Annotated in this window: 54 protein-coding genes, 1 tRNA gene, 1 rRNA gene and 1 riboswitch (1 of these 57 running past the window's edge); of the genes, 21 read left to right on the forward strand and 35 right to left on the reverse strand. The window is 42.1% G+C overall.

Annotation, left to right across the window (positions count from 1 at the left end; translation table 11 throughout):
- Positions 1-170 (reverse strand): 16S ribosomal RNA (locus ACQKNS_RS15635); the annotation flags it as partial.
- Between the two features lie 434 nt (positions 171-604).
- Between ACQKNS_RS15635 and ACQKNS_RS15640 the strand changes: the two genes are divergently transcribed.
- Positions 605-790: a hypothetical protein gene (locus ACQKNS_RS15640; protein ID WP_427644250.1), complete on the forward strand. Its 186-nt coding sequence runs from the start codon at positions 605-607 to the stop codon at positions 788-790.
- Between the two features lie 32 nt (positions 791-822).
- On the opposite strand, the gene ACQKNS_RS15645 is transcribed toward ACQKNS_RS15640, so the two are convergent.
- On the reverse strand, positions 823-1722 hold the full coding sequence (locus ACQKNS_RS15645; protein WP_427644252.1) for a DMT family transporter: 900 nt from the start codon (positions 1720-1722) through the stop codon (positions 823-825).
- Between the two features lie 150 nt (positions 1723-1872).
- Here ACQKNS_RS15645 and ACQKNS_RS15650 point away from each other — a divergent pair, with 150 nt between their 5' ends.
- From ACQKNS_RS15650 to ACQKNS_RS15660, 3 genes are all read left to right on the forward strand, one after another.
- Entirely contained in the window at positions 1873-2580 is a 708-nt protein-coding gene (locus ACQKNS_RS15650; protein WP_427644254.1) for an MgtC/SapB family protein, read from the forward strand.
- Positions 2581-3049: 469 nt separating this feature from the next.
- On the forward strand, positions 3050-4417 hold the full coding sequence (locus ACQKNS_RS15655; protein WP_427644255.1) for a beta-propeller fold lactonase family protein: 1368 nt from the start codon (positions 3050-3052) through the stop codon (positions 4415-4417).
- A gap of 293 nt (positions 4418-4710) precedes the next feature.
- Positions 4711-4783, forward strand: a tRNA-Ala gene (locus ACQKNS_RS15660).
- A gap of 495 nt (positions 4784-5278) precedes the next feature.
- Here the strand turns inward: ACQKNS_RS15660 and ACQKNS_RS15665 are convergent.
- The 4 genes from ACQKNS_RS15665 to ACQKNS_RS15680 all read right to left on the reverse strand — a co-directional run bounded on the left by ACQKNS_RS15665 (position 5279) and on the right by ACQKNS_RS15680 (position 9295).
- Positions 5279-6262 (reverse strand): tRNA dihydrouridine synthase, encoded by a 984-nt coding sequence (locus ACQKNS_RS15665; protein ID WP_427644742.1) that lies wholly within the window; start codon positions 6260-6262, stop codon positions 5279-5281.
- Between the two features lie 724 nt (positions 6263-6986).
- Positions 6987-8198, reverse strand: coding sequence for a PLP-dependent aminotransferase family protein (locus tag ACQKNS_RS15670; RefSeq protein ID WP_427644257.1), 1212 nt, complete (start codon positions 8196-8198; stop codon positions 6987-6989).
- A gap of 305 nt (positions 8199-8503) precedes the next feature.
- On the reverse strand, positions 8504-8875 hold the full coding sequence (locus ACQKNS_RS15675) for an MmcQ/YjbR family DNA-binding protein (protein WP_427644259.1): 372 nt from the start codon (positions 8873-8875) through the stop codon (positions 8504-8506).
- 24 nt (positions 8876-8899) lie between these two features.
- Positions 8900-9295 carry a VOC family protein gene (locus tag ACQKNS_RS15680; protein ID WP_427644260.1) on the reverse strand — a complete coding sequence of 132 codons (396 nt, stop codon included), beginning with the start codon at positions 9293-9295 and terminating at the stop codon, positions 8900-8902.
- Positions 9296-9583: 288 nt separating this feature from the next.
- On the opposite strand from ACQKNS_RS15680, the gene ACQKNS_RS15685 reads away from it, so the two are divergent.
- Positions 9584-9814 carry a helix-turn-helix transcriptional regulator gene (locus ACQKNS_RS15685; protein ID WP_427644262.1) on the forward strand — a complete coding sequence of 77 codons (231 nt, stop codon included), beginning with the start codon at positions 9584-9586 and terminating at the stop codon, positions 9812-9814.
- 16 nt (positions 9815-9830) lie between these two features.
- On the opposite strand, the gene ACQKNS_RS15690 is transcribed toward ACQKNS_RS15685, so the two are convergent.
- Together ACQKNS_RS15690 and ACQKNS_RS15695 are read right to left on the reverse strand one after the other, a co-directional pair.
- Positions 9831-10031, reverse strand: a complete 201-nt coding sequence (locus ACQKNS_RS15690) for a hypothetical protein (protein WP_427644264.1) — start codon at positions 10029-10031, stop codon at positions 9831-9833.
- A gap of 282 nt (positions 10032-10313) precedes the next feature.
- Positions 10314-10481, reverse strand: a complete 168-nt coding sequence (locus tag ACQKNS_RS15695; RefSeq protein WP_427644266.1) for a hypothetical protein — start codon at positions 10479-10481, stop codon at positions 10314-10316.
- Positions 10482-10873: 392 nt separating this feature from the next.
- Between ACQKNS_RS15695 and ACQKNS_RS15700 the strand changes: the two genes are divergently transcribed.
- The 4 genes from ACQKNS_RS15700 to ACQKNS_RS15715 all read left to right on the forward strand — a co-directional run bounded on the left by ACQKNS_RS15700 (position 10874) and on the right by ACQKNS_RS15715 (position 16363).
- The gene (locus ACQKNS_RS15700) at positions 10874-11791 is read left to right on the forward strand and encodes a proline dehydrogenase family protein (protein WP_427644267.1); all 918 of its coding nucleotides are present in this window, start codon (positions 10874-10876) and stop codon (positions 11789-11791) included.
- Positions 11792-11850: 59 nt separating this feature from the next.
- Positions 11851-13392, forward strand: coding sequence for an L-glutamate gamma-semialdehyde dehydrogenase (gene pruA / locus ACQKNS_RS15705; protein ID WP_427644269.1), 1542 nt, complete (start codon positions 11851-11853; stop codon positions 13390-13392).
- Positions 13393-13541: 149 nt separating this feature from the next.
- The gene (putP, locus tag ACQKNS_RS15710; protein ID WP_427644271.1) at positions 13542-15008 is read left to right on the forward strand and encodes a sodium/proline symporter PutP; all 1467 of its coding nucleotides are present in this window, start codon (positions 13542-13544) and stop codon (positions 15006-15008) included.
- 134 nt (positions 15009-15142) lie between these two features.
- The gene (locus ACQKNS_RS15715) at positions 15143-16363 is read left to right on the forward strand and encodes a PucR family transcriptional regulator (protein WP_427644273.1); all 1221 of its coding nucleotides are present in this window, start codon (positions 15143-15145) and stop codon (positions 16361-16363) included.
- Between the two features lie 289 nt (positions 16364-16652).
- Here ACQKNS_RS15715 and ACQKNS_RS15720 read toward each other — a convergent pair whose 3' ends face one another.
- From ACQKNS_RS15720 to ACQKNS_RS15745, 6 genes are all read right to left on the reverse strand, one after another.
- On the reverse strand, positions 16653-18107 hold the full coding sequence (locus ACQKNS_RS15720; protein ID WP_427644275.1) for an alanine/glycine:cation symporter family protein: 1455 nt from the start codon (positions 18105-18107) through the stop codon (positions 16653-16655).
- A 201-nt stretch (positions 18108-18308) separates the two neighbouring features.
- Positions 18309-19961, reverse strand: coding sequence for a glycerol-3-phosphate dehydrogenase/oxidase (locus ACQKNS_RS15725; protein WP_427644276.1), 1653 nt, complete (start codon positions 19959-19961; stop codon positions 18309-18311).
- 307 nt (positions 19962-20268) lie between these two features.
- Positions 20269-21759, reverse strand: a complete 1491-nt coding sequence (gene glpK / locus ACQKNS_RS15730) for a glycerol kinase GlpK (protein WP_427644278.1) — start codon at positions 21757-21759, stop codon at positions 20269-20271.
- A gap of 20 nt (positions 21760-21779) precedes the next feature.
- Positions 21780-22604, reverse strand: a complete 825-nt coding sequence (locus tag ACQKNS_RS15735) for an MIP/aquaporin family protein (RefSeq protein WP_427644280.1) — start codon at positions 22602-22604, stop codon at positions 21780-21782.
- A gap of 227 nt (positions 22605-22831) precedes the next feature.
- Positions 22832-23374 (reverse strand): glycerol-3-phosphate responsive antiterminator, encoded by a 543-nt coding sequence (locus ACQKNS_RS15740; protein WP_427644282.1) that lies wholly within the window; start codon positions 23372-23374, stop codon positions 22832-22834.
- Between the two features lie 127 nt (positions 23375-23501).
- Complete coding sequence (locus ACQKNS_RS15745; protein ID WP_427644284.1) at positions 23502-23930, reverse strand: hypothetical protein; 429 nt, start codon at positions 23928-23930, stop codon at positions 23502-23504.
- A 166-nt stretch (positions 23931-24096) separates the two neighbouring features.
- A riboswitch (SAM riboswitch) is annotated at positions 24097-24198 on the forward strand.
- A 310-nt stretch (positions 24199-24508) separates the two neighbouring features.
- Between ACQKNS_RS15745 and ACQKNS_RS15750 the strand changes: the two genes are divergently transcribed.
- Complete coding sequence (locus ACQKNS_RS15750; RefSeq protein WP_427644286.1) at positions 24509-25612, forward strand: 5-methyltetrahydropteroyltriglutamate--homocysteine S-methyltransferase; 1104 nt, start codon at positions 24509-24511, stop codon at positions 25610-25612.
- Between the two features lie 124 nt (positions 25613-25736).
- Here the strand turns inward: ACQKNS_RS15750 and ACQKNS_RS15755 are convergent, their stop codons facing one another.
- The 3 genes from ACQKNS_RS15755 to ACQKNS_RS15765 all read right to left on the reverse strand — a co-directional run bounded on the left by ACQKNS_RS15755 (position 25737) and on the right by ACQKNS_RS15765 (position 29329).
- A complete protein-coding gene (locus ACQKNS_RS15755) occupies positions 25737-26264 on the reverse strand; it encodes a hypothetical protein (RefSeq protein ID WP_427644288.1) in 528 nt (175 codons plus the stop codon).
- Between the two features lie 239 nt (positions 26265-26503).
- Positions 26504-27604: a CaiB/BaiF CoA transferase family protein gene (locus ACQKNS_RS15760; RefSeq protein ID WP_427644290.1), complete on the reverse strand. Its 1101-nt coding sequence runs from the start codon at positions 27602-27604 to the stop codon at positions 26504-26506.
- A gap of 237 nt (positions 27605-27841) precedes the next feature.
- Positions 27842-29329, reverse strand: coding sequence for an amino acid permease (locus ACQKNS_RS15765; protein WP_427644292.1), 1488 nt, complete (start codon positions 29327-29329; stop codon positions 27842-27844).
- Positions 29330-29771: 442 nt separating this feature from the next.
- Between ACQKNS_RS15765 and ACQKNS_RS15770 the strand changes: the two genes are divergently transcribed.
- Positions 29772-31397 (forward strand): M4 family metallopeptidase, encoded by a 1626-nt coding sequence (locus ACQKNS_RS15770; protein WP_427644294.1) that lies wholly within the window; start codon positions 29772-29774, stop codon positions 31395-31397.
- A 283-nt stretch (positions 31398-31680) separates the two neighbouring features.
- Positions 31681-32082, forward strand: coding sequence for an SET domain-containing protein (locus ACQKNS_RS15775; protein ID WP_427644296.1), 402 nt, complete (start codon positions 31681-31683; stop codon positions 32080-32082).
- Between the two features lie 366 nt (positions 32083-32448).
- Here the strand turns inward: ACQKNS_RS15775 and ACQKNS_RS15780 are convergent, their stop codons facing one another.
- Positions 32449-32637, reverse strand: a complete 189-nt coding sequence (locus ACQKNS_RS15780) for a hypothetical protein (protein ID WP_427644298.1) — start codon at positions 32635-32637, stop codon at positions 32449-32451.
- 85 nt (positions 32638-32722) lie between these two features.
- Positions 32723-33964 carry a glycoside hydrolase family 3 N-terminal domain-containing protein gene (locus ACQKNS_RS15785; protein WP_427644300.1) on the reverse strand — a complete coding sequence of 414 codons (1242 nt, stop codon included), beginning with the start codon at positions 33962-33964 and terminating at the stop codon, positions 32723-32725.
- 168 nt (positions 33965-34132) lie between these two features.
- Between ACQKNS_RS15785 and ACQKNS_RS15790 the strand changes: the two genes are divergently transcribed.
- Positions 34133-34486 (forward strand): hypothetical protein, encoded by a 354-nt coding sequence (locus ACQKNS_RS15790; protein ID WP_427644302.1) that lies wholly within the window; start codon positions 34133-34135, stop codon positions 34484-34486.
- Between the two features lie 61 nt (positions 34487-34547).
- On the opposite strand, the gene ACQKNS_RS15795 is transcribed toward ACQKNS_RS15790, so the two are convergent.
- Positions 34548-35330 carry a TrmB family transcriptional regulator gene (locus ACQKNS_RS15795; protein ID WP_427644304.1) on the reverse strand — a complete coding sequence of 261 codons (783 nt, stop codon included), beginning with the start codon at positions 35328-35330 and terminating at the stop codon, positions 34548-34550.
- A 214-nt stretch (positions 35331-35544) separates the two neighbouring features.
- Between ACQKNS_RS15795 and ACQKNS_RS15800 the strand changes: the two genes are divergently transcribed.
- Both ACQKNS_RS15800 and ACQKNS_RS15805 read left to right on the forward strand, forming a co-directional pair.
- Positions 35545-36315, forward strand: a complete 771-nt coding sequence (locus ACQKNS_RS15800) for a sulfite exporter TauE/SafE family protein (RefSeq protein WP_427644306.1) — start codon at positions 35545-35547, stop codon at positions 36313-36315.
- A 334-nt stretch (positions 36316-36649) separates the two neighbouring features.
- On the forward strand, positions 36650-37588 hold the full coding sequence (locus ACQKNS_RS15805; RefSeq protein ID WP_427644307.1) for an oxidoreductase: 939 nt from the start codon (positions 36650-36652) through the stop codon (positions 37586-37588).
- A 72-nt stretch (positions 37589-37660) separates the two neighbouring features.
- Here ACQKNS_RS15805 and ACQKNS_RS15810 read toward each other — a convergent pair whose 3' ends face one another.
- On the reverse strand, positions 37661-38101 hold the full coding sequence (locus ACQKNS_RS15810) for a peptidylprolyl isomerase (RefSeq protein WP_192206864.1): 441 nt from the start codon (positions 38099-38101) through the stop codon (positions 37661-37663).
- A 162-nt stretch (positions 38102-38263) separates the two neighbouring features.
- Here ACQKNS_RS15810 and ACQKNS_RS15815 point away from each other — a divergent pair, with 162 nt between their 5' ends.
- Positions 38264-39256 (forward strand): NADPH:quinone oxidoreductase family protein, encoded by a 993-nt coding sequence (locus ACQKNS_RS15815; RefSeq protein WP_427644309.1) that lies wholly within the window; start codon positions 38264-38266, stop codon positions 39254-39256.
- Between the two features lie 37 nt (positions 39257-39293).
- Here the strand turns inward: ACQKNS_RS15815 and ACQKNS_RS15820 are convergent, their stop codons facing one another.
- From ACQKNS_RS15820 to ACQKNS_RS15830, 3 genes are all read right to left on the reverse strand, one after another.
- On the reverse strand, positions 39294-40760 hold the full coding sequence (locus ACQKNS_RS15820; protein ID WP_427644310.1) for a PAS domain-containing sensor histidine kinase: 1467 nt from the start codon (positions 40758-40760) through the stop codon (positions 39294-39296).
- 146 nt (positions 40761-40906) lie between these two features.
- Positions 40907-41335 (reverse strand): cell wall hydrolase, encoded by a 429-nt coding sequence (locus tag ACQKNS_RS15825; RefSeq protein WP_251540282.1) that lies wholly within the window; start codon positions 41333-41335, stop codon positions 40907-40909.
- Positions 41336-41558: 223 nt separating this feature from the next.
- Positions 41559-41828 carry a DUF1292 domain-containing protein gene (locus ACQKNS_RS15830; protein WP_427644312.1) on the reverse strand — a complete coding sequence of 90 codons (270 nt, stop codon included), beginning with the start codon at positions 41826-41828 and terminating at the stop codon, positions 41559-41561.
- A gap of 307 nt (positions 41829-42135) precedes the next feature.
- Between ACQKNS_RS15830 and ACQKNS_RS15835 the strand changes: the two genes are divergently transcribed.
- A complete protein-coding gene (locus tag ACQKNS_RS15835; RefSeq protein WP_427644314.1) occupies positions 42136-42540 on the forward strand; it encodes a VOC family protein in 405 nt (134 codons plus the stop codon).
- A gap of 128 nt (positions 42541-42668) precedes the next feature.
- Here the strand turns inward: ACQKNS_RS15835 and rpsN are convergent, their stop codons facing one another.
- The 9 genes from rpsN to purT all read right to left on the reverse strand — a co-directional run bounded on the left by rpsN (position 42669) and on the right by purT (position 49949).
- Positions 42669-42938 (reverse strand): 30S ribosomal protein S14, encoded by a 270-nt coding sequence (gene rpsN / locus ACQKNS_RS15840; protein ID WP_427644315.1) that lies wholly within the window; start codon positions 42936-42938, stop codon positions 42669-42671.
- Positions 42939-43184: 246 nt separating this feature from the next.
- Positions 43185-43334 carry a 50S ribosomal protein L33 gene (gene rpmG / locus ACQKNS_RS15845; protein ID WP_034310390.1) on the reverse strand — a complete coding sequence of 50 codons (150 nt, stop codon included), beginning with the start codon at positions 43332-43334 and terminating at the stop codon, positions 43185-43187.
- Between the two features lie 22 nt (positions 43335-43356).
- Positions 43357-44550, reverse strand: coding sequence for a GTP-binding protein (locus tag ACQKNS_RS15850; protein ID WP_427644317.1), 1194 nt, complete (start codon positions 44548-44550; stop codon positions 43357-43359).
- 398 nt (positions 44551-44948) lie between these two features.
- The gene (locus ACQKNS_RS15855) at positions 44949-45119 is read right to left on the reverse strand and encodes a hypothetical protein (RefSeq protein WP_181762212.1); all 171 of its coding nucleotides are present in this window, start codon (positions 45117-45119) and stop codon (positions 44949-44951) included.
- Positions 45120-45285: 166 nt separating this feature from the next.
- On the reverse strand, positions 45286-45666 hold the full coding sequence (locus tag ACQKNS_RS15860; RefSeq protein ID WP_260285755.1) for a nucleotide excision repair endonuclease: 381 nt from the start codon (positions 45664-45666) through the stop codon (positions 45286-45288).
- Between the two features lie 198 nt (positions 45667-45864).
- The gene (locus ACQKNS_RS15865; RefSeq protein ID WP_072272311.1) at positions 45865-46017 is read right to left on the reverse strand and encodes a YpzG family protein; all 153 of its coding nucleotides are present in this window, start codon (positions 46015-46017) and stop codon (positions 45865-45867) included.
- 103 nt (positions 46018-46120) lie between these two features.
- Positions 46121-46774 carry a DUF4352 domain-containing protein gene (locus ACQKNS_RS15870; protein ID WP_427644319.1) on the reverse strand — a complete coding sequence of 218 codons (654 nt, stop codon included), beginning with the start codon at positions 46772-46774 and terminating at the stop codon, positions 46121-46123.
- Between the two features lie 21 nt (positions 46775-46795).
- Complete coding sequence (locus tag ACQKNS_RS15875; RefSeq protein ID WP_427644320.1) at positions 46796-48163, reverse strand: alkaline phosphatase; 1368 nt, start codon at positions 48161-48163, stop codon at positions 46796-46798.
- A 628-nt stretch (positions 48164-48791) separates the two neighbouring features.
- On the reverse strand, positions 48792-49949 hold the full coding sequence (purT, locus tag ACQKNS_RS15880) for a phosphoribosylglycinamide formyltransferase 2 (RefSeq protein ID WP_427644322.1): 1158 nt from the start codon (positions 49947-49949) through the stop codon (positions 48792-48794).
- A gap of 270 nt (positions 49950-50219) precedes the next feature.
- On the opposite strand from purT, the gene ACQKNS_RS15885 reads away from it, so the two are divergent.
- On the forward strand, positions 50220-50546 hold the full coding sequence (locus tag ACQKNS_RS15885; RefSeq protein WP_427644323.1) for a hypothetical protein: 327 nt from the start codon (positions 50220-50222) through the stop codon (positions 50544-50546).
- 439 nt (positions 50547-50985) lie between these two features.
- Here ACQKNS_RS15885 and ACQKNS_RS15890 read toward each other — a convergent pair whose 3' ends face one another.
- Positions 50986-52179 (reverse strand): M14 family metallopeptidase, encoded by a 1194-nt coding sequence (locus ACQKNS_RS15890; protein ID WP_427644324.1) that lies wholly within the window; start codon positions 52177-52179, stop codon positions 50986-50988.
- Between the two features lie 377 nt (positions 52180-52556).
- Positions 52557-54011 (reverse strand): catalase KatA, encoded by a 1455-nt coding sequence (gene katA, locus ACQKNS_RS15895; protein WP_427644325.1) that lies wholly within the window; start codon positions 54009-54011, stop codon positions 52557-52559.
- 589 nt (positions 54012-54600) lie between these two features.
- On the opposite strand from katA, the gene ACQKNS_RS15900 reads away from it, so the two are divergent.
- The 3 genes from ACQKNS_RS15900 to ACQKNS_RS15910 form a co-directional block, all read left to right on the forward strand.
- Positions 54601-55491 (forward strand): TetR/AcrR family transcriptional regulator, encoded by an 891-nt coding sequence (locus ACQKNS_RS15900; protein ID WP_427644326.1) that lies wholly within the window; start codon positions 54601-54603, stop codon positions 55489-55491.
- A 205-nt stretch (positions 55492-55696) separates the two neighbouring features.
- Complete coding sequence (locus ACQKNS_RS15905; protein ID WP_076368079.1) at positions 55697-56044, forward strand: phage holin family protein; 348 nt, start codon at positions 55697-55699, stop codon at positions 56042-56044.
- Positions 56045-56649: 605 nt separating this feature from the next.
- Positions 56650-57671: the 5' portion of an amino acid permease gene (locus ACQKNS_RS15910; RefSeq protein ID WP_427644327.1), read on the forward strand. The gene runs 346 nt beyond the window's last position; 1022 of the gene's 1368 nt are visible here — the first part of the coding sequence; its start codon is at positions 56650-56652; its stop codon lies beyond the right edge, outside the window.

Here is a 57671-nt window from a genome sequence, read left to right on the forward strand (position 1 = left end):
ATTAGCTCCGGTTTCCCGAAGTTATCCCAGTCTTATAGGCAGGTTGCCCACGTGTTACTCACCCGTCCGCCGCTAATCTCAGGGAGCAAGCTCCCGTCGATTCGCTCGACTTGCATGTATTAGGCACGCCGCCAGCGTTCGTCCTGAGCCAGGATCAAACTCTCCGAAGAAATGTTTGACTTGCTCATTTGCTTTTTTTAGATAGTGTGTGCTCACTTAAAATTAACGTTGGCGCTTTGTTTTGTTCAGTTTTCAAAGAGCAATTTGTTGTCGTTCCTCTCAGAAGCGACCTCTATAATGTAACACATTCTGTCACGTTTCGTCAACAACTTTTTTAAAATATTTTTTCAAGTTGTTCGTTGTTTAAGTTGTTGTCTTAGCGACAAGAAATAATATACCATGTACTAAAAATGTTTGCAATACGTTTTTTAAAACTTTTTCAAAAAAAATATTTCCCCCTATAACCTTCTATATATTCTTTACATCAACATCACACCCTTCCCCTATTTCCGGGTCAAACTCATGGATTATGAATAAACGAAGCATATTTCCAATGAAACACAAATAGTCATATATAGATATCTTTTTTCCATGAGGTGAAGCAATGAATCTCGCATTAATCGGATTACTCATTTCTTACATTATGGCCCTTTACTTATTCAGCGCTGCTTTTTATGAAGCCATCAAGTTCAGCAGAGAAAAAGGCAAGGTGAATGGTACGACGTTTTTATTCAGCTTTACTTTTGCTTTGATTTTCACACGGATCACCTATTTGTTTCACCCCTATTAAATAAAAGCAGTAAGTCGGGAGACTTACTGCTTTTATACGGAAACTTGCGCTTCTTTATTTACCTTGCTTTTCTTTTCATCCTTTAAGAACATCATCAGACCACCCAATATGATGCTACCTCCAAGGACCTGCGTCCAGAGTATCGGTTCATCTAATATGAAGTAAGCCAGAATTGTCGCTCCCACCGGTTCTAGTAGAATCCCCATCGAAATCGTCGAAGTGCTTAACCACTTTAGTGACCAATTGAACAAAGAATGCCCCAATAAAGTCGGGAAAATGGCAAGCAAAACGAAATAGATCCAATCGGAAGCAGGATAAGGCGCCAATGCCTCTCCTTTGAAAATCACATAGAAAAACAATGCGACAGTACTGATTGCATACACGACAAAGGTATATGTTATCGAAGAGATGCGTTTTCGGACATTTTGGCCAAACAGTAAATAACCGGTTACAAGCGCACATGCGATAAGCGAAAGAATATCTCCCCAAAGCGCCATACCGCTGATTCTCAAATCTCCCCAGCTAATGACAAGGCTGCCTGCTATCGCAATGATGCCGCTCAATATCGCCTTCATTGAAAATCTTTCTTTAAAAAACAGGTAGGCTCCGGCAAAAGCGAATAAAGGCTGGAGTGTGACAAGCACAGTTGAACTCGCGACCGATGTGTAATTAAGCGATTCAAACCATAAAATAAAATGAAAAGCCAAAAACACGCCTGCCGCGATCGAATACAACCAATCCTTTTTTTTAATTAATTTAAGTTCATGACGGTATTTCACCAAGAAAACCGGCAACATAAGAAGGACAGTAAATAATAAACGGTAAAAGGCGATAACACCGGATGGAGCGGTTGCCAATTTAACAAGGATGGCCGAAAACGATACGGATGCCACACCGATCGCTAATGCTGCATAAGGATTCACTTTTGGCATTTGACTTCAATTCCTCCTTTCAACGGAATTACGTTTCATCGAATTCTATTCTACTATGTTAAAATTATTAGGGTAGTCTTTTTTAGAAAACGGGTATATGGCAACAGACGATCTTATTATTCGATAATCATTCGGAAGTGGTGAAAAAAGATGGAATGGACATTCGACCCTCAATCGGAACTGCAAATCCTTTTCAAATTGGGGATTTCAGCTCTCCTTGGACTAATTATCGGACTAGAGCGAGAAATGAAACGAAAACCCGTTGGATTAAAAACAAGCCTGGTCATTTCAATAGTCAGCTGTTTATTAACGATCGTTTCCATGGAATCCGCTTATAAGTTCCCGGGGAGCGACGATGTAAATATCACAATGGACCCCTTGCGTCTAGCGGCTCAGATCGTTTCCGGCGTCGGCTTTATCGGTGCAGGCGTCATTCTCCGGCGGGACAACAACAGCATATCCGGTTTAACGACAGCCGCCATCATCTGGGGAGCGGCGGGAATCGGAATCGCCGTTGGAGCAGGATTTTTTCTCGAAGCAATTGCCGGCGTCATCCTATTGATCATAAGTGTCGAATTGGTGCCCGCAATCGTCACCTGGCTCGGACCGATGAAGTTACGGCAAAAGGAAATCTTTCTGCAGCTGGTCGTGCAAAATAAAGATGACATTGCCGTCGTACTGAAAAAAATCAAAGACGAAAAAATATTCATCAAAAACCTCAGAATCAAGGATGTGGCAAATGACAACCACCTTTTGACACTTAAAGTTCTGGTCGATCATAAAGTCAGAACATCGGAAGTGTATTACACCGTCTCCAACCTTAATGAGATTAAGAGAGTAGAAATTGAAAATGCATGATAAAGATAAAAGGGGTGCGGAATTAAACATTCCGCACCCCTTTTAAATTCCCACAATATTAAGTGATCGAGCCCCTACGAGTCAGCACGTTAGACTATTTTTGACCCAATGGACATTATCTTCAATTAATGGCCAAGCCTTTTCTGAATAAACCAAATAAACCAATTGAAACTTCCCAATCCCCAGGTTTTATCTATCCCGACACCTAACATGCATACACGGACAGGTCAGTGAGAAAGTCCAATATTGCGTTACTTCACTTTCGCCTGACCCATTTTTTTAGTGGTCCGCTATACATATATTTTAAATTTCACAAAACATTCAAACCGATATCCCCCTCTATACGTTTATATATAGTGAAAGGACGAACTCCGGCTAGATTAAACTTTCAAAGGAAGGTGGGCAGGACAACTCAAGATATTGATAGGGATTTAAACAGTTATCAAATAATAATTTTCCGAGGTGAGTAATGTTTAAAAAAGTAAAGGTAATAAGTATATGGATTCTCCCCTTACTATTTGTTGTTTTTATACCAAATGTAATCGGTGCTTCTTCTGCTAAAGGTGAAAGCCCTGTTTTAGGGACAGGCTTTGACACCCACATCACCAACAATTCCCTTGCCGTAAGTCCGGATGAGCAAATAGCGATTGTCTCAGATAGCCGTGAACACTCCATCCTGGTCTATGATCTTACCAAAGGCATATTGCGCAAAAAGATTGACGGCTTCGGTTCACCGAGAAACATCGTGTTTATTGATGGCGGGTCAGAATTTGTCGTCTCAGACAGTACGCTCGGCACACTCCGTTTTTACAGCATTAAAAATTTCACCTTGAAAGATGAAGTTGTCGTTGGCCCAGGTGCATTCGGGACTGCTGTCAGTCCGGATGGAAAGACAATGTATGTAAATAATCAAGCACACAATTCCGTCACGGTCGTCGATTTGGAAAAACGAAAACCGATTGACGTCATTACTGGTTTCGCCCAACCAAGGCAAGGCATCAAAGTCTCTTCAGACGGAAAGTATATCTTTGTCACGAACTTTCAAGGAGATAAAGTGTCCATCGTTGATGCCGCCACTAAAAAAATCATTCGTGAAATATCAGGATTCTCCAGTATTCGCGGAATCTCGATTACCGCGGCTGGAGGAACATTATATGCCGCAAATAGCGGACGCAACAGCATTTCCGCAGTTGATACGGCAGACGGTAATATTAAAGGTGAAATCAAAGTGGGACGTGAGCCATATGGCGCTGCTCTATCCCCTGATGATAAACTCCTCTTCGCAAGCAACAAAGCTGATAATACGATTGACGTGATCAATGTCGCTGATCGCCGCGTAGTTAAAACAATTGGGGGTTTCAAAGAACCAAGGCAAGCCATTGTCTTTAGCCATGATGGGGATCAGGCTTATGTATTGAATCGGGATCTGTCCATTGCTCTTGTTGATGTTAAAACATACACCATCACGGATATAATTCAGGACAAGCCAAAAAAATACAAGCTTAAAACACTTGAATCTGACGAAGTGGGGAAATATGTGGCAGATCAAGATGGAATGACACTTTATTACTTCACAAAGGACGATTCTAGTGTCAGTAATTGCAGGGGCCAATGTATGGAGATTTGGCCACCATTCCATGAAGATAATATCATCTCGAATAAAGGATTCGACAAAAAAGACTTTAGAACGATCATAAGAGATGACGGACAAAAACAGACAACCTATAAAGGGCATCCGCTTTATTACTATGTAAAAGATACACAGGCAGGTGATATGAATGGACAAGGCGTCAATAATGCCTGGTATGTATTGAAAAAAAGGATTTTTGAGGAATAAACGCAAGAACAAGTGATCAGGAATCCAGTAAAGTCGCACAAAGAACACGTTGATATATTTGAACAGATGAATAAAGATCAAAAACAATTTATATAGTGGTAATGATTTTGCCTTTAAAAATCGCTGGCTGCAGCTTGAATGTTGTGCGGCAGGTCTCCGATCGTATAAACAAATAAACTGTAGGTAACCGTTTGACTGCCCTCAAACGGTTTTTTTATTATTTTTGCAAAAATCTCATATTTTATATTGACTTTTCTCCAAAATCCGATAAAATAATTATTGTACCTCAATTCGGGGCATTAGCTCAGCTGGGAGAGCGCTACGCTGGCAGCGTAGAGGTCAGCGGTTCGATCCCGCTATGCTCCATATCCGAAAACCCTTGCGTAGCAAGGGTTTTTTCTTTTTATCTCATCCTCCCCTTTAACGTTTGTCTTATATTAATTAATCCTTCCATTAACAACACCTTTCCAGCGTAACCCGAGTATTTCCCTTTGTCATATTCCCGTATTTCATGCCAGGAGAAAGATAATATAGCCATGGTCCTCTTTCGCCACCTTAAGAAACCGATTTACTTCATCTTCTTTCCATACCGTCATTTCTTCATTATTAACTTTTGCCCGTTAGATCGCATGTAATTGACCACACAAAGGGTGTTGGTGATTTTACAAAAAACTTTAAGACAAAATTTCAGCTGTGTTTTTCACTTGTATGAACGAGCATATAAAAAGAAAATTGGCAGGAATGAGTTCGGTTCAATACCGTCTTCACACCCGCCAATTAACTGCTTAGCATAAACTTTAGCTTTTTCGGGACACACCAGTTTAACGTCCTACTTCGCTAATACCTTCAAAGGGGTCACTTTTACTGTTCGCCCATTCCATCAAAATTCTTTGACACAAAGTTATCAAGCAATGCACGCACTTGATCTGTTGACTCTGTGCTCATTAATTGATTCCTTAACTCACTCGCCCCTCGGAACCCACGGACATATATCTTAAAAAAGCGATGAAGAGCCTTGAACGAACGTAGCTCTAATTTTGAATATTTATCATGGAGATCCAGATGCAACCTTAAGAGATCAAGCAACTCCTTACTACTGTGATCTTTCGGCTCCTTTTCAAACGCAAATGGATTATTGAAAATACCACGCCCAATCATAACTCCATCTATGCCGTATTGATGAGCGAGCTTTAGGCCAGTTTGACGGTCAGGGATATCCCCATTGATCGTCAAGAGTGTATCCGGCGCCACCTGGTCACGAAGTTTCTTAATCTCCGGGATCAGTTCCCAATGAGCATCCACTTTGCTCATTTCCTTTCTTGTACGCAGATGGATGGAAAGATTAACAATGTCTTGTTTAAATATGTGTGTTAGCCAGTCGCGCCATTCGTCAACATCTGTGAAACCAAGCCTTGTCTTTACGCTTACAGGCAATCCCCCTGCTTTTGCTGCTTGTATTAAATCTGCCGCAACTTCCGGACGACGGATAAGGCCGCTTCCCTTCCCATTCTGTGTCACATTTGGTACGGGACAGCCCATATTGATATCCACACCCCGATAACCCAGTTTCGCCATACCAATACTCATTTGCCTAAAGTGTTCAGGCTTGTCCCCCCATATATGGGCTACAATTGGTTGTTCATCCTCCGTAAAAGTCAAACGTCCACGCACACTTTGTTTCCCTTCTGGGTGACAATAACTCTCCGTGTTTGTAAACTCTGTAAAAAACACATCAGGTCTGGCTGCTTCACTCACTACATGGCGAAAAACAACATCCGTCACATCTTCCATTGGTGCCAGTATAAAAAAAGGTCGTGGTAAATCACGCCAAAAATTTTCTTTCATGTTCAAATCCAAATCCTCTCATTATGGGATACCAGGCCAACCCTTATCCCAAAATTAAAAAGCAAAATGTCCCTGCTTCTTTTACACTTATACCATGCTTAATCACTTTTTATCAAACTGATCGGAAATGTTTATTTTCACGAAATCGGATTTATTTTAACTTCGATCTCTGTACAAAATATCTTCTGCTAAAATCCACCCCATCAGCCAGCATTCCACTGTTCAAGATCAAATGAAGGGAAGAACACTGGATTGACAAGGGTTTAACAATAAAAAGACCCCGAAATCGCAAAAATACTTTTTAACGAAATCAGGGTTGAACTGGCAAATGTTTATTTAACTAGCAGGAGCATTTTTTAATTAGGTCCAATTACGTCACGACATCAACATGCGTTGAATGCAAAAGCCATGCACTACTGTTACTCATTCAACAATTACTCTAATAGAAAAGTTCCCTTCGGCATACCATCACATTCTCAAAACCTCATTGTTTCCTACACTGTAGAAAACTATCACCGTTCATTTCAAACCTTGCAAAAACCTAAAAAACCCTGATATAAAGCCATTCCTGGACACTTTAGGACATTGTACCGACCACGCTGGCAGCTTAGAGGTCAGCGGTTCGATCCCGCTATGCTCCACCTACCTCCTTAACGGAAGCAGGCGCATTCAAATTCACTAAGAAAAGCTTCGATATAGCTTGGACCCTAGACCATTGCAATAATTACAATCCTTGAGGACTATCAATGAAAAAAGAAGTGATAAGCTGTCCTAGTCTTCGAATTCCCTCATTTATTTCTTTCTCATCGGCATAACTGAACGAGAGCCGGAGAAACTCGGTCCCATCGTTTGGATCCAAGAAAAAGTACTTGCCCGGAACATATGAAACACCCTCAGCCAGTGCCTGTGATAATAGATGCGACGTATCGGCACCTGGAACTCTCATCCATACAAAGTAACCGCCATCTGGTACATACCAGGAAACGGATTCTGGAAGAAATTGTTCCATCGCACGGATTAACGCAGTACATTTAGACCGATACACATCTTTTAGAAGGTCGAGCCGTTTCTCAAAATCGGTGTTTTCTAAGTATACAGCCATTGTACTTTGAGCAAATGGATGGTCTAAATCTTTTTTAAACCACTCTAATGCCTTGATGAATTCACCTTCTCCTGCTATCCATCCAATCCTCATTCCTGGTGCAACAACCTTGGATAAAGACCCAACTTGGAGGACTCGTCCGCATTTATCCAACGATTTTATCGGCACCGGATTTTTATCGAAGGCTAATTCCCCATATGCATCATCCTCTATAATGAGGAAATCAAACTCGATGGAAAGCTCCACTAACTGCTCCCGACGCTCCTTTGTCATAGTCGTCCCTGTTGGATTTTGAAAGGTTGGGATTGTATATAGAAAACGCGGGAGGGTTAGACCTGTACGTTTCCTTTCTTCCAGCATTTCTTTTAATCGGAACGTTTGGAGTCCTTGTTCATCTATAGGTACACTAATGATCTGCTTCGTATAGTTTTGAAAAATTTCTAAAGCCTCCATATAGGTGGGAGACTCCACTACCACGACAGCTTTTTCATCAAGGAGGATGCGGGCAATAAGATCAATCCCCTGGCAAGCTCCTGATGTAATCAAAAGCTGATCTTCCAACATGCAAACTCCACGCTCTTCCAATCTTTTCTGGATTTGATGCTTTAGTCTTGCAATTCTTGGACTTCCGATATAATGGAGCGGCAAATCCTTCTCCTCCTCAAGAAGTCTGGCTACAGCTACCTTGATTTCCTCAGCAGGAACGAGAACAGGATCAGGATAGCCTGAACTTAAGCGAATGCAACCATCTGGCAGGTTTGGCATCCACGCACCGGGCGGATCATTCTTAAGTGCCGCTTTAATGTTTTCAGAAAAAAAAGATTCAACATTCACTTCAACCATACACCTTTCCGTCAATCATACCTGATTGATTCCCGCGATTTTTGAAGATGGCTGCTTATTTCAAAATACACACAGACAGTCATCTATCTTTTGTCAAAACTGAAATTACCTTAAAACTTTTCTTCCGGGCCGCTTTATATTTCGGAAATTCAGGGGTCTCTTTACACAGAACTCTCTTGACGCTACAAAAGAATAAGAGCTTTTTACTTTAAAAAAGATGAGGCCGTTTTTTTGTCTGTCAGTAAAACTGATAAAAGAACCTAAAAAATAAAGAAAGGCAGATCGTCCGCCTTTCTTCACTTTTTATGCAACTCATTCCATACCTTAACCAAACGCTTCGGTGCCGCACGTAAATAGGCTTCTTTCATTAGGTGGGTCAATTCATCCCAGTCTCCCCTATCCGGATTTTGAATAGAAACCCAACCGTGATGACCTATATATGGGGTTTTGAAAAAATTCTCTTTTTGCAGCAATAATTCTTGAGTTTCTCGATCTGACTTGAACGACAAGCTGAATCCTTTCTCGCTTTCACCTGAAATCACAAAGGATTTTCCATTGATTTTAAAAGTATTGTGACCGAAACCGTCAATATGTTCAACAGCTTCGGGCAATGCAAGACAGATATTACGTGCCATTTCAAGCATGGCTGCCGTGTCTTGTAATTCCATGTTTTCATTCACCTATCATCAATTCTATTTTGCGTTCACATCGGGTTGATGAATTCCGAATACATTGCCTTCGGTATCGATATAGTAGCCTTGCCAAGCCATACCAGGAAGGGCATATTTGGGCATTGCAACCTTGCCGCCATTCTCAATGATTTTGGCTTCCGTTACATCGTAATTTTCCACGCCCATTGTACAAGCAAATGCATTTAATGCTTGGTTTGCATCCGGCGGAGCACTTTGACGCTGCATCAGAGCACCATCGATTCCATGTTCTTTCTCATCGCCAGTCACCGCTCCAAAGTAAGGCATGCCTGCATACTCACTCCAATCTTGAAATGACCATCCAAATACCTCTCCATAAAACTTCTTTGCCCGTTCCATGTCATTCACATGGATTTCGAAATGAACTAACCTTCCCATGATTCCCTCCTAATTATCATATGAATTAACCATTCACTTACCTTATCCAGTGTGTGTTCGCTTACAAATACCCATTTTAACATTATAATGGAAATGGAAATAAATTCAAAGAACTTAGAGCTTCATCATACAATCTGCCATAACCTTTTAGAAAGATTACAGGAACCGCTTTTTTAAAATTGTTTGTTACGGATCACCGTTTGTTTACCAAATTTTTGCGAAACTATGTGTATATTATTGTGAAAGTTGGACTAGACTGCTAGTAAAGAATTCTAGGAGGTTATCAAAATGTTTAGATTCGGTAAGAGAAAGCTGCGGAGCAAGGTCGGTAAATTAATCGATAAGCACGGATATACACAAGAGGAGTTTGTAAGTGCGTCAGGAATTTCACGTAATACGATAAGCAGAGTTTGCAGCGACCCCAAGTATGTGCCGTCAGCCGGGGTTTTAAAGAAAATCATGAAGGCGGTTCGAAATATTGATGCTGGTGCAAAGGCGGATGACTACTTTGATTTGTAAACAAAAGGGCCCTAGCCTAATGGCCGGGGCTAAATGTATTTGTCCAATTCTTGTTCATCCTCTCCTTATCCATGCCCCATAAACCATGCTTTCCTTTCGCTGGAATAAAGTCATCCAGCAGCTGCATGTCCTTAATTCCCCAAGCGAACCCTCCCACTTTGAAGGCACTTCCAACATTTCCGTGTCCGTTATTCTCCATCACCTTCAATCGATTCACCTTGCATAGACCCATGCTATAGCATTTCGAATGGTACCCGTTGATTATCCATGCTTATCCAGCTACAACTGGATTGCCCTAATTTGTTCTCCATGACTCGCCCAAGGCTGGGTCATGGATCAAAACCTTCCATCCAACTTCCTTCGAATTTAAAAAACCCCCACTTCCATTAGGAGCGGGGGTTTTCCGATGTTATGTATTTCTTGCGGTTCTTTTGTCCCTTTTAGACAAACCCTGCAGGGATTGTCTAAAAGGGACAAAAGGTTATATATTCCGCTTAAGCTATTTTCGACTAACCATTTTCTTTATGAACTGAACCACAGGTGACACAATCGATTCATGTACATTCGTAAGGGCATATCCGATCAGGCCCATTATTACCAGGGCCAAGATTAATCCTATTACCAATCCTGAGGTTTCTCTAAGTTCTTCAAGTACAGCATCCATCATTCCTTATCCTCCCCGGCTTGCCGATGCGACTTAATTTTCCGGTTTTACACCCATTTTTACTATTGTCATATATCGTTTTTTCTTGGACCTTGCCCATTCTGTTAAATAAGGTTCATTATAACGCATTGGATGATTATGGTCGAGCTCCCACTTTTAAACGTATTTTTTGATGTCACTTTACTAACAAAGCCTTTAGCTCTAGCGTTTCTCTTTAAGTAAAAATATAAACCTTCGTTTCATTCGAATATACAAGAAACAATGTAAACCTTTTCATTTGTCCAAAACCGACAAACAAAAGACGGAATTATTGTTTTTTTAGAACATTGAGAATATTGTCGAAAAAACGTAAGCTTAATTTATTGAAATACATCTTCTTAGGGGGTGCGCTTTAAATGGAAGCCATTACAAGGGACTTTTTCTTATTTCTATCTAAAAATAATCTGCTTAATAATATTGCTAAAAAAAGCGGGGGAAATTTTGCTGCTGGTAAGATCATTGGGGGAACTGATTTCCAAAGTTCCATTAAATTCATTAAACAACTTAACAATAACGGCTTGTCGGTTACAGTAGACCATCTTGGGGAATTCGTTGATTCTAAGGAAGTGACTCTGGAGCGGACGGCAGAATGCATCGAAACCATCGAAATGATCAGCAGGGAAAAACTTGATTCACAGGTTTCTCTGAAAATGACTTCTCTGGGACTTGATATCGATCATAAACTCGTGATTGAGAATATGACGAAAATTCTTGATACAGCCGAAAAACATAAAGTCATGGTCACGATCGATATGGAAGACGAAGTCCGCTGTCAGGCAACTATCGATATCTTTAGACAGTTCAAAGAAAAATACAGCTGCATAAGTACTGTTCTACAAGCATATCTATTCCGCACAGAGAAAGATTTGGAGGAGCTTGGCCAATATAAGCCATTCCTGCGTCTCGTAAAGGGTGCCTACAAGGAATCTGCCGAGGTGGCTTTTCCCGAAAAGAATGATGTAGACGAAAACTATAAAAAGTTGATTAAGCAAAGTCTTCTTAACGGAAATTATACGGCCATTGCCTCACATGATGACAAAATCATCGAATATACAAAAGAGCTGGCCAAGAAGTTCGACATCCCGAATACACAATTCGAATTTCAAATGCTTTATGGCATGAGAAACAAAACTCAATACGAATTGGTCAAGCAAGGTTACAAAATGCGCGTCTATGTACCATATGGTCTGGATTGGTATGGATACTTCATGAGAAGGCTTGCAGAAAGGCCATCCAATATTGCCTTTGCTTTCAAAGGGATGGTCAGAAGCTAAATATACATTCAACATTATTAATGGCTACACAAAAAATCTATTAAAAGGTGTGATTATCAATGATTTCATATAAACACGAACCATTTGTTGATTTTACAAACGAGGAAAACAAAAAAGCATATCAGGAAGCACTTCAAACTGTTGAAGGCTACTTAGGGCAAGACTACCCTCTTTATATCGGGGCAGAGAAAGTGACTACTGATGAGAAAATCGTTTCATATAACCCTGCAGATAAGCAAGAGGTCATCGGCCGAGTATCGAAAGCGAACAGGGATCTTGCTGAAAAAGCCATGCAGGAAGCTGTTACCGCTTTTGAAAGCTGGAAAAAAGTGAAACCGGAAATCCGTGCTGACGTTTTGTTCAAAGCAGCTGCCATCATTCGCAGACGCAAGCATGAGTTCTCTGCGTTATTGACGAAAGAAGCGGGTAAACCTTGGAATGAGGCTGATGCGGATACAGCGGAAGCGATCGATTTCCTTGAATTCTATGCCCGCCAAATGCTGACGCTTAAAGATGGTGTTCCTGTTCAAAGCCGTCCGGGAGAATTCAACCGTTATGATTACATTCCATTAGGGGTAGGCATCATCATTTCTCCTTGGAACTTCCCATTTGCGATCATGGCAGGTACAGCTGTTGCCGCTATCGTCACTGGTAACACAATCCTGTTGAAACCAGCTTCGACTACTCCTATCGTTGCTGCGAAATTCGTTGAAGTGATGCTTGAAGCCGGCCTTCCAGCAGGTGTATTGAATTTCGTTCCAGGTAGCGGAGCCGAGGTGGGCGACTACCTGGTAGATCATCCTAAAACACGTTTCATTTCCTTCACAGGTTCACGTGATGTAGGTCTGCGCATTTACAAACGTGCTTCAGAAGTGAACGAAGGCCAAATTTGGCTGAAGCGTGTCATTGCTGAAATGGGCGGAAAAGATACAATCGTCGTCGACAAAGAGGCAGATCTTGAATTGGCCGCTCAATCGATCGTGAAATCTGCATTTGGCTTCTCAGGACAAAAATGTTCTGCTTGCTCCCGTGCTGTCATCGTAGAAGATGTATACGATCAAGTTTTAGATCGCGCTGTTGAATTAACAAAACAACTAACAGTTGGCAATCCTGTAGAAAATCATTTCATGGGACCAGTTATCGATCAAGCTGCTTTTGACAAAATCATGAGCTATATTGAAATCGGGAAACAAGAAGGACGCGTTCTGACTGGAGGAGAAGGAGATAGCTCTAAAGGCTACTTCGTTCAACCGACAATCGTTGCTGATGTCGATCCGCAAGCACGCTTGATGCAAGAAGAAATTTTCGGACCAGTCGTTGCCTTCACAAAAGCAAAGGACTTTAACGAAGCTCTTGAGATCGCCAATAATACGGAATATGGTTTGACTGGGGCTGTCATTACGACAAATCGCCTAAACATGGAAAAAGCACGCGAAGAATTCCATGTAGGGAACTTGTATTTCAACCGCGGCTGTACCGGTGCAATCGTAGGTTATCAGCCATTCGGCGGGTTCAACATGTCAGGAACTGATTCCAAGGCAGGCGGACCGGACTACTTGCAGCTTCATATGCAAGCCAAAACAACATCCGAAACATTTTGATATTGAAGAAGATATGAAACCCCTATGGTTTTCGTATCTTCCATTCTGGATACGGAAACCAAAATGAGGTTAAATGGAGGAAGTGACAAATAGGTTGCTTCCTCTTTTATAACAAAAAATTATAAATTTCAACCTGAAGGGAGTCTTTTATGGATTACGCATTAATAATTTCGATCAGCATTTACATGACTGGCATGCTTTTCATTGGTTACTTCGCTTACAAAAGAACTTCCAATTTAAATGATTATATGCTGGGCGACCGGGGCCTTGGTCCTGCCGTCACTGCATTAAGCGCCGGTGCTGCCGATATGAGCGGCTGGCTTTTGATGGGGATGCCCGGTGCCATGTTCGCAACAGGACTAAGTTCCATCTGGATCGTAATCGGTCTGACGCTTGGTGCCTATGCGAACTGGCTGTATGTTGCACCAAGATTGAGAACCTATACGGAAGTCGCCAATAACTCCATTACGATCCCCGCTTTCCTGGAAAACCGTTTTGGCGAAGGCTCACGGATCTTAAGGCTCATTTCAGCTTTGGTCATCCTGATATTCTTCACCTTTTACGTTTCTTCCGGAATGGTATCAGGCGGAGTCTTATTCCAAAGTACATTTGGCCTGGATTACCATACAGGTTTATGGATCTTGACAGGTGTCGTCGTCGCCTATACTTTATTCGGCGGATTCCTGGCAGTAAGCTGGACAGACTTTGTTCAAGGAATCATCATGTTCGTTGCCTTGATCCTTGTTCCGATCGTCACGCTTTTCCATGTTGGCGGTTTCGGTCCTTCAATCGACACGCCACGTTCCATTGATCCAGCTCTATTGAATATTTTCACAGGGACAAGCTTATTAGGCATCATCTCATTGTTTGCATGGGGACTCGGTTACTTTGGACAGCCTCATATCATTGTCCGCTTTATGGCGATCAGTTCTGTTAAGGAAATCAAGAAAGCCCGTAATATCGGGATGGGCTGGATGATTTTCTCCAGTATTGGTGCGATGCTGACTGGATTCATCGGAATTACGTATTATCACCAAAACGGACTCAAGTTAGCTGACCCTGAAACAATTTTCATAGAGTTAGGGGAAATACTATTCCACCCCCTTATCACTGGTTTCTTGATTTCCGCAATTCTGGCGGCAATCATGAGCACGATTTCTTCGCAACTTTTGGTTACTGCTAGCTCTTTAACGGAGGATATATACAAAACCTTCTTCCGTCGTACCGCTTCAGATAAAGAACTTGTCTTCCTTGGCAGGCTTTCCGTACTGATCATTTCGATCATTGCGCTAATCCTATCTTGGAAGCAGAATGACACGATTCTTGGACTTGTCGGGTATGCTTGGGCTGGATTCGGTTCTTCATTCGGTCCATTGGTCATACTAAGCCTTTGCTGGAAACGCATGACAAAGTGGGGGGCATTAGCAGGGATGGTCGTTGGTGCTGCTACTGTCATCATCTGGTCCATGGCCGGATTATCCGATACGCTTTATGAAATGATTCCTGGTTTTGGCGCAAGTTTGATTGCCATCATTGTGGTCAGTCTTCTTACAGCGAAACCATCAAAAGAAGTAGAAGCGAAATTCGAAGAATTCGAAAAAACTTTAAAACAATAAAAATCCCCCTAAAAGGAACGGTATTTCTTCATATACCGTTCCTTCTTTGTTCTTGCCCCCTATACACATCATGACTTTATAAGTATTATTATACTAAGTTGTCATACACTTCAAAAAACTACAGGGGGCCATATATGTCATTAGAAAAGATCCTGACTCTCACAAACATCAACGATATAACGGATATGGTCAGCACTTATTTAAAAAAACCAGTCGTCATCGAAAATGAACAATTTTTATTGCTGGCATATAGTTCATATTATATCGAACACTTCGACCAAGCCAATCGTCAAACCATCTTCACAAAGCATTGGCCGATCCCAATTCTGGAAAAGTTCATGGATGAGGGCATTGTCGAACAGCTTAAAACCGTGGAGCATCCATTCAGGGTGAAACAAATCAAGGAAATCGGGTTAAATCAAAGAGTCGTCGTGAGCGCCGTTCACAAAGGGCAGGTCTTCGGATTCATTTGGGTCCAAGAAACGGAAATGATGACTGATTCCGATTTGGAATTTTTACATGAAGTTTCCCATCATATCGGCAAGCTCCTCTATCAGAAAAAACAGATAAACATGAAAAAAGATGAAGAAAAAAATGAGTTCTATCAAAAGGTCATTGACGAAGTCTATCAAACGGAAAATCAAATAAAATGGGAAGCCGCCAATATGAGTCTTCTCATTCCGGAAACTTTCCTTGTCAATGTCTTCACCATCGCTCAATCCGATGCGGAACATTTCGATGAATTAGCGGATACAGTCAGTCTATTCGCCAATGCATTGAATCATTTTACACATGTATTCACAAACCAATTGAAGATCATCGTCTTGATTGGCAGCAACGGAAAAGGGAAGGACCTGCTTACCGATAGCGCCAATGATTTAACGAACACCGTTCTTTCCCAATTCAATGACAAAAAGGTATTCCCAGGAATCGGAAATGAGTACTCTTCGATTCTTCAATTAAGAAAATCCTACCTCGAAGCGCTGGAAGTGATCAACGCAGCCAAGTTCATCGGTGAACCTGAACAGCTCCCCTTCCAATATAGCAAGCTTGGGATTTTCCGTTACCTCGAAATGATCTCCAACCATCATACTAAAACGAATTATATCAATACGGATTTAGAGATTCTTCAAAAGAAGGACCAGGAAAGCCAAACCAAACTCCTTCAAACACTGGAAATATATTTGTTGAACAATTGCCGGATCAAGCCGACAGCTGAACAGCTATACATTCATACCAACACATTGAAATATAGATTGAATCAAATAACCGATCTCACCTCGATCGATTTTGATGACTTTCATTCAAGAATGCAACTATACATCGATTTACAGCTTATAAAGCAGAGATTATAAAGAGCGTCCCGATTTTTGAGTTCAGGAGAATCAACAAGCTAAGGAGAGAGGAACCTCGGCTAGGTCTGCCGTATTCCTCTCTCCTTATACTTGTTTCGTTCATTATTTCTAAAGGGTGATCACGAATTTACCGGACCCATCTTATACGGAAACTTTATGCGTCCCGGTAAGAACGAAATCCCTCACAGGTGTTTCCAACCCACAAAACTATAAAAAACCAGCTCTCCAATACCTTGAGCTGGTTTTTTATGTATTTTCCTATTTTAAATTAATGTAAGGGCATTTTCCTTCAGGAAACGTTTTCTTTGTTGCCGGTGTATTCATGCTCCCAAAAATCGGCATTTTTTATACCTAAAGCTTTCGGATTGAAAACCGGATCGACTCCTGCCTTCTTTTGCTTTTCGTAATCCTTTAACGCAATAATCGCCGGTTTAGCCAGAATTAAAATGGCAATGACATTGAGCCACACCATTATGCCCAGGCCAGCGTCCCCTAATGCCCAAGCCAGCTCTGCCGTACGCACGGATCCGTAAAAACTGGCAGCCAGGATGATGATCTTCAAGGCGAACATGGCCCATTTACCATTCCGGTTGCGCATTAGATAGGCGATATTGGTTTCGGCAATATAATAGTAGGCCATGATTGTCGTAAAGGCGAAGAAGAAAAGAGCTATTGCAACAAAGCCAGCACCAAAACCCGGGATTACACTATCGATTGCCGCTTGTGTATACCCTGGACCAGGTGTTACATCGCCCAAATTATTGACGATATATGAACCATTCTCCGCTTGTGTATTATACATGCCTGTAAATAAAATCATGAAGGCCGTAGCGGAACAAACGAACAATGTGTCGATATAAACCGAGAATGCCTGGACAAGACCCTGCTTTGCCGGATGTGATACTTCAGCTGCAGCCGCCGGATGAGCGCCTGTCCCTTGGCCTGCCTCATTCGAATAAACGCCGCGTTTCACTCCCCAGGCAATCGCCATGCCAATGATTCCCCCAAATGCAGAATCCAACCCGAAGGCACTTCTGAATATCAAAGAGATGATTCCCGGTAATTCAGTTATATTCAATAGAACGATGACAACAGATAGCAATATATAGCCTAGAGCCATGAAAGGCACGATCAAGGTTGCAGCATTAGCTATCCGTTTTACACCGCCGAATATAATGAAGCCCAGTAAAAGGACGATTGCCACCCCAGTGATCACCGGGTTGATCCCGAATGCATTTTCCACTCCGGCAGCAATCGAATTGGACTGAACACCAGGCATAAGGATGGCCATGGCAATAAGTGCTGCAAATGCAAAAAGTACAGCAAACCACTTCCACCCAATCCCTTTTTCAATATAGTAAGCGGGGCCTCCCCGATATTGTCCATCTTGTTTGACTTTATAAATTTGAGCTAAAGTGGATTCAATAAAAGCACTTGCCGCTCCTATGAAGGCGATGGCCCACATCCAGAAAACGGCACCGGGACCGCCAAAGGCGATAGCCGTGGCCACTCCTGCAATGTTACCTGTACCGACCCGCCCTGAAAGTGCTATGGATAAAGCTTGGAATGAGGAAACCCCCGCTTCCGAACTTTTGCCTTGGAACATCAAAACGACCATTTCCTTAATATGCCTCACTTGAAGAAAACGGGTTAAAATCGAAAATAACAAGCCTACTCCCAATAAAATATAAATGACTGGCGCACTCCATAATACTCCATTTAAAGCCGTAACAAACTCTGACAATAAAGCTCCCCCTTTTTTATATTTTGAAAATTCTAATTTATCTAATGATTATATTTCATCTGGATTAATTAAACAATAGTTTTTGCGTTAGGTAACCTCACATAAACATTTTTATTTTCCACTTGCAAATACCCCGATAATCACATCCCGAATACAAAAAAACGCCAGCGATTCCGCCGGCGTCATGTTTTTGCATATAGGTCAAGATTCTCTAATCGCACCCGATATTTCCTGTTCCAATTGATTGGCTCTCTCCATTTTTGTTGAATCCGTCCAGCCAAAATATCCAGCCATATAATCGATCACTGCATGTTTATGCGTTTGGACTAGATCGATATCGAATAATAGCGTACCGGTCCTGCGGAAGAAGAAATCCACTGGAGTTGCGGCCATTTCATGATCTAGTGCGTATTTCAGCTGAACGAACAATTTCTTTGGAAGGCCACTTCTTGATTCTCCGTCTCCTTCGCTTTTTGCGATATCGAATAACACAAGTGCGTTGGACCCGTACATGGCCAATATCTCTTCGGTGTCCTTAACTGCGAGCCCTGAGTCAACTCCCATTTGGATATGTTGCTTGATATAATGGGAGAAGTTGCTTGATCCGCCGACATCCCCTCCGGAAATCGGCATTTCTTTAGTACTGCTGGCTTGGTAAGTTTTATCGGATTGCTGGGCAAGCTTCCCTGCCAAAAGGTCGACCGTCGTTTTTGCCATTTTGCGATACCCGGTCAATTTCCCTCCCGCAATCGTGATAAGGCCTGAATCGGACTCCCAAATTTCATCCTTCCTTGATATCTCAGAAGGATTTTTCCCTTCTTCAAGAATCAGCGGCCTCACTCCAGCCCAGCTTGATTCAATATCATCACCCGTAATGTTCACTTCTGGGAACATATAATGTATCGACTTTAATAAGTAGGCACGGTCTTCGGCAGTAACGGTGGGCACTGCAGGATCACCATCATAAAAAGTATCCGTAGTCCCTACATAAGCCTTACCGGCTCTCGGGATGGCAAAAATCATCCGGCCATCAGGCGTATCAAAATAAAGCGCCTGCTTCAACGGGAATTTCGATTGGTCGATGACCACATGAACACCCTTGGATAGTTTCAGCGTTTTCCCTTTTTTCGATTGGTCCTTTTCACGAATGGAATCCACCCATGGACCTGCTGCATTTATAACTTTGTCTGCGTATATTTCATAGAAATCACCTGAAAGCAAATCGGCAACTTGGACGCCGTTCACCTTGCCATCGCCATATAACAATTTTTCCACTTTTGTATAATTTATCGGTGTTGCACCTTTATCGACAGCCGCCTTCATCACTTCAATCGTCAGACGTGCATCATCTGTCCGGTATTCAACATAGTAGCCTCCGCCCTTCAGTCCCTCTTTCTTCACAAGAGGCTCCCGTTTTAGCGTTTCCTCCGCCGAAAGCATTTTCCTGCGTTCAGCTTTTTTAACCCCCGCTAGGAAATCATATACCCGAAGGCCAATGGAAGTACTGAATTTCCCGAAGGTGCCACCTTTGTGCATCGGTAACAGCATCCATTCCGGCGTGGTAACATGCGGTCCATTTTCATAAACGATTTCCCGCTCTTTACCAACCTCGGCAACCATTTTTATTTCAAATTGCTTCAAATACCGCAATCCGCCATGAACAAGTTTTGTCGAGCGGCTAGAAGTACCTGCTGCAAAGTCCTGCATTTCAACCAAAGCCACTTTCATTCCACGGGTCGTTGCATCCAAGGCAATCCCTGCACCCGTAATTCCCCCGCCAATGACAACCACATCATATTTCTCTTTTTTCAAAAGTTCGATCGTTTCTTCCCGATATATGTTTGAAAACCTCATGCCTGACTCCTCCTTTAAGTATTGCATTCTATTTTTTTCTTGAATTCTATACATTAACTCGTGAGTTCACACGGTTTACTCGTGAGTTCGGTCATTATATTCAATTGGTTCATTCGTTCGCATAATTTATATAGATATTAATATCCTTATCCCTAATCTGCCATTAAAAACAAAAAAAGAGACCATAAATGACATTATCGAATTAACGATAATGCATTCATGGTCTCTCCTGTTCTCCGGCCGAGTTATTAACTTGATTTCATTATAGCATACTCCAGCTCGTTTGAGAAAGAATACGCGTTGTTTTTTATTTAAATGCCATAGCGGCATGTACAGCTTTTTTCCAGCCTTCATATAATTTTTCACTATCTTGCTCTTCCATGGAGTGTTTAAAGGTTTTGTCTACCGCCCATTGCCGGGAGATTTCTTCTTGATCCTTCCAATACCCGACAGCAAGGCCAGCTAGGTATGCAGCACCTAATGCTGTCGTTTCGTTTATGGTCGGCCTCTCGACGGGCACCCGTAATAAGTCGCTTTGGAATTGCATCAGGAAGTCATTCTTGACTGCCCCGCCATCCACTCTTAATGTTTGGAGCTCGATTCCTGAATCCGCCTCCATTGCATCAAGGACATCCTTCGTTTGATATGCCAGTGATTCAAGTGTGGCACGAATGAAATGTTCTTTGGATGTGCCGCGCGTCAAACCAAAAACGGCTCCCCGCACTTCGCTGTCCCAATATGGGGTTCCAAGTCCTACAAAAGCCGGTACCACGTATACTCCATCCGTACTTTCCACCCGTTTTGCATAGGCTTCGCTGTCCTTTGCATCATGAAGCATCCGCAGTCCATCGCGCAGCCATTGGATGGCGGAGCCCGCTACGAATATGCTGCCTTCCAGTGCATATTCGACCTTCCCGTTCAGTCCCCAGGCAAGTGTCGTCAATAGTCCGTGTTCGGAACTGACAGCCTTTGCTCCTGTATTCATGAGCATGAAACAGCCTGTTCCATACGTATTTTTAGCCATTCCTTCATTAAAGCAGGCTTGGCCGAATAATGCGGCCTGCTGATCACCGGCTGCCCCGGCAATCGGAATCGATTGGCCGAAGAAATGATATTCGATCGTACGTGCATATTCTTCAGAGGAAGGCCTCACTTCCGGCAGCATCGACTTTGGTACAGTCAATATCTCGAGCAGTTCTTCATCCCATTTCAGCTCATGGATATTGTACATCAATGTCCGGGATGCATTGGAATAGTCCGTTACATGAGCCTTGCCTCCTGATAGCTTCCAGATCAGCCAAGTGTCGATGGTGCCGAATAACAGCTTGCCTTCATCCGCTTTTTGCCGGGCCCCTTCCACATTATCGAGGATCCATTTCACTTTCGTTCCGGAAAAATAAGCATCTATCAACAATCCAGTTTTATTCCGGAATAGATCATTAAATCCCTTTTCCTTCAAATCCTCACAGATTTCACTTGTTTGCCTGGACTGCCATACAATCGCATTATAGACAGGGGTACCTGTTTCCTTATCCCAAACGACTGCCGTTTCACGCTGATTGGTGATCCCGATCCCGGCAATTTGTTCTGGCTTCACACCGGATTCAGATAATACACCGGCAATGACCGCCAGGATCGATCCCCAAATCTCATTGGCGTTATGCTCGACCCAGCCTGGTTTAGGGAAATGCTGCGTGAATTCCTTTTGGGAGGAATGGACGATTTCCCCCTTTTCGTTAAATAAGATCGCCCGCGAACTCGTTGTACCTTGATCTAATGATAAAATGTATTTCTCCATGTGTATGCCCCTCCTTTTAATTAACTGGCAATATTTCTGCTTTCCAATTCATGTAACTGTTTTTTACCAAATGCATAGGCTAATATCAATAGTACCAGGCTTGCACCCAAAACAGACCAAAATCCCGCTGTTATTTCTCCCATAAAGAATGCTTTATAACAAACGGCACCAAGTGAGCCCCCCATAATCGGCCCAACGACCGGAATCCATGAATACCCCCAATTGGAATGGCCTTTACCCGCTATCGGCAGCAAAAAGTGGGCGATGCGCGGCCCCAGGTCGCGGGCCGGGTTAATCGCGTATCCTGTCGTTCCCCCAAGAGACATCCCGATCACGACAATCAATAACCCGACTGCGAATGGGTTTAGACCCTCTGTAAAGTTATTGGCACCTATAAATAATAAACCAAGAATAAGGATGAAAGTTCCAATCATCTCACTTAATAGATTTGAAAATGTATGCGGGATTGCAGGTGATGTCGCGAACACACCAAGCTTCGCCCCTGGATCATCCGTAGCTTTCCAATGTGGCAAATAGTGCAGGAATACTAGAGTTGCACCAAGGATTGCGCCAATCATTTGGCCCACGATGTAACCGGGCACATCACTCCAAGGAAATTCCCCTATAATGGCAAACCCCACTGTGACTGCCGGGTTTAAATGCGCCCCGCTTATGGAACCCACTGCAAAAACCCCCATGGTAACAGCCAATCCCCACGCAATCGTGATCACGATCCAGCCGGCATCTTTTGCATAGGATCCCTTTAAGGATGAACCAGCCCCAATGCCTGCTCCAAATAAAACCAATATCATCGTACCTAACACTTCTCCCCAAAATGGAGTCATGAATAAAACCCCTCCCCTGATAAATTTGTAAAACTTGCCAACAAATAAAAGGAGACCCACAGCAGAACTATCTTCATAAAATAAATTATGAATAGATCTGTTGTGAATCTCCTAGTCTCCGTCACATATATTAACTTGTACCGTAAAATATACTAGTTTATGAAAACGCTGTCAATATTTTGTGAAAAATTCATCTATTTTTCTGTAATTTTTTTCAATTCCCCCTATTAAACGATATCCCATAAATCAGTTTTGGAAGTGGTGATTGACGACGCACCAGCATCAAGGGCGTTCAGGACTTCATCCGGAGTACGTATGAGGCCGCCTGCAAAAATCGGTGTCTGCAATCGTTCCTTCACTTCTTTTATCATCCATGGCATGGCGCCCGGCAATACTTCAATATAATCCGGCTTGGTTTTCTGCACCAGCTTATAACTTTTCTCAAGCGCATGTGAATCTATTAAAAAGATTCGCTGGATGGCAATGACCCCCTTTTGCTTCGCCTTCAATATAACGCTTGATTTAGTCGAAATCAGCCCATATGGATTATATTCCTGACAAATGAATTCTGTCGCGTACTCATCACTTCTTATGCCATGGATCAAATCGACATGATAAATCATTTTCTTATTATGCTGCTTTGCCATCATACTTACGTTTTTCAATTGTGATATATGCAAATCAAGAAACACACCTATTTCATAGGAACTTTCTAAAAATCTTTCGAAATCCTTCATGCTTGCTGAAGCAGGCAAAATTTTCTGATCCATCATTATCCTCCTCATTTCCAGAAAAACCCAAAACTTCAAGTCATTTAGTATATTTTAAAGAGCTTGATTTATCAAACACATTTTTTTACACCATAGCACGATCATACCTGGGTGTATGTAAACTCGTTCATAAAGTAAGTTTCATTTTCAATGCACCTTCGACGAGTTCATACGATTTAATAGTGCCAACGGGAATTTTTCTCACGATGTTCCAAGCATTAACATTCATTTTGATCGTTCTTTTTTCAAATTCAAAAAATGGCGGTCTGTTAAATATCCTTTGGTTGATAAAATTCCTGTCAATTGGTTCCATTTCCACTAATTCAAATAAAATCGTCCTTCTTTCCACATGAACCGGTTTAAATGTAATCCGGAAGGCTACGTTTTTCTTGAACATCATTTTTTTCACTTCCATCGTTCCGGAAAGCACTATATGCTTTGGCGTAATCTCGACTTTAATATCCTGACCATATGATTTCGTTCTTAAGATTTGCTCTATCATGGCTTCCGTTACCGTTATCGGTAAGCCATTTTTGAATGGACTGAATGTACTCATCCTTGCATTCCCCTCCTGCCGCTCATATGAATCTCCGGTTATAGCATATGCCGGGTTCCCTGATGAAGTAACACAACTCAATAATCGGTATATTCAAAATCTTCCACCTTCAGCCCTTGACCTTTATAAAAACTACCTGTATAGTCATAATTAATTTAATAGACAACTCTTATCCAGAGAGGCGGAGGGACTGGCCCTTTGATGCCTCAGCAACAGACTGATCATGTACTGTGCTAATTCCAGGAGTGTAAAAGCTTGAAGATAAGAAGAGTATATCGCTTTGCTGCCAACACCTCTTCTTATTTTTAAGAAGAGGTTTTTTATTTTTGGCTCTTTTCGTAAAGATTGTTGTTTTTAAAATGAAACGATTTAAGGTTGATTGGAGCGGAAGTGCGAGACTCCTGCGGGAGCAGCGGGGCAGGTGAGACCCCACAGGCGTTTACGCCGAGGAGGCCCACCGCCCGCCCCGCGGAAAGCGAGCATCTGGAGGGGAAATCAACCACACCTCACTACTTGGTAAATAGCAACAAAGTATGCGAAAACATTCTTATTTTTAAAAGGAAAGAAGGGAATGCAACATGTCAATCACTTTAACGAAAGCACCTTTCAGGGCCGATCACGTTGGAAGTTTATTAAGGCCTGAACGTTTACATATTGCCAGAAAGCAATTTAAGGAAGGTACCATTTCAGCAGAGCGGCTTCGTGAAGTTGAAACCGAAGAAATCAATCGGATTGTCGAAAAACAAATTGAAGTTGGATTGGAGGCCGTGACGGATGGTGAGTTCAGACGAACATGGTGGCACTTTGACTTCCTCGAACATTTACATGGCATCGAGGGATATGTGACGGAAAAAGGACTCACATTCGATGGTGTGGAAACAGAGAGATATAACGTTCGCAATACCGGGAAGGTTTCATTCAATCCTGAACATCCCTTCATTCGTGATTTCATTGAATTGAACAAAATCGTGAACGGACGCGCCGTTGCTAAGCAAACCATTCCCAGTCCGAATCAATTATTTGCTGTAGGCATTCATAATGAAGACATCTACCCTGATATTGAAGACTATGCAAATGATATCATCAAAGCGTATCAGCATGCTTTGAAGGCTTTTTATGAAGCAGGTGTGCGTTATCTTCAATTGGATGATGTATATATTGCCAGACTTTCAGCTCCAGATTTCCAATTCAAAGATGGAAAATATTCGAGGGAGCAGTTAATCGATCTTGCACTTCGCGTAATTAATGGAGCATTGGAAGGCAAGCCAGAAGACCTTGTCGTCACTACACACCTATGTCGTGGTAACTACCAGTCGACTTGGGCGTTTGAAGGAAGCTATGCCCGTATCGCCCCAACTTTATTGGCAAAAGAAAAAGTGGATGGATTTTTCTTGGAATATGATGATCAACGCTCAGGGGATTTCAAACCATTGGAATACATTCCAAATGGCGGTGCACGGGTCGTACTGGGTGTCGTCACCTCAAAAAATGGAGAAATCGAAGACAAGGAGGCTGTCAAGGCACGCATTAAAGAAGCCTCGCACTTCGTTCCTCTTGAACAGTTATGCTTAAGCCCGCAATGCGGCTTCGCCTCCACCCATCACGGCAACAAGCTGACCGAAGAACAGCAATGGGAAAAGCTGAAATTCGTCGTTGATATAGCAAAAGAAGTATGGGAATGATCCATTCGAACAACCTAATCGGCATCCAAATAACCGTGCCGATTAGGTTTATAAAAAGCGTCAAAGACATTCATCCTAAAGCCGAAGGCAAACAAAAAAGAACGGTCACCAGCACGTCCCCTTTTCACTTGCAGTTATCATCATCCTCATCCATTTTCTTCACAAGTATATCATCCGTCACCCTATCTTCCAGCTTGTTTCTCAAGGCCAATTCCGCGGCCTTCCCATCACTGGGCGACCCGTCCGAGAAATACATCGGAAACAAGGAGAAAAACATGACATAGAAAGAAAAATAGATGAATTGATACCAGATCACCGAGCTGTCCAATATATTCTGATAGACTAAACTATAGATGATCAGCATGCTGATTAAATTAAAGATAGCCCCACCTAAATATATCAGCGTATTCGTCAATCGATTATCATGTTTCAATCCCTTGAATTCGCAAGTCCCATTCCAAAAATAATATTTCCTCACCTCTATGTTACGAAATGCAAAAAGTTTATTGCCACAACCGATCAAGATTTTCTTTTCTGATCCGCCAAAGATCGTGACAAAGAAAATATGCCCGCTCAAATGTATCAGCGTAACGATTGGCATGATCAAAAAAAAGGAAAATAGAAATTTAACGATATCAGAGAGACCAAACATTTTAAGCAACCCACCTTACCAGAATTTCTTAACAGGATGCTACTCTGATACCCTGTCCACAATCGTTATAACTAGAAAATTTTCACAGTGCCACTTTGTTGCTTTCCACAAGTGCTATTGTTCCCCTTCTGCTTCATTTGGGGCTGTTTCCAGTTTTTTATGACTCCAGCATGATTCAAAAAAAACAGGCTGCCTCCTTCCAAAAAAAATCGGAAAAGTGATAGCCTTTACATCTTCATTTAGCGATTTGGGGTGTGAAGGATTTCTGCATTGTTTTGTCCCGGGCTCACACCTGCATGTTTATATTCAGGGGTGAAAACCGATGTTTTGATCGGGCAGGCGATTTGCTTCTGGGCATTTCCTTTTCCGTCCGGTACCTCGACGATCATACCCCTCTCCTTCAATTGGGGGTGTCCGGCCGCTTCCGTGAAGGTCAGCACGGGTTCTGCGCAGGCTTCGAAATCAGCGAATATTTCCTGCCATTCATGGAAATCCCGTTCAAGGAAAGCCAGCCGGACGGCCGTTTTAAACCTGTTTCCGCTTTCTTCATCGCTTTTCATGCTCAGTTCATACAATTCAGGTGCACCGATCGCTTCACATAATGCTTTTCGAAAAGGGGGCTCAAGGCTTCCTACCGAAAAATAACGTCCATCCTTCGTTTCATAAAAATCATAAAAGGATCCGCCATTCAACATCAGTTTTTCAGGTTCGAGCTCGAGGCCCCCTTGTAAATTCAGGGGTGCGGATATGGCATTCAACGCAAAACTGCAGTCGGTCATGCTGATGTCGATGGCTTGGCCGAAGCCCGTTCTTTCCCTGTGAATGACGGCAGATAATATACCGATGACAGCATGCAATGATCCCCCGGCAAGATCTGCTATTTGGGTTCCGTTTTTTGCCGGGCCATCCTTTTTCGTACCGGAATAGCCTGATAAGCCTGCAATCGAAATATAATTGATATCATGTCCCGGTCGGTCTTTATAGGGACCTGTCTGGCCGAAGCCCGTGATGGAACAGTAAATCAGCTTCGGATTGATCGATTTTAATGCCTCATAACCCAGCCCTAGGCGTTCCATGACACCTGGACGGAACTGTTCAATGACGATATCGTATTCCTTCACTAAATTTTTTACGGATTCGATGGACTCAGATTGTTTCAAATCAAGTGTGATCGACTTTTTCGATCTGTTAAGATATTGGTTCACACCCCATGAATCCTTTGCTCCCGGCCTCTCCACCTTCAAAACGTCCGCTCCTAAATCCGCAAGCATCAAAGTGGCAAATGGGCCTGGCAGTAACGTTGAAAAATCCAATACTTTTAAATGAGTCAATAAGGTCATCAGCCGGACACCTTCCCTTTCCATTTGAACTAGTAAAAGCTTTCCCGTCGTTCTGTACATAGAATTTAGCAGAGTTTACGATTATCATATAACACCTCCCATATTTTTTGTATAAATTTCCATTCAATAAAAAGCCAGGAATCAGCTTCCTGGCTTTTTATAATGAGCCTAAAGCACACAAGGAAAAGCCGGACAAGTTAAAACTACATTGTCCGGCTGATTTCACTTTAAGCTTGTTCATTCATATTTTTTGTCAAAGTCGAATTCTACTTCATCCAGTTTAACGAATTTCGTTTTTCTTACCAGTTTATAGCCAAACCATAGGCCAAGGAAAAGCGGGATTCCCAGGTATGCAGCTACAACACTGCCCCAATCGATGTGGTCTGAGAAAAATGCTTGGATATTTTGCGAGAGGATGACGATCATGCCAATTAAAATGGCAAAGATCGGTCCAATCGGGAACCATAATGCCTTATATGGCAGCTTCTCCAATGAATGACCTTGAGCGATGTACGCTTTCCGGAAACGGTAATGGCTGATGGAAATCCCTAACCAAAAGATAAACCCTGTAATTCCAATGGCATTCATTAACCAGATATACACTTTACCATCACCGAATACAGAGGCTAAAAAGGCCAGCATGCCGATGGAACATGTCAAAATCATGCCCGCAACCGGTACTCCTCGTTTATTAAGTTTTGCAAAAATACGCGGTGCTTGTCCATCCTTTGCCATTGAGTATAACATACGCGTTGATGCATATAGACTTGAGTTACCTGCAGATAATACCGCTGTTAAAATGACGGCATTCATAAGCGAAGCGGCAAAGGCGACTCCAGCTTTTTCAAAAATGAGCGTGAATGGGCTTACCATGACGTTATCACCTTGTAAACTTGGGTTCGTATAAGGGATAATCAGTCCTATTACAAAGATTGCAAATACGTAAAAGAGCAGGATTCTCCAGAAGACACTTTTAATGGCCTTCGGTATATTCCTTGCAGGATCTTCACTTTCCCCGGCAGCGACACCGACAATTTCGGTACCTTGAAAAGAAAAGCCAGCCGCTATGAACACGATGAAGACACCCATGAAACCACCCGGGAATGGAGCGTCATCGACGGTGAAGTTTTTAAAACCTACAGCTTCGCCGCCCATAATGCCGACGATCATTAACAGCCCGACGATTATAAAAATAACGATGGCCGTTACTTTTATGAAGGAAAACCAGTATTCCCCTTCACCATATCCTTTAACGGATAAATAGTTCAGCAGGAAAATGAGCACCAGGAATGATGAACTCCATAACAATGATGGACTATTCGGAAACCAGAATTTCATGATCATTGTCGAGGCTGCCAACTCAGCCGCTATCGTCATCGACCAATTGAACCAATACGTCCATCCCAAGGCAAAACCAAATGCCGGATCGACGAATTTCGTTCCATAGGTACTGAATGAGCCGCTTGTCGGCATAAAGGCTGCCAGCTCCCCTAAGCTCGTCATCACAAAGTAAACCATTGCCCCAACTAAGGCATATGCAAGTAATGCCCCGCCTGGCCCAGCTGTATGAATGGCTGCCCCGCTGCTAAGAAACAGCCCGGTGCCAATAGCCCCGCCAATGGAAATCATCGTTAAATGGCGGGATTTTAAACCGCGCTTTAGTTCTTGTCCTTCTTGCTGCTGCGGAGGATGTTGAACGATGTCATGTTCTTGTTTTGGTATCATAATTTTTCATCCCTTTCTATATAAGCGCTTTCATATATGGGAAATCCATTTAATAAATTTTCCTATTTAATAGACTTTCAAATAGATCTAATTTACAATTCGAATTCCTTTTCTGAATATATGCAATTTTCATGCCAAGTTTGTAAAACGCAATATTCAACAAATTATCAAAAAAAACGCCCTTTATAGACAAAATATTTTGCACTTTACGCCACGTTTTTTTGCACATTATGCCATGTTTTTTTGCACTTTTATTCATTTGGTTCAATTTAAATACATTCCAAATATTACTAAAAGAATATATTCAGAGAATATTACTATATAAATCCATTTTTCTCCATTTTATTCCTTTAAATGTCATATTTTTGCGACTTTTCTCTATTTGTCAATAAATATGAAACGATGTAAAAATGAGGTTATTCTCATGAAGGAGTTGATTGTTATGAAAGGTAAGGTATTTTTAGGAACTGCACTATCTCTCGGTCTATTATTTTCTGCCATTCCCCATCAAGAAGCATTAGCGGCAAAAAATGTGTTAAGTGTTGAAAAGTACAATAAGCATAAGGATTCGCTAGAATTCAAGTCTGGGAAACTTACGGACCCATCAAAGCAAACTGCAGAAGATATCATTCTTACCTTTTTTGATGAAAACAAAAAGTCTTACAAGCTAGAAAAGCAAAAGGCGAAAGACTCCTTCACGATCCTGAAAGAAAGCAAGGATGAACTAGGCAATACCGTCCTTAAATTGCAGCAAACCTATAAAGGCGTACCTGTATGGAATTCCACACAAGCAGTATTGATTGATGCTAAAGGCGTATTGTCGGTCGTGTCCGGTACGGTTGAAGCCAACCTAAACACGAAATTAGGGAAAAAGGCTAAAAAAGGCATCAGTAAATCCGAAGCCATCAAAATAGCCGAAGCGGACCTTGGGTTCACCCCTGCCTACGAACACTCACCTGAATCTGACCTATATGTATACGCAAATGAAGGCAAGGCCGATTATGTATATAAAGTCAATTTGAAGTTCTTAAGTCCTGAACCAGGAAATCATAATTATTTCATATCAGTCAAAACAGGTAAAATCCTGAATAAATTTAACACATTGGATGAAGTGACAGGGACCAATTCCGTCGGAACGGGCACCGGCGTCTTAAACAATACCGTGTCATTGAACACTACCTTATCCAACGGCAGGTACTATTTACAGGACAATACACGCGGTAAAGGCATCTACACTTATAATGCCAATAACCGTTCAAGATTGCCTGGCACGCTCTTTTCCAACACGACAAATGCTTTCACTGCTGCTGCCGATAAAGCAGCGGTTGATGCCCATTATTATGCAGGCAAAACCTATGATTATTACCAATCCACATTTGGACGGAACTCTTATGATGGAAATGGAACCATCCTGAAATCGACCGTTCATTATGGCTCAAGATACAATAATGCATTCTGGGATGGCACCCAGATGGTATACGGTGATGGAGATGGGACGACGTTCATCCCATTGTCCGGCGGGCTGGATGTCGTTGCACATGAACTGACGCATGCCGTGACTTCCTCGGAATCGAACCTTACCTATCAAAATGAATCCGGTGCTTTAAATGAAGCGATTTCTGATATTTTTGGCACCGTCGTCGAATTCAAGAACCAAAGTGCCAAAGCCGATTATTTGATCGGGGAAGATATCTACACACCTAACATTTCCGGTGATGCACTCCGTTCCATGGCTAATCCTACATTGAATGGTGACCCTGACCATTATTCGAACCGTTATACGGGAACGGGTGATAACGGCGGAGTCCACACGAACAGCGGAATCATCAATAAGGCAGCCTATTTGATTTCTGCAGGCGGAACTCACCATGGCGTGAGCGTATCCGGGATTGGCATCGATAAACTGGGAACCATCTTCTACCGGGCAAACACGATTTATTTAACTTCCTCGTCGACGTTTTCACAAGCCAGAGCGGCAATCGTACAAGCGGCCTCTGATTTATACGGTTCGAGCAGTGCAGAAGTCACAGCTGTCAAAAATGCCTTTACAGCTGTCGGTGTGAATTAAGGATTTGCCTATATGACCGACACCTCCCTAGCTTCACTTCTAGCGGAGGTGTTTTTTTTATTGTTATGGTTAAACGGGCTATCCGATTACTTTTGCCGTTCGCTACCTTTTTTCGTCCTTCATGTGAAGAATTCCGTCCCACGGTTCCGGTAGAGCCGCTATAAAAAACAATCGTGCGGTTTGCCAAATTTGATTAATTCCGTAAAATAGTTGCTTTTCTTCTTATTAACTGTCAAGCTTAGATGATCTGGACTATATTGAATAGAACAAGTAGGTGACGAACATGATTGAAGTTAAAACTTCCACACTCAGTGATGGTGAGTTCAATAGAGGCGTATTCGCAACACGTGACATTAAAAAAGGTGAGCTTTTGCATGAGGCACCTGTCATTGCTTATCCGAACGAGGAGCATGTTTTCATAGAGAAGACATTGCTGGCTGATTATGCGTTTGAATATGGAATTAACCATACTGCCATGCTTTTAGGTTATGGCATGCTGTTTAATCATTCTTATACACCCAACGCTACGTATGATATAAACTTCGAGAACCATACGTTTGATTTCTTTGCTTACACCGACATAAAAGCAGGAGAAGAAATCCTGATTAATTATAATGGTGAAGTCGATAATGAGGATCCGCTTTGGTTCAATAAAGAAGATGACGGTGAAGATGAAGCTGAATGAGCATGGACCATTCATGAAAGCACTTGTACTTTTGAAAAACCTTTTCAAGGTCTTCGAAAGAAACGGGTGCTTTTCCTTTTACCGGCTTGATTAATTCACTGCTGGCTGGATGTTAAGCAATAAAAAAAGCCCCATTAGAACTACTCAATGGGGACAGTTTGACGACGAAAGAAGTTATACGAATGAACCTGCCGAATATCTGGCTAGCCGAGACCCACAGACAATTGCTTTGATGAGGCCTGGCAAACAGTCGGCGGAAAGGGAGCGGATTTCTGAAATCAACTGGAACTTTTTCAAGAAAAAAAAAGACTGTAAACTAGTTCTTCCCTCATTTACAGTCAAGTCCCATTAATGGGGTTATTTCAATTAACGTACGGATGGGTTACTTGATTTTGTTTTGGTCATCGATTGGAATTGGCCCTTAACCTTATCAATGGTTTCCGGTGTGGCTAGGGACTTTATTTGGTTCATGGTTTTTTCACGGGTCTTCTTATTGCGCATTAAAAATGCGGCTGCTCCTATCAGGACGGTTCCAAGCATTTTGTTTGATGGCATGTTAGTTTCCTCCTTCAAGTTAGTCATATATAGTATTCCCTCTATCAGATGATTTAAACAAAAGCTTGAGAGAGCGGTTTCGCTTTTATTCAACCTCGCCCAGGCTTTCAAGATACTTTATGCTTTCGGGTTTTTTCACCACTTTTTCAGCTTGATCGGGGTCGGCTTTCGTTTGCTTCATATTATAAAGTTTATATGTCAGCACTCTTTTCACTGACTCGTTAATTCTATCCATTGGAACTTCCCCTGCTTTCACCGCTTGCAGTAATCCGTTATACACTTCAAGCTCATGGGAATATTCATGACAGACAAGTAATAAATCAGCTCCTGCAAGGATTGCCTGCTTCCCCATCTCTTCATAGGAGTAATACTTGTTCACAGCACCCATTTCCAAATCGTCGGTTACGACAAGTCCTTCATATTTGAGTTTCCCCCGAAGCAAGTCTTCTATGATGATTTTAGAAAGGCTTGCTGGTTTTTCTTTATCATAGGCTGGATATTTAATGTGGGTCACCATCACGAAAAACTTTTGGTTATCCATTTCACTTATGATTTGCTTGAAAGGATATATATCCGAATTTTCCAGATCAAGTTGGTTGGCCTCCACGGAAGATGTTTCGAGATGCGGATCGATTTCGCTGCGTCCGTTTCCAGGAAAGTGCTTCAGCGCACCAGTAATCGATACATCGTTCAAGCCTTGAATGGCTTTCTTTCCGTATTGATAGACCTTTTCGGGACCTTTCCCAAATGAACGCTTATCCGTTTGCGATAGATCTAGTACAGGGGCGAAATTAATGTTAATCCCCATGGATCCCAGTTCTGTCCCATTTAATTTGGCCACTTTGTACATGTCTTCAATGGAGGCATTCGCAAGATCCCGTTGCGCAGGGAGGGGTGATACCCTGTCCTTCATCCTGATGATGTCCCCTCCTTCCTGATCAACGGCCACCATCAACGGCAGCGAATGTGTACTTTGATTGGCAGTTTGCTGAAGCGAATTGGATAACCTGGCCACTTGTTCAGGTGATTTCATATTGCGGTCAAAATAAATGACGCCTCCTATATGTTTTTCCTTGATTAGCTCCGTAATTTCATTGCCCTTTTCAGTTCCTTGGAAGCCGACCATCATAAGCTGTCCGATTTTTTCTTCAAGCGTCATTTTTTTCAGCAATTTTTCTATTTTCCCATGCCTGCCCGCATCCGTGTCTTTCCCTTTTTCCGCTCTTGAGTTCACACCGATATTCAACTGAATGAACAATATTGAAAAAGCGAAGATAGCGATGAAAAGAAGGCCCATATACATCTTTTTATTCTTCATGCCCTTCATTGACATTTTCCCTGTCCTTCCTTGATTGCCCTTTTTTGATTTCGCTGCACACTTCTTCATCATGTTCATAAAGTGACAATTCTATATCATCCATGCGTATTATTTTGCATAAAGCATTAGCCACGTTCCATACTACAAACATAGCCTAAATAAAAGGAGATGCTCCCCATGAACGGAATGTTGAAGAATCTTGCCGGTACGTTCAGTCATGCAGTCGATTATGCAAAAGAAAAAATAACAGCCATTACAGGAACAACCTCTGTTACGATTGCGGAATTGAGTGAGCACATCATCAATCAGCCTGAAACAAAACTGATCAGGAAAAGCCTTTTAGGGATACCTTTTTCTTTTTATCATTTACAAAAAGAAGACGTTACGTACTATTTGGAAATGAAAAGCTCACAGGTTCTACAGTTGGATGTTCAAGCGCATGATCATCCGATTGTGTCTTACAGGTCTTATCGAGATAAATCCAGCTTGCCCACGGCCATTAGATTCCCTAAAACCCTTTTATCCGAATGACACTTTGGTACAAAAATAAAAAAGCTGATATCCCCTGAAAGGGGGTTATCAGCTTTTTTCATTACAGGGAGAAAAACCGGTCTCTCTCACTTGAAATCCAATTCTCGGTATCTTCTTCATCCTTTTTAACCAAGCGGTTAACGAGGATATCATGCCAAATGTAATTTTCGAGGAAATTGATATGGATGGGATCATCTGTGTAGAACGCCGTTTCTCTTGTTTCGGGAGAAGGGCCGTAAATCGTCTCCTTCCCATCAATGGATAAGATGAACCATTTGTTTTCTCCGATATTTTCCACGTAGCTTGTTTTGCGATGTATATCTATACCCGATAATGGCTTTTCAACCTGAAAGGCAATCCCCTTGAGAGTGCAATGCGCGGCGACCCCCTTCAGCTCTTGTTCAAGTTTCCCATACATCTCGTCCCATAAGGAAACCACGACCCTTTTCTCGGCTTTGTGAATCAAAGTACGGCAGAAGGATAGGATGTGCCCTTCACCCTTAAGCGTCATTACACGATTGTCTGACATCGGTTCGATTTTCTCGAATTGCTTAAGTGTATGGCTGATGGATTGATAGGTATTGTTCCATTTTGATTGAACCGATTCCAAAAACACATCGACTGGCAGCGGTGAATATTTTATTGAGTCGTTGATCTCCTCTTTTAAGACGATCCCTTCTTCTTGCAGTCCGTTTAATATTTCATAGATGCGGGCTCTTGGAATTCCTGATTCCTTGCTTACTTGATAGGCACTTGCCGGACCTTGGCGAACCAAAGAAACATAGGCCTTTGCTTCATATTGACTAAACCCGAGAGACTGTAGTTTTTGAATGATATCTTGCATAGTACCTCCTAGTGCTTTTAGTAAGTTATATGCCTATCATACCAAATCTCCTATCGAAATCTATTCGATTTCAAATGGCATGACTCATAAATTCTTATTTACAGAATGGATTCATTTAGTTACTATCTAAATAGTGACTAATCGTAAAACTTGGGTCATGGCTCAGCAAAACAAGCATTTCAGCCATGATGCCATTGATATGGAGGGCTTCTGGATGGAGGATATACAAATTTCAACACTCTTGCTGCTGATGTTTTTCGGGTTTTTGGCAGCATTCATTGATTCTGTGGTAGGAGGCGGAGGCCTGATTTCCATACCCGCTTTATTATTTTCAGGGCTTCCCCCTTCACAAGCGATCGCAACGAATAAGTTAGCAAGTTCCATGGGGTCTTTAACAAGTACCATTGCCTTCATCCGATCAGGTAAAGTTGATTTTCGATTGGTTTCCAAACTTTTCCCGCTGATTTTCTTAGGTTCCCTGCTAGGAGCCTGGGTGGTTAATTTCGTCTCGCCTGAATTATTAAAGCCATTGATCTTGGTTCTATTGATAGCCATTGCCATTTATACCTTTTTTAAAAAGGACTGGGGACAGAATTCGACTTACCATAAACTCACATGGCAAAAGGCAGCACTATTTGCGTTCGCTATATTTGCCATTGGTTTTTATGATGGGTTTTTGGGCGCTGGAACGGGATCTTTCATTCTCTTTGCCTTTTTGATGATTGGCTTTGATTTTTTGCACTCTGCAGGAAATGCAAAATTCTTGAACTTCGGAAGCAATCTGGCGGCACTGATCATGTTCATATTCCTTGATACCGTCAACTTTTCCTATGGAATACCGATGGGGATTTCCATGATAGCAGGTGCATTGGCCGGATCTAAATTCGCCATTAAGAAAGGAGTGGCATATGTAAGGGTATTATTTATCATAGTAACCGTCATTCTGATCTTGAAAAACATCATGGATTATTTAATGGGCGGCTGATTTTTTAAAAGGCTGTTTTCGAATACTTTATTGCTATTCACCAAGTAATGCGGTGTGGTTGATTTCCCCTCCATTGCCCGCTTTCCGCGGGGCGGGCGGTGAGCCTCCTCGGCGTGAACGCCTGTGGGGTCTCACCTGTCCCGCTGCTCCCGCAGGAGTCTCGCACTTCCGCTCCAATCAACCTTAAATCGTTTCGTTTTAAAAACAACAATCTTTACAAAAAGAGCTTTTTTAAAAAAATAGAATACAACACCATGTTCCCGCCACAGAATGTGACATATAGGAATTTTTTGGGTATATGATGGTTATAGACTGTGTGGGAAGGTGTGATTGGATGATTGAAAAGTGGAATGGCGAAGAAATGGCAGATGTATCGGGGCAAACCATTGTGATTACTGGTGCAAATAGTGGGATTGGCTTCGAAACGGCTTTTGCACTGGCCGGTAAGGGGGCAGAGATCATCCTTGCAGTCCGGAATGCTTCAAAGGGTGAAAAGGCAGTCGATAGAATCTTATCGGTCCATCCTAAGGCAAATCTACACGTGATGCAGCTGGATTTAAGTGATTTAAGCAGCATTCGGCATTTCGCTGGTTCCTTTCAGGAAAACTATGACTCTCTATCTGTCCTCATCAATAACGCAGGTGTGATGATTCCGCCATACAGTAAGACGAAAGATGGTTTCGAGCTGCAATTCGGCAGCAATCATCTCGGTCATTTTGCTTTGACAGGCCTCCTTCTTCCGCGAATCCTTTCTACGCCAAAATCGCGTGTGGTCACATTGAGCAGCTTGGCCGCCATCAATGGATATATAGACTTCGAAAACCTAAGTGGTGAAAACGGCTATAAACCAATGAAATACTATGGGCAAAGCAAGCTGGCCAACCTTCTCTTCGCCCGCGAATTACAGAATAAATTCAACCAGCATGATGTAAACCCGATCAGCATTGCCTGTCATCCGGGCCTTTCCCATACGAATCTCATGTCTCGCGGATCTGGCAAACCCATAAATAGATTCGTGCATTTTCTTTCGAAAACCATCACCCAGCCGGCGAGTATGGGAGCATTGCCTACCCTTTATGCCGCAACGGAACCTACATTAACAGGCGGGGAGTATATCGGGCCAGATGGAAAGAAGGGCAGAAAAGGCTTTCCGAGAAAAGACGATATCATCGATTCCTTATATAATGAAGATACCTCGAAAAGATTATGGGATATTTCTGAAGCCTTGACAGAGGTCAAATATCGTTTCACTGAAAGCGTGACGCCAAAATGACTCCATCCTGTTTTCGCTCATGTACAGTGCAAAAAGAAAGAGGGGGCATAATGCCCCCTCTTTTCGCTTTCATCATTCAGCGTCAAAAACTTCGACTTTTTCCATTTTGTCGCCATTTTTCATGGCTTTTGCTGTTTCAAGTCCAGATGTCACTTTACCGAATACTGTGTGAACACCGTTAAGATGCGGTTGTGGTTCATGCACGATAAAGAATTGGCTTGAGCCTGTGTCTTTTCCGGCATGTGCCATAGATAGGCTTCCTGCCTCATGTTTGTGAGGGTTTCCTTCTGTTTCACATTTGATTTGCTTGCCGCTTCCGCCTGCACCTGTACCTGTTGGATCTCCGCCTTGGCTGACGAAACCAGGGATTACGCGGTGAAAGACCACTCCATTATAAAATCCTGTGTTTGCCAAGTTTTCGAAGTTAGCCACTGTGTTCGGTGCTTCGTTCGGGAAAAGGTCAAATTCGATTTTTTCTCCATTTTCCATAAGTATGTATCCTTTTTTAGCCATGTTAAACATCTCCTTTAATATGAACTGAATCAAATCTAATAGTACCATTTTTAGAAGCAGAAAGAAAAGCAAGCGCTACTTATTTCGGATTGTATCATTATACATTCCTATATTTTTTCTTTTATAATGGGGTAGATTCATTATTTTAAGGGGGAACGAACCATGATACAGCAATTTGATGCATTAGTCGTGAACAAGCAAGATGATCAATTCACCGTTAACATTCAGCAACTATCACTTGATGATCTACCTCAAGGCGAAGTGCTCATCCGTGTTCATTATTCCGGTGTGAACTATAAAGATAGCCTTGCAGCCATTCCAAATGGAAACATTGTCAGCAGCTATCCGATCGTTCCGGGAATTGACATGGCCGGTGTTGTCATTTCATCTGAGGATTCCCGCTTTAAAGAGGGAGACGAAGTCATAGCGACCTCCTACGGGATTGGCGTTTCCCAATCAGGTGGATATAGTCAATTTGCCCGTGTTCCTGCAGAGTGGATCGTCCCGCTACCTGATGGCCTTACAATGAAAGAGGCAATGATCATCGGAACGGCCGGTTTCACTGCAGCCTTATCGGTTCTTCGACTTGAAGAAAATAACCTCACCCCTGAGCAAGGGAGCGTTCTCGTCACTGGTGCAACTGGCGGGGTCGGCAGTTTTGCCGTTTCGATCCTTTCCAAACTTGGCTATTCCGTTGAGGCGAGTACAGGAAAAGATTCCGAACATGGATACTTGAAGGAAATCGGCGCGAAGACCATCGTATCGCGTGAAGATGTATATGATGGCAAGCTGCGGGCACTGGGCAAACAGAAGTGGAGCGGGGCGGTAGATCCCGTCGGCGGTGAACCGTTAGCTTCAGTCCTTAGCCAAATCAAGTATGGCGGAGCTGTGGCGGTCAGTGGATTGACAGCTGGTACAAGCCTTCCTGCCACCGTCTTTCCATTCATCCTAAGAGGGGTGAATCTGCTCGGGATCGATTCGGTCAATTGCCCGATGGAAACAAGATTGAAAGTATGGCATCGCCTTGCCACCGACTTTAAACTCGGGCATTTAGAACAGCTCATTCAACAGGAAATTACACTTGAAGAATTGCCTGACGTCCTTCCTACCCTGTTAAAAGGGGAAGCAAGAGGCAGGACGATCGTTAAGCTATAAACCAAAAAAGTGACGAGAGCATGGCTTCTCGTCACTTTCATTGTGAACTTTCATTAATAGGGAGACTGATTTCTACGATCGTCCCTACTCCCACTTCGCTGCTGAAATGAATTTCCCCATTATGCTCATGGATGATCTTAGTACTGACCATGAGCCCAAACCCCGTTCCTTTTTCAGAGGTGCTATAAAATGGCTGCCCTAGGTGCTCCATGCGCTCATTTGAGATTCCGCAGCCTGAATCAATGAACCGGATCATGGCAGAGTCTCCTCCATGATGTAACTGTATATGAAGTTTGCCGCCATTCGGCATGGCTTCTATCGCATTATTGACGACATTCGTGAATACTTGTTTTAACTGATTCAGATCGCCAAAGACTGATGCCGAATCCGCATTATATTCCTTGATGATCTCAACATCATTCAATATCGCTTGTAGCTCGGCTAACGTAATCACACTATCCAATATATCGTTAAGCTGGATGTATTCAAAAACCTTCGCTTCAGGCTCTGCTAAACTTAAAAATTCATTGGCCAGGGTTTCGATTTTTTCAAGTTCACTGACCGTCATTTCAAGATAGTCCTTTTGCTCAGGATTTTCCCTTAATAATTGTAAAAATCCTTTGACCGTAGTTAATGGATTTCTTAATTCATGCGCGATGCCCGCAGCCATCTGGCCCACCGCTGATAACATATTGGATTTACAGAGCAGTTCATCGGTCTTTTTACGCTCCGTAATATCCCTGCAGAATACCTGTATGGCCGGTTGACCTTTATAAATAATCGGAAGACCGAGTGTTTCTCCATAAAATGCTTGTCCGTCAAGTCGAATGAACTTTTGTTCCAGTAAACCAACCGCCTGATGATCATCCCTCATGATATCGATCCTTTTTTGTACACTTTCCCGGGACTCCAGGTGAACGAACTGAAAAACCGATTTACCAATAATATCTTCCACACTATCCATCCCAAGCATTTTCGCCCCCATGGGATTCATATACTCGATGATCCCATTGCGATGTACAAAAATAGCTTCGGGTGACACCTCCACTAAACTGCGATACCTTTGCTCACTTTCCTTCAAGGCAGCTTCAGCAAGTTTTTGATTCGTGATATCCCGATAAACGAAAACCAGGGCGCACGGCTCATTATCATCATCCCGGATACTGAACAGGGAGATGCTTACATCGATTAACTGGCCATCCTTCCTTAACCTGACCGTTTCAAAGCCTTTCTTTTGTACCCCAGCCTTAATCTGGTCATGCAATTCATTGACTGATTCCTTCAAGAAATCAGGAATAATAGGAAACGGCCTCCCAATGAGCTCATCATTCGTCCAACCGAAAAACTCTTCAAAAGCTGCATTCACTTGAAGGGTCTTTCCTTCCAGATCAACAATGGAAATGGCATCCGGGTTATTCTCCATGAAAGACTTAAATTTCTCGGTATTATCCTCCGGCTGTACTCCCATTTGCCCTTGTCCATAATTAATAAGCCTTTTACTCATCAATTTTTTATTCCTTTCTTATCCGGAAATTTACAGTCTCAATTTTACAGTATCAGTAAATCATTTGCCAGTTTTATCATATGATTTTTCCTAGTTAAAGACTGATGCACAAAGAGGCCAAACCTCCATAAGGTTCAGCCTTCTCCTTAAAATGTATTATAAATGTTCGGACATTCCGTTCCTGTTGGTTCATAAAAGCAATGAAGCTTGAAACGCCCAACCAGGGGCTGATTATACCAGGTTGCCGGACAATCTCCCGGCGGCCTGAAGTACCATAGGCTAAATTTCGAGGGCCATAGCCTTTCACCACTTACGCTCCGGCGCGCAAGCCTTTTTTCCCGATCCCTTGCCCGCTGATAAAAATACCCCTTCTGTACAGCTTCAAAAGCATGCTCCTGATAAATCATGTCTGGAATCGTCCTCAACCCTTTGAAATCGGAACAATTCGACCTAATCCGATTGATCCCTACATTACCGATCATCAACATGCCTTGATCACCTTCACCCTCGCCTTCCGCCCTAAGCAATCTTGCCAATAAGGCAATATCGGCATCCGTGTGCTTAACAACGGCCATCCCATCACCTCCACTTTTTTATCCTATGCCTCGGAGATGGAAAAATACTCCGTTTATTAACAAAATCTTCATATATGGTACACGTCCTATCAATAATATGGCCCTATACTTAAGTAAGGCTGGATAGCACGCGTGGCTATCATGGTATTTGGCGAAGGCGGGGCCAATACTTTCTTTATACATATAAAAAAAGGCGGCACACAATTGTGCCGTCTTTATCTTGTCATTCTTTCGCTTCAAATGCCGCTTCAAACGCCAATGATACCTTCTCGAACTCTTCATCCGATTCGATATCCAGCAATTCACCTTCACCTTCGACCCTGAAAAAGAAAATATCGATATCTTCATCTGTATCCTTTTCAATATCTTCAAGCAAACCTACTGCAACATATTCCGTTCCTTCTACATCCAATGATCCTAAAACCTCAACTTCATGGCCTTCATCGCTGTCATCGGTAAGGGTGAAAACTTCACCTTCACGAATTTTTCCCATACTACCTCTCCTTTCATATCCATCAATAATGGAGGTGTTTCAATAAGTATATCGACTATTCCTTTTAGAAACAAATTTTTGCCCTGGAAAATGATGAATGCCATTCTTTACAAGAAAGAAAACGGTCAAAAGAAATTATGGAAGAAAACTATCATTCCATAAACTATATTTATTTCCCCATTATTTCACCAATACTTTCTACTTATTAACATCATTTAAAAAATTATCTAAAAACGGCTATAAAAGAGTAATTTAATTCCGAATAATCTTATATATACTAATATTAGCATTATTGCAACTGGATATGATGAAGGAGGAAGATTTCTTGGCTTTGAAAAGGGTCGATCACATTGGTGTCGTTGTAAAAGATCTTGAAAAATCCATCGCCTTTTATCAAGATGTGCTGGATTTAAAATTAAAAGCGCGCATGACTCATACTAATGGGGTAATCGAACTGGCATTCCTGGGTTACGAAGAGTCGGACGAAACAGAAATAGAGTTGATTCAGGGGTATAGCGACACACTGCCATCCGAAGCGACAATTCACCATTTTGCCATTACCGTGGATGATATCGAAGAAGAATATGCCCGGATCAAAAGCTTGGATAACACTGAGCTGATTGATGAAGAGATCGTCACCCTTCCAAATGGTTATCGCTATTTCTACGTATATGGACCGGAAAAAGAGTGGATTGAATTTTTCCAAAGGTAAAAAGCAGAGTCTTAGAGACTTCTGCTTTTTTTTAATTCGTCAATGTATAACAAACTTGTTAAACATAGCCCCCCTTCTTATGAATGATTTACATAAAAAAGTGAATGAAAGAAAGACAGCTCCCCGCTTCACCAGCTTGACTTTTTGATACCCGGGAGTTGCCCTTTATGAGCAAGTTCCCTAAAAACGATACGTGACATGTTGAATTTGCGCATATATCCATGTGGCCTCCCCGTTACTCCACAACGATTATGGACCCTTGTCCGCGAGGAATCGCGAGGGAGTTTGGCCAATCCGGCATAATCCCCTTTCTCTTTCAATTCCTTTCTAAGTTCTGCATACTTTTCGACCATTGCCAACTGTTTTTGTGCTTTTATCACCTTGGATTTTTTCGCCATTTATATTCTCCTTTTTTACTATCTTTTTTCAAACGATTTACAATTCGTTCCGCTGCCTTTCTTGCCCCCGATATATCCTGGATATCAGGAGCATGTTCACCCTTTGTACGGATGGTGAACACAGATATGCATTGAAATGACTACCGTAAAATGCAGCCATCGCTACACTTTTGTGCCTCCATCAATAATGGTCCATTCCAACATGAACCCCGATAAAACAAAATCATTCCGATTTAAACCTTGAAATTACTTCGTTTCACGATGAAGCGTGTGTTTCTTCAATCGCGGGCAGTACTTTTTCAATTCGATCCTATCTGGATTATTCCGCTTGTTTTTTGTCGTGATATAATTTCGGTCCCCTGATTCTGTGCATGCTAACGTAATGTTTACTCTCATTTTTATTCCTCCTAAAGTTTTTTTAATGAACGATTTCCGTAAATGCAGGCAATCGATCTTCATACAGAGACCAATCCTGTTGCATCTCGATCTCCGTCAATAAGCATTGATCTAATTCATTTTCGATTTCCTGTTGATTCATTTGAATGCCAATCATCACCAGCTCCGTCATCCTGTCACCGTATACTGCATTCCACCGTTCCAATAATTCAGGTGCTTCCTTTAAAATTTGGCGCTGTTCTTCCACAGGGTAAGCAGCAATCCATTTACCGGCTTCTTGTAAAGTCAATGACGGTCCTGCCTGCGATAGCAAGCCTGCCGTATCATTTCTCGATGCCAGCCAAAGGAAGCCCTTTGCCCTCACCACTTGTACGGGCCAGTTTTCTAACCACTCCATCAGCCGTTCGGGATGAAAGGGTATTTTCCTTCTGTAAACGAAGGAAGAAATCCCGTACTCCAGGGTCTCCGGAATATGCTCTTCATTCAATTCCTTTATCCAGCCGGCTCCTTGGCTTGCCTCTTCAAAATCGAATAAATGTGTATTCAATACCTCCTTTAGCGGCACCTTGGAATGGTTTGTTTCGATGATCCTCGCATCCGCATTCATTTTTTGAAGAACCGCTTTCAATTCCTCAACGGCGCCAGCATCCATTAGATCGATTTTATTCAACAGGATGACATTGGCGAACTCTATCTGATCTATTAATAGATCGACCACTTCCCTCCCATCCGCAGCATCAGTTGCCTTCATCCTGTCAATAAGTGTTTCTCCGGAAGTGAAGTCTTGCCAAAAGTTATACCCATCAACAACGGTGACCATCGTATCAAGCCGGCAATATTCCGCTAAATCAATTCCCATGCTTTCATCAGCATAGGAGAAGGTCTGGGCTACAGGTACCGGTTCGCTTATCCCAGTCGATTCGATCACAATGTAATCAATGTCCCCTTGTTTCGCAATTTTCTCCACTTCAATCATCAAATCCTCACGAAGCGTACAGCAAATGCAGCCATTCTGCATTTCCACCAGTTTTTCATCCGTCCGGGTAAACCCTCCCTGTTTGACCAGTGAAGCATCAATATTGATTTCACTCATATCATTTACGATGACGGCAACCTTCAGATCATTCCGATTTTCAAGAATATGATTCAAAAGCGTCGTCTTTCCCGCGCCAAGGTAGCCACTCAATACCGTAACCGGAATTTTCCTCATCTCCATTACTTACCACTCCTTTGCCTGATATCTTCAACATAAATCAAAATCATTACGATTTAAAACCGAAGCTATCACTCATGTAAAAACACCCCTTAATAATAAAACGTAATCATTACTATTTGCAAGTTTTTTTCAAAAGGGCCTTCGTTTACTTATCCTGACTAATGTAATCGCGATTGCTCCATTGCTGCTGCAAGGGCAATCACGGATACGTGAAGGGTGCTGACATTTTTTTAAAACTAAAATTAAATGGAAGTCCAATCACACATAACTTCAAGTGTAATGAACCTCCATTGAGTATTATCATTCAATGTACTTTTAGCCTGCTATCATCAACAACGTTTCATTTTCCAATACATTTTTCTTTGTTGCAACCGAGAAAAAATTATTGGCCACTATGCTTATTCCGCCATTTCCCACCCTGAAGATTTTACTGTCTTTTGTTCAAAAGTTTCAATTTCTCTCTGTTTCGCCAGTTTAGAAGCTTGTGACACGGACCACGTTAAATTCCCAAAGGCAATCACTGTCCCGATCGAGATAACTAACACCTTTTTACAAAGTATTTTCTTCAATAGCTTCCTCCTGAGAATGTATTGGAATACTCTAAATATAAACCACCATTGTTAACCTGGCATGTAGCGGCTGTAAATGTACGGAATTATTTTTGGATATATGTTAACTTAAGTTTGCGCACAAAAAAAGCTGAGTGCATATGCAGTCAGCTTTTCTAGGCACTTCTTATTTATAAAACACTTTGTCGACGTTATATTTAGCATGAAGCTTATTGATCATGTACGTTTCATAGATTTCACGTTCCATGGCGTCTTCGACTAAAAGAATGTCAATTTTCTTGACTTCATTACGATGCTCTTTAATCGGAGAAACATTATCCTCGAAATGCTTCTTGACCCTTGGTCTTAATTTACGGGCTTTACCGACAAAAATCAGTTCATCATTTTCATTGTAAAACAAGATGATGCCGCCTTTATCACGGGGAATCAAATGAAAATCGATAAACCCGTAAATTTCAGGAATGACAGGTTCGTCTCCTTCTATAACTTGCTTTCTTTGTTTGATGCTTATATCCGCTGCAGGGATTTCAATTTTGATCATTACAATTCACGTCCTCTATTTGTATAAGGCGAAACTTTCAATCGGAATCGAAACTCCGGTTTCACGCCAAGCTCATCACTTCAATCTTAAAGGTAAATGGTATCATAATTATGAGTGAAAAGCCATGTATGCCTTGATCTGTTTTGGGATTAAATATAAAGAAGAAGACTCGCTGGGAGCCTCCTTCTTTGTCGGAAATATCCTTTACCACCTGTGAGCCTTTGCATTGCTTCTTAGTATAATGTTTGTTTGTGATTCTTGCGTATGGCCATTAACTTGAGATTTTGAACGCTTAGGTCTTGTCCAATTATGGTGAAACTTTTGAGAATGTGGATCTAATTGATCTTTATAGCTCATTCTGTGTCACCTCATCATTAGGATTTGGATATTCCGTTCAGTGATAGTAATCCCCATCACTTGTTCTAGTATTTTATTTTTCCAAGGCATTTATACATATTCTTTAAAAAGCGAATTCAGCTGACTTGCCTTTTGCAAGGACTTCACCATCTTCATCCACCGCATCACTTGTCATGACGGAAACGCCCTTTATGTTCCCGTCATTTAGAATGAAACCAATGTTCCCGCTTTTTGAACCGTTTCCTTCTATTTCACCAGCAAGTTCTTCTAAGTAGATATCATCTTCCCATGTCAGATGTTCTCCTCTTTCCGTTTCAAGGAAAGCAACTGGGGAAAACTTGATTTTTTTATCTGTATTGTTTTTGATTTCCACGTTCATTTTTACGATATCGAAATCTTCATCATGCGTATAGCCGTGGAAGAAATCAATCATGCTGTAATCCGGAGTGACATGCATCACTTTCATTTCTTTGACTTTAACCTCGATCGGCCCAACCTTCACTGTCTCATTCACTTTTTTATAAGCCTTCAAGGTTAAATCGCCTTTTGCATCGGAAACATTCTGACCGATCTGGTTCAATTTTATATCATCAGGAAGCTGCGGATTCGGAACATAGACATCCTTTTTTACAAGTGGTCGTGCAATTTCCTCTGTTTTTTCTTTAGCTGTTGTCGTTGTTTCTTCTTTGTAAGCTGGTTGGGTATTGAGAGCACCAAATGCCGTTAATAACAGGGCACCAATCATCAGTCTGTTCATTGAATCCCTCCTGAAGTGTTTTTACTTCTTTAATAGATCAAAGATGATTTTGGCCTGATCCGTGTTATCGACCTGCCCTGCAAAACGTTCTTTATATGGTCCATATGCGTAGACCGGAACATCTTCACCTGTATGTCCCCCAGTAGTCCATGCAGTATTGGTCCGATTGTCGAATATGGCTTCGATGGCATTATCGACGTTCGTCACATTTTTTGATTTGGCGGCTTCTGTTACCGTTTTGATTTCAGCGTCAGTTAGCTTCACTTCATTTTGATTAATATATTGCTTTAACGTCTTTTCAACATCGGCCCCTTTGACGATGGCATCTGCCATGAAGTCAGGGGTGCGTTTGGCTGCCTTGATTGGTTCACCATACCAGTTATATATTCCTTTTGCGCCGATAGAGAATCCTCCTGTAGAGTGATCCGCAGTAGCCACCACTAAGGTATGTTTGTCTTTCTTCGCAAATTCAATGGCCGCTTTGTATGCTTTTTCAAAGTCTTCCATTTCACTCATTGCACCTACGATATCATTATCATGTCCGGCCCAGTCGACCTGGCTTCCCTCGATCATAAGGAAGAATCCATCTTTGTCTTTATTCAAGCGCTGGATCGCCGAATTTGTCATGTCTGACAAAGAAGGCGTTTCACTTGGGCGGTCAATCATTTTCGGAAGTCCTTCAGAAGCGAATAAACCAAGGACCTGTTCATTTTTGTCCTTAAGCATTTGATTTTTATCCGTCACATAACTGTAACCGTCTTTTTCGAAGGCTTTCGCCAAATTGACATCAGGCCGGACAAAATTGGACTTTCCACCGCCCAGTAGGACGTCGATTTTATGTTTGCCCTTGATTAAGTCATTATAATAATCGTCTGCGATTGAATTCATGTTTTTCCGGTTTTCATCATGGGCGCCAAAAGATGCAGGTGTAGCATGAGTGATTTCTGAAGTGGCAACCAATCCCGTCGCTTTTCCTTTTTCCTTTGCTGCTTCCAATACGGTTTTGACTTCGGATTTATCGTTATCCACTGCAATTGCAGCGTTATAAGTCTTCACTCCTGCAGACATTGCCGTTGCGGCTGAAGCTGAATCCGTTATATTTTGTGCAGAGTCTTCTGGGTAAGTCATCTGCTGACCAACCAAGTATTTATCAAACTCTGTCCGTTCTGCCACCTTCGTACCAGGGTTATCTTTTAAATACCGGTAAGCGGAGGTATAAGAAACACCCATGCCGTCACCGATCAGGAAAATAACGTTCTTGATTTCCGGTTCTTTATTTGGGTTACCCTTTGCCGAAACGCGATCCGCAACGGACCATGATAAACCTCCAAATGCTAATGCAGAAGCCAATGTGATTGGCAATACCTTTTTACCCCATGTGCGATTCAAATGAATAGCCTCCCTTTAATGTTTTCTATTTAATTAAACTATAGGTGAAGAAGATGAACTCAATGTCAAGGCTATGTAAAAATGCGACAGGATAATTGTTAAGACAAGGTAAAGGAGACATGTCACGGAATTGCATGACACTTTTATGAGGGGTGTTGGGTATAGTAGAAAATTCACCAGGAGCGGTCCTTTTGCAGGTGTTGGAGGAGTCATTTCTCAGAATGATTTGTCATGTATGTAAAAGTGCTAAAAAATCAATGGAGAAAAAAATAAAGCACCCTATCAGGGTGCTTTAGCGTCAGACTGCAGACAAAATCTATCCTTACAGTTTTTCCAGAAATCCGCTCCCTTTCCGGCGGCTGTCAGCCAATCCTCATCAAGCACGCCTTTGGCGTCTCGGCTAGCCAGTCAAACGCCAGGAGAGTCACAAATTTCTTCAATTTAGTAGGAGTTTTATAAAACGGATTGGAAGGAAGTTACGGAACTCCTGCTTAGAAAGCGAGTCCCAGGGCAACCCCACAGGCGCAAAGCGCAACAGTGCGGATTTCTTTAATCAAACGTTTGATTAAAGAAATCCGCTCCCTTTCCGCCCCCCCTTGTCGACACCATTCAAAGGGCTTTTGCACGGTTACTTCTCTATAACTAAACATTCCAAAGCACGGGCCGCATTCACTCTCGCCAGCTCGATTGAATCAGCTGTCGACAGGGCGACAGCGACCCTTCTACCTGCCTTTGTAACAGGTTTTCCGAAAAGACGCACTTGTGTATTAGGTAATGCCAAAGCCTGTTCGACACCGACTATAGAATATTCCGATAACTCATCCTGCGCTTTTAATGGACGGCTGGCACCTGGGCTGATCAGCGTGATTTCCGGGATGGGAAATCCTAGAATCGCCCGAATATGCAGGGCAAACTCCGACAAATTCTGGGTCGCTAAAGTCACTAGCCCCGTATCATGAGGTCGTGGGGAAACTTCACTGAAATAGACTTTATCCCCTGAAAGGAAAAGCTCAACCCCGAATAATCCGTACCCTCCAAGTTCATCCGTAATGGCATGGGCAATTTTTTTCGCTTCATTTATTTGTGCTTCTGTCATATTATGCGGCTGCCAGGATTCAATATAATCCCCTCCCTGCTGAATGTGCCCGATGGGAGCACAAAACATGGTACCATTTATGGCCCGGACAGTAAGCAGCGTGATTTCCGAATCAAAACGGATAAATTCTTCAATGATCACACGTCCATTTTGGACACGTCCGCCTTCCATCGCAATCCTCCAGCAATCCTCCAGGTCACCTTCCGTGCGGCACACACTTTGCCCTTTACCTGATGAACTCATCAGCGGTTTTACGACATTGGGAAATCCAACTTCCTTGGCAGCTTGGACAAATTCTTCATAGGTATCGGCGAATTTGTAGGCTGCGGTTGGAATCTCCAGGGTTTCAGAAGCCAATCTCCTGATTCCTTCACGATCCATAGTCAACTTAGCCGCTCTTGCCGTCGGGATGACATGAAAGCCTTCCTCTTCCAATTTGATTAATTCAGATGTAGCGATGGCTTCGATTTCCGGTACAATCAAATCGGGTTGTTCTTTTTCCACTATTTCCCTTAGTTGTTCCGCATCCAGCATATCGATTACATAACTGCGATGAGCGACTTGCATGGCTGGGGCATGTTCATAGCGGTCTACAGCAACGGTCTCCACACCAAGCCGCTGTGCTTCAATTATGACCTCTTTCCCCAATTCACCCGAGCCCAATAATAAAATCTTTTTCGATTTATACATCCAGTCTCTCCTCCTCCATATCCTCAAAATCATTATAAACGAACTATAAATGAATAAACATAAATATTTATTCGTATTTTCATTTAAATTGCACCTAAAACATTAATCAAACTTATTTCATTTAAGTTTTTTAAAAAACCAACTTGACAAATAGGAATAATATAATTTATGCTGGATGAAAATATATAAGCTGACCAGTTCACTGGAGGCTCCCTATTCAACATGAGTAGGGGGCCTTTTCGTTTTTATCAATAAGGGAGGACATACATTATGCAAAAGGAATCGGTAAAGCCCATTTTCCCCACTTTAAATGAGAACAAAAATGGCCGCCTTGAGGATATGAAGTACATCAATCTGCCTGACAGATTATTTTTCGAATGGTGCCGGCAGCAATATGCCCTGAATAGAGGGGTTTACAATGCAATCGATAATTGGTTCTATCAATATGGCATTGACCATATACTTTACCGAAGGATCAACCTTTTAGCCTTTTTGGAATTTGCTGCTCCACCGGCACAAGAAGTCGGAAAGACAAAGTTCATTAAATTTGGCAGTGGCGGACTAACGAAAAAGTTGCAGGAGTTCATTGCGAATTAACCTGAATCCTATAGGGCCCCTTATCAGTAATGCGACCACTCTGCGCCTACTGATAAGGGACACTTATGCGAATGTCGAAATTTGCATGACGATTATTTTTGAAAATGTAAGCGCTTTCTATTATAATGAAATTAGGTTGGATGGCATGCGTGGCCGTCACAGTATCTGGCGTAGGTGGGGCCAATACTAGCGTTAAGGAAGATTAGCTTCTTACCGTAAAACAAGTAGAATTCATTTTGGTACGGGCTGCAATATTACCGGGACATGGGATTGTCCTTTCATTTCAGGCTAAAAGCGTGTCAATCATGCAATCGATAAGTAAAGCATGACTTTACTTATTTTTTGTTAGCAGCCCTCATCATTTCAAGTCTAATAGTTTATAAGACTAAAAAGCTCTTCCCCATGGTAACGGAGTTGAGCTTTTTCATTTGGTCAAAATTCACATATATAACCCTGCCAAGAAAATCCCAAGCGACTTCTGATAAATTTCATCGAACTGTGATATAGGGAGGGGATTCGTTCCTTTGCCCAGCTCCACGGTAAATCCCGGCCTGCGCCAATCCTGAATGAACCAATCCTTATACCCTGCGTAACTATCGGCGGATTTGACAGGCTCATATCCACTGACCCTCGCAAACTCATTGACTATCGTTTCCGACTCTGGCGGTTCCAACCCTTCAAACCCCCAATAAATGACCTCTCCTTGGGTATGGAACGCAAGGACTTTGCCAAAATCACGCCTTCTTGTCAGCTCTGACATTGCAATGGCTTCTGGCTGTGTAAGCGGCCCTTCCCCAGAATAATTTGCCGGACCTGGCTCCGGTACATTATTGCGTTCTTTTTCCAGTTCCCATTTGGCGGGAAATTGATCATTCAAATCCACCCCGTTAATATTTGCTTTCCAGCCAGAGAAGTCTTCACTTCCATTATTCCATTCCACGAGCCGCCGTCTCAATGACTCTTCTGCAGGCGGTCCTTTAAGAACCAACTCCACTCCGTCCGGATTCACCATTGGGACGATCGATAGCATCGTCTGTTGATAGTAAGGAAACAGAGATAGACCGCGGATATCAGCCTGATTCGTGATTGCGAGTAAATAATCATTTAAAAAGGTCATGATCACTGGCGTCGTTATCCACTCATTCGCATGAAAGGAACCATTATAGTGAACTCGTTTGTTTCCATTTCCGATCAGCACTTCAGGGATAGCCCTTTCAAGCACAGAGTCTCCGATCGGGGAGGTCTTAATAAATGGATAGATCGTTTTCAAACGCCTTACATCGGTCATCATCGCCTCATAATCATATTCCCGGTTTCCTTGAATCAGCCTCCACGTAATTCTTAATGGCACAGAAATTGTCTGACCGACTTGCAGTGCATTCGGGTTGAGATTGTGATTAGCCAAAAATAAGGCATCCAATGAAAGATTACGCGACCTGGCAATTGCCCATAAAGAATCTCCTTGTTTAATCCTATAGCCGGTCGTCGTAAAGCCAGGAATTTTGATTTGTTGGCCAATCATAAGTGCAAGTGGATCTATCCCGCTATTGGAATCAATGATAAGTTGGTAATTCACCTTGAATAATTGGCTATAATACCACAAAGAATCATTTTGCCGCACAAAAACGTCCATACTGCACCTCCTCATAACCAAATGTATGCTGATTCGTTTTAATTATTGCTTTGACATTGTTCTGCTTCGACAATTAAGAAAATGCCAAGCTTTTAAGTGAGGGCGTTTGTAGTATATCTGGTTTCTGGTAAATTGGACTGCCTACCAACATCCAATTCTTTTTACTAGTCATAAATTCAACCCATTCCTGATGAATTAAGTGACTGGCCCTCAATTAATCTGACTGCATGACTTCCTTACAAATATTTATAACGATATATTCTTACCGAACTTGTCGGGTGTCATTTATATAACGGGGCCCTCCATGAACAAACAAAACAGGCACCCATTCATGAATGGATGCCTGTTTTCATTTAATAGATTGGGAGTCCCATATTTTATGCTTCTTGCGGTACGGGCAAACCTAAACCTTCGGCTATGCGTGTTCCGTATTCTGGATCGGCTTTGTAGAAATGACCGATTTGACGAAGCTTGATTTCTTCCAATTCCACAGGTTTCATTGCGCCCACGATCGTGTCAACAAGGCGAGTTTTCTCTTCGGCACTTAATAGACGGTATAAGTCACCTGCTTGAGTGTAGTGATCATCCCTATCATGACCGACTTGTGCAGCTTGCCCAGTCACCTCGAATGGAGTGGCTTTATTTTCCGTTGATTCGGCAGGGCCGCCAAAACTATTCGGCTCATAATAAACAGATCCCTTGCCATTGTCATCTGCACGCATGAATCCATCACGCTGATAGTTGTTCGCTTCCACTTTCGGACGGTTCACCGGAAGCTGGTTGTGATTCGAGCCCACACGGTAACGGTGTGCATCTCCATATGCGAATAGGCGTCCTTGAAGCATCTTGTCCGGGGAAGCTTCGATTCCCGGTACGAAAGTTCCAGGTGAGAACGTGGCTTGCTCCACTTCAGCAAAGTAGTTTTCAGGATTTCTGTTCAAAACCATACGGCCAAGCTCGATCAGCGGATAATCTTTTTGAGACCATACCTTCGTCACATCGAATGGATCGAAACGGTATGTATCCGCATCTTCCAGAGGCATGATCTGAACATATAATTTCCATGCAGGGAAGTCCCCTTTTTCTATGGCATTGAAAAGATCTTCCGTATGGTAATCTGGGTTTTCACCCGCTAATTTTGCAGCTAGATCGACATCAAGGTTTTTGATGCCCTGTTCTGTTTTGAAGTGGTATTTCACCCAAACGCCTTGTCCTTCGGCATTCACCCATTTAAATGTGTGGCTTCCGAAACCATGTGTATGACGAAGTGTAGCAGGAATGCCCCGGTCGGACATCAGGATCGTCACTTGGTGCAAAGATTCAGGTGAATGTGACCAGAAATCCCAAACAGCAGTAGGGTTTTTCAAATGTGTTCTAGGATCTCTTTTTTGTGTATGAATGAAGTCAGGGAATTTAATCGCATCGCGAATAAAGAATACAGGCGTATTATTGCCGACGATATCGTAGTTTCCTTCTTCCGTGTAGAATTTAACAGCAAATCCACGCGGGTCACGGACTGTATCAGCAGAACCCAATTCACCTGCAACTGTGGAGAAACGGATAAAAAGATCTGTCTTCTTGCCTACACCATTGAAAAGTTTAGCTTTCGTGTACTGAGAAAGGTCGTTCGTTACTTCGAAAGTTCCGAATGCACCGGCACCCTTCGCATGAACTACACGTTCAGGCACACGTTCACGGTTGAAGTGGGCTAGTTTTTCCAATAAGTGTACATCTTGAATGAGTACCGGTCCTCGTTCGCCGGCAGTGATCGAGTTTTGATTATCTCCAACTGGCGCTCCCCAGCTTGTAGTAAGGTTTTTCTTATTCGACATAATTGAACCACCTTTTCATTAATATTTATGTATATAATGATAAAGCTTATCAGAAAAAAATCAATACTTATTTATAATAATTTTAATATAATAATGAATTCATTAAATTTTTGTAAACGAAATGACTTCACCTCCAACCACATTATGGATAATTAAAAATGTATAAACATTGATATAACAACTCATTGGTATAATTAAATACCTAATAATGGTATACGACCCTTATAACCAATATTCCTTCATGACAAGTGATTTTATCATTTCTCCTACCAATGGGATAGTAATCGAGAATGATAACGAATATTCATGGATACTTTGCGCTACTACCTATTTCCTTCTATTTATCTTATAACAAACTGGAGTGATCTCCTGTGACTTTATTCACTTCATCAGACTTTATTCAAAAACTGAATTTTTCATTGTTTTTGTGAACCTCAACTTCAGCAGAACTCTTCATAAACGGGCTGAAACAAAAGTCCTTCCCCCTTATTTTGCTGGGGAAATTGTAAACATACTGGTTTGTGTTCATATAGAAAATAAGATACTATTACGTTAAAATGACCGTCCAATAAGAGTAAGGGTGATATATATGAATGAGCGCAAACAACTGGTAGTTAAGTATGCACACCAATTATTTATTGAAAAGGGTTATCAAGCCACTTCCATTCAGGATATTTTAGATTATAGCGGCATTTCAAAAGGAACATTTTATAACTATTTTTCTTCTAAAAGCGAATTGCTTAAGGCCGTCTTCCTGACTTCGCAAGAAAAGTTCGAAAAAGAGCGGAATGAATTGCTGATTGGGCAAAACCTTGCAGATATTGAAATATTCATCAAACAATCCGAATTACAAATGCACTCCAACAAAAGCAATAAAATCTTCTTCTTATATGAAGAAGTAATGATTTCAAATGATACCGAACTTAAGAACTTCATAACACATGCTAAATTCCAGCATATCCATTGGCTATCAAAACGCTTTCTGGACATTTTCGGTGCTGATAAAAAACCTTATATTTTGGACTGTGCCATTCTCTACTCGGGGATGATGCATCAAACGATTCATTTTAATGCCTTGGCTAAAGAGCCCGATTTCAACCCTACTGAAATTATCCGCTATTGTGTCGATAGGATTAAATCGATTTTCGAAGATGTCAGCACGTCAAAAGCACAGCTTTTGGAACCCGATCTCATCAAGCAATGGCTGCCTGAGTGCTTCCATACACAGCAGGATTTTCATACAGCACTCCTGCACTCTGCCAATGACCTGAAAAAGATGATCTTGAGGCTTTGCCAAGATGATGAAGCGGAACGGGTCAAAAACTTAAAATTGATTCACTTTATCCAAGAGGAATTATTACAAAACGCTGAACCGCGGATCTTTCTCGTCGAAAGTGCCCTGCTTTCCTTGAACACCAATCCAAAATTGAAAGACACATTGGAATTAAGTGAATTCGAGAAAATCATTGCCAACAACTAAAATAGAACCAAAATGGCCCCATTTTGCAGACAAATGGGGCCATTTTAGCGGAAAGGGAGCGGATTTCTGAAATCCACTGGGGCTTTCTGGGGGAATACATATCGTATTCCTCTTTTTTTTGTGACAATTCTGCAAACATATCACTGAAATTCATGAAGTTTTAGTATAATGACTTGTAGTAAAGTGTCTTCAGGAGGAGTTATTCATGAACATAATAATGCGTTTTCTTATCAACGGGCTGGTATTGCTCGTTATTGACTGGCTTCTCGACTCCATCACGATTAAATCATACGGAACAGCCTTGCTGGCGGTTTTTATATTATCGATCATGAACTTGCTGGTTAAACCCATTCTCCTACTTATCACATTGCCGATCACCATTCTGACGTTCGGGTTGTTTTCTTTCATTATCAATGCCTTCACCTTCCAAATCACTTCCTATGCCGTCAGTGGCTTTGTAATAAATTCTTTTTGGGGAGCTTTAATCGGATCATTGTTATTGAGTTTCATTCAAAGTCTTCTTATAAAACAGAGTAAAAAAAACCGTCAGTAGCATGCTGTTGGTTAAAACTGTAGACAAACTCGATGAAAATCGAGTTTGTCTACAGTTTTTTTAGGAGCTACATACTGAAACAGTAAGTTGGATTCCTGACGGTTTTTCGTATCATTTTCATTTCCATAACAGCCCTTCGATATTTCCCGGGCTATTCCCCTAAATTTCGCTAAGCTTCACTAGCGGTTTTTTCTCATTTTAGACAATACTTTTCCCCACCGTTTCATATAAAATCGACTTTCCCGGAAATCAGTATCAATCGATCCATGGAATCCCTTCCTACCAGAGTGGTATGAACAGGATGCCTGTACCTTGTTTTGGACCAGCTTATCCACTGCCGAAGTCTAAATTTTTAGAAAAATCACATAATTTTATTTTGTTTGAATAGCATTCTAATAGTCTTGAAAGATTTTAAATGCGACGAAAACAGAGTGAATCACTTTATGGTAAGCGTTTTCATTTTTCACTTTACATTCTTCCTATTAAAATATATTATTTAGTTGTAATATTATGTGAAAAATCAATAAATTATATGTATTCTCCTCTACTAGTGATAAAATGCTAGATAGAGAAAATTAAACTCCAACATAGAAAAGGGGAAAATTATGCAAAACTCCAAAGAATCTCAACTACATAGAGGTTTGGAAGAAAGACATATCGCATTAATGTCTCTTGGCGCAGCCATTGGAGTCGGTTTATTTCTCGGCTCGGCATCTGCGATAAAATTAGCCGGCCCAGCTATCATCATTTCCTACGCCATTGGCGGGCTTATGATCTATCTTATCATGCGTGCACTTGGGGAAATGGCAATTAAGAATCCTGTCGCAGGCTCTTTCAGCCGCTATGCTAGCGAATTTGTCGGTCCTCTTGCCGGATATATAACCGGATGGAATTACTGGTTCGTTTGGATTGCCACCTGTATGGCTGAAATTACGGCAGTCGGAATCTATATGCAATTTTGGTTCCCCGATACCCCGCAATGGGCTTGGGCGTTAGCCGCTCTTGCCATCATGACGACGATTAACTTTCTAGCTGTAAAAGCATATGGTGAATTGGAGTTTTGGTTCGCCTTAATTAAAATCATTACAATCATCCTTATGATCGTCCTTGGCTTCGGAATGATTATCTTCGGACTGGGGAACGGCGGAATCGCAGTCGGATTCGGCAACCTTGTTGAACATGGAGGATTTTTCCCTAATGGGATTTCCGGTGTCATCCTCTCTTTTCAAATGGTCATGTTCGCCTATTTGGGAATTGAAATGCTCGGAGTAACCGCAGGTGAAGTTAAAAATCCTGAAAAATCTTTAAAAAGAGCCATCGATACCGTTTTTTACCGGATTTTACTTTTTTACGTTTTAGCTCTGACAGTCATTTTATCGATCACTCCATGGGATGAAATGAATGGAGAAAACAGTCCATTCGTCATGATGTTTGATAAAATCGGGATACCAGGCGCAGCAGGAATCATTCAGTTTGTCGTACTGACAGCAGCCCTATCATCTTGTAACAGCGGGATCTTCAGTACAGGAAGAATGTTATTCAACCTAGCGCAGCAAGGTGAATCACCAAAAAGTTTCGAACGTACTACAAAGTCAGGCGTACCTGGCGTTGCCATCATCGTTTCGGC

It is taken from the genome of Peribacillus sp. NPDC094092, assembly GCF_050279365.1.
Classification (GTDB): Bacteria; Bacillota; Bacilli; order Bacillales; family DSM-1321; genus Peribacillus.

Excerpts from the sequence above, each read along its gene's own strand:
- ACQKNS_RS15685 (WP_427644262.1), top strand. The coding sequence starts at position 9,584 with ATGTTTAGATTCGGTAAGAGAAAGCTGCGGAGCAAGGTCGGTAAATTA.
- ACQKNS_RS15645 (WP_427644252.1), bottom strand. The coding sequence starts at position 1,722 with ATGCCAAAAGTGAATCCTTATGCAGCATTAGCGATCGGTGTGGCATCC.
- ACQKNS_RS15715 (WP_427644273.1), top strand. The coding sequence starts at position 15,143 with ATGTCATTAGAAAAGATCCTGACTCTCACAAACATCAACGATATAACG.
- ACQKNS_RS15695 (WP_427644266.1), bottom strand. The coding sequence starts at position 10,481 with ATGATGGATGCTGTACTTGAAGAACTTAGAGAAACCTCAGGATTGGTA.
- ACQKNS_RS15850 (WP_427644317.1), bottom strand. The coding sequence starts at position 44,550 with ATGGAGATGAGGAAAATTCCGGTTACGGTATTGAGTGGCTACCTTGGC.
- ACQKNS_RS15890 (WP_427644324.1), bottom strand. The coding sequence starts at position 52,179 with ATGGACGTTTTTGTGCGGCAAAATGATTCTTTGTGGTATTATAGCCAA.
- ACQKNS_RS15740 (WP_427644282.1), bottom strand. The coding sequence starts at position 23,374 with ATGGATCAGAAAATTTTGCCTGCTTCAGCAAGCATGAAGGATTTCGAA.
- ACQKNS_RS15810 (WP_192206864.1), bottom strand. The coding sequence starts at position 38,101 with ATGGCTAAAAAAGGATACATACTTATGGAAAATGGAGAAAAAATCGAA.
- ACQKNS_RS15820 (WP_427644310.1), bottom strand. The coding sequence starts at position 40,760 with ATGAGTAAAAGGCTTATTAATTATGGACAAGGGCAAATGGGAGTACAG.
- glpK (WP_427644278.1), bottom strand. The coding sequence starts at position 21,759 with ATGGAGAAATACATTTTATCATTAGATCAAGGTACAACGAGTTCGCGG.
- ACQKNS_RS15750 (WP_427644286.1), top strand. The coding sequence starts at position 24,509 with ATGTCAATCACTTTAACGAAAGCACCTTTCAGGGCCGATCACGTTGGA.
- ACQKNS_RS15735 (WP_427644280.1), bottom strand. The coding sequence starts at position 22,604 with ATGACTCCATTTTGGGGAGAAGTGTTAGGTACGATGATATTGGTTTTA.
- ACQKNS_RS15770 (WP_427644294.1), top strand. The coding sequence starts at position 29,772 with ATGAAAGGTAAGGTATTTTTAGGAACTGCACTATCTCTCGGTCTATTA.
- ACQKNS_RS15885 (WP_427644323.1), top strand. The coding sequence starts at position 50,220 with ATGCAAAAGGAATCGGTAAAGCCCATTTTCCCCACTTTAAATGAGAAC.
- ACQKNS_RS15640 (WP_427644250.1), top strand. The coding sequence starts at position 605 with ATGAATCTCGCATTAATCGGATTACTCATTTCTTACATTATGGCCCTT.
- ACQKNS_RS15865 (WP_072272311.1), bottom strand. The coding sequence starts at position 46,017 with ATGAGCTATAAAGATCAATTAGATCCACATTCTCAAAAGTTTCACCAT.
- ACQKNS_RS15825 (WP_251540282.1), bottom strand. The coding sequence starts at position 41,335 with ATGGCCGTTGTTAAGCACACGGATGCCGATATTGCCTTATTGGCAAGA.
- ACQKNS_RS15745 (WP_427644284.1), bottom strand. The coding sequence starts at position 23,930 with ATGAGTACATTCAGTCCATTCAAAAATGGCTTACCGATAACGGTAACG.
- ACQKNS_RS15795 (WP_427644304.1), bottom strand. The coding sequence starts at position 35,330 with ATGCAAGATATCATTCAAAAACTACAGTCTCTCGGGTTTAGTCAATAT.
- ACQKNS_RS15835 (WP_427644314.1), top strand. The coding sequence starts at position 42,136 with ATGAAGGAGGAAGATTTCTTGGCTTTGAAAAGGGTCGATCACATTGGT.
- ACQKNS_RS15755 (WP_427644288.1), bottom strand. The coding sequence starts at position 26,264 with ATGTTTGGTCTCTCTGATATCGTTAAATTTCTATTTTCCTTTTTTTTG.
- ACQKNS_RS15790 (WP_427644302.1), top strand. The coding sequence starts at position 34,133 with ATGAACGGAATGTTGAAGAATCTTGCCGGTACGTTCAGTCATGCAGTC.
- ACQKNS_RS15655 (WP_427644255.1), top strand. The coding sequence starts at position 3,050 with ATGTTTAAAAAAGTAAAGGTAATAAGTATATGGATTCTCCCCTTACTA.
- putP (WP_427644271.1), top strand. The coding sequence starts at position 13,542 with ATGGATTACGCATTAATAATTTCGATCAGCATTTACATGACTGGCATG.
- ACQKNS_RS15780 (WP_427644298.1), bottom strand. The coding sequence starts at position 32,637 with ATGCCATCAAACAAAATGCTTGGAACCGTCCTGATAGGAGCAGCCGCA.
- rpsN (WP_427644315.1), bottom strand. The coding sequence starts at position 42,938 with ATGGCGAAAAAATCCAAGGTGATAAAAGCACAAAAACAGTTGGCAATG.
- pruA (WP_427644269.1), top strand. The coding sequence starts at position 11,851 with ATGATTTCATATAAACACGAACCATTTGTTGATTTTACAAACGAGGAA.
- purT (WP_427644322.1), bottom strand. The coding sequence starts at position 49,949 with ATGTATAAATCGAAAAAGATTTTATTATTGGGCTCGGGTGAATTGGGG.
- ACQKNS_RS15805 (WP_427644307.1), top strand. The coding sequence starts at position 36,650 with ATGATTGAAAAGTGGAATGGCGAAGAAATGGCAGATGTATCGGGGCAA.
- ACQKNS_RS15680 (WP_427644260.1), bottom strand. The coding sequence starts at position 9,295 with ATGGGAAGGTTAGTTCATTTCGAAATCCATGTGAATGACATGGAACGG.
- ACQKNS_RS15785 (WP_427644300.1), bottom strand. The coding sequence starts at position 33,964 with ATGAAGGGCATGAAGAATAAAAAGATGTATATGGGCCTTCTTTTCATC.
- ACQKNS_RS15905 (WP_076368079.1), top strand. The coding sequence starts at position 55,697 with ATGAACATAATAATGCGTTTTCTTATCAACGGGCTGGTATTGCTCGTT.
- ACQKNS_RS15815 (WP_427644309.1), top strand. The coding sequence starts at position 38,264 with ATGATACAGCAATTTGATGCATTAGTCGTGAACAAGCAAGATGATCAA.
- ACQKNS_RS15900 (WP_427644326.1), top strand. The coding sequence starts at position 54,601 with ATGAATGAGCGCAAACAACTGGTAGTTAAGTATGCACACCAATTATTT.
- ACQKNS_RS15675 (WP_427644259.1), bottom strand. The coding sequence starts at position 8,875 with ATGGAATTACAAGACACGGCAGCCATGCTTGAAATGGCACGTAATATC.
- rpmG (WP_034310390.1), bottom strand. The coding sequence starts at position 43,334 with ATGAGAGTAAACATTACGTTAGCATGCACAGAATCAGGGGACCGAAAT.
- ACQKNS_RS15775 (WP_427644296.1), top strand. The coding sequence starts at position 31,681 with ATGATTGAAGTTAAAACTTCCACACTCAGTGATGGTGAGTTCAATAGA.
- ACQKNS_RS15760 (WP_427644290.1), bottom strand. The coding sequence starts at position 27,604 with ATGACCTTATTGACTCATTTAAAAGTATTGGATTTTTCAACGTTACTG.
- ACQKNS_RS15870 (WP_427644319.1), bottom strand. The coding sequence starts at position 46,774 with ATGAACAGACTGATGATTGGTGCCCTGTTATTAACGGCATTTGGTGCT.
- ACQKNS_RS15765 (WP_427644292.1), bottom strand. The coding sequence starts at position 29,329 with ATGATACCAAAACAAGAACATGACATCGTTCAACATCCTCCGCAGCAG.
- ACQKNS_RS15665 (WP_427644742.1), bottom strand. The coding sequence starts at position 6,262 with ATGAAAGAAAATTTTTGGCGTGATTTACCACGACCTTTTTTTATACTG.
- katA (WP_427644325.1), bottom strand. The coding sequence starts at position 54,011 with ATGTCGAATAAGAAAAACCTTACTACAAGCTGGGGAGCGCCAGTTGGA.
- ACQKNS_RS15650 (WP_427644254.1), top strand. The coding sequence starts at position 1,873 with ATGGAATGGACATTCGACCCTCAATCGGAACTGCAAATCCTTTTCAAA.
- ACQKNS_RS15800 (WP_427644306.1), top strand. The coding sequence starts at position 35,545 with ATGGAGGATATACAAATTTCAACACTCTTGCTGCTGATGTTTTTCGGG.
- ACQKNS_RS15700 (WP_427644267.1), top strand. The coding sequence starts at position 10,874 with ATGGAAGCCATTACAAGGGACTTTTTCTTATTTCTATCTAAAAATAAT.
- ACQKNS_RS15725 (WP_427644276.1), bottom strand. The coding sequence starts at position 19,961 with ATGAGGTTTTCAAACATATATCGGGAAGAAACGATCGAACTTTTGAAA.
- ACQKNS_RS15830 (WP_427644312.1), bottom strand. The coding sequence starts at position 41,828 with ATGGGAAAAATTCGTGAAGGTGAAGTTTTCACCCTTACCGATGACAGC.